This window comes from Bradyrhizobium sp. UFLA05-153 (genome assembly GCF_054185185.1).
The window spans coordinates 1-48,367 of sequence record NZ_JBBIAM010000073.1; the positions used below are offsets into that span (position 1 = coordinate 1).

Below are 48,367 nucleotides of genomic sequence, written 5' to 3' on the forward strand. Positions count from 1 at the left end.
ATGAAGTGAAAATTGAACCGGCCTGGCGCGGTTGCGCCGGCCGGTTCCCTCATCCCTGAGACGTATTTCCAAAACAGTGCGTGATATGGTTGAACCTTGGCGTGCGGTGCACAGACATTTCTACGGGCAGGGGTCATAAGACCCATTTAAGGGAGCCCGTTATGCCGAAAGCCGCTCGCATTTTTTCGTCGATTTCAGCACCGCGTATTTACACCGAACGTTCCGCCATCCCCGCGAAGAAATCCGACACGCACGAGCTCGTTGCGGTCGCCTTGTTCTCCGGCATTGGATTGCTCATCTCGCTGGTCGCCGTCATCCTGGGCATTCAGGGGATGTGGTTTTAGCTTTGCGACAGATGCGCTGGTGCAGTTGCCGCCGCCCGCATGTGGCGGCGACAGATGGCGTTGGCGAGAAGCCTAGGCCGCGCGCAGGCTGGTCGCGGCCTGAAGCGCGCCTGCGATGGCCTTCTCGCGGTGGTCCGGTCCGACCTGGATGCCATCAGCGATAATGAATTCCGGGCTGATCCCGATGAAGCCAAACACGCTGCGCAGATAGGTTTCGAGGTGCTCCAGGGCAGCGAGCGGCGTGCCAGCGCCGTAATAGCCGCCGCGGGAGATCGCCACGATCACGCGCTTGCCGCCGGCAAGCCCTTCAGGTCCGGTGGCGCCGTACTGGAACGTCTTTCCTGCCACGATGATGCGATCGATCCAGGCCTTGAGCTGGCTCGGGATGGTGAAATTGTACATGGGCGCGCCGATCACGACGATGTCGGCGGCGAGGAATTCATCCAGCACGGTCTTGCTGGCGGCGAGGTCGGGCCCGAGTTCTGCCGGCGCCGGGCCGCCTTGTGCAGCGGCGAGATGCGATCCGGAAAGGTGCGCGAGCGGCACCTGGGTCAGGTCGCGATAAACAATCTCAGGGGACGGCGTGGCCTGGCGCAGCCGGTCGACGACGGCCGCCGAAACCTGCCGGCTAACGGAGTGGGGGCCGAGCACGCTGGAGTCGATGTGGAGGAGTTTCATTTGGGTCACCCATGGTATAGATTTGTAACCCGCACTACATGAGTGACTATCGAAATCCCCGCAAGAACGCACTTTTTTGAGCCATGGGCACATCTTTGAAACCGACACACAGCCATTTGCCCGCCCTGCCGGTGCCGCATCCCGACCATTCCGACTGCCGCGGCGTCGCCTCCATCCTTGCCCGGGTCGGCGACAAATGGAGCGTGTTCGTGATCATGATGCTCGGCGACGGGCCGAAGCGCTTCAATGAGCTCAAGCGCATGATCGCCGGCATCTCGCAGCGGATGCTGACCCTCACGCTGCGCGGGCTGGAGCGCGACGGGCTCGTCACGCGCACAATCTTTCCGACCATTCCCCCGCGCGTGGATTATGAACTGACCGATCTCGGCCGCGGGCTGGCTCGCCCGGTCGAGGCGCTCGGCATGTGGGCGAAGGCGCACCAGACGGAAATCGAGGCGGCGCGGGCGCGCTTCGACAAGCGCAATGAGGGCTGATCTGAGCTGTTGGGCTGAATCTCCTTTGGTTGGAGCGATTTAGCCCGGTTCACCTCGGGAGCGGCGAGAAGCCCTGCGACGCCCGCCCGTGGCGGGCTTTCTACTTTTGCATGGGGTTGTTTTCGATCTTTTTCTAGAGGAGCGAGACCAGACCACCGCCGTGGCGCTCCAGACGTCCCGCGAGTTCGAGCTCCAGTAGCACGGTGCGGACGATCGCAGGCGAGGCGCCGGACATCCGCACGAGATCGTCGATCGAGATCGGCACGGGGCCGAGCAGGCCGGTGATCTTATCCCGGTCGTGCCCTTGCGGATCGCTTTCAAACGGTTCGCTGTCAGGCTCGCCGGCCGGATGCATCACCGGCCGTTCCATGATCGGCTGCACCGCATTGATGATGTCGGCGGCTTCCGTCACGAGCGTTGCGCCCTGCTTGATCAGGTCATTGGTGCCGGCGGCGCGCGGATCGAGCGGCGAGCCCGGCACGGCAAAGACCTCGCGGCCCTGTTCGGCCGCCATGCGCGCGGTGATCAGCGAGCCCGAGCGCTGCGCCGCCTCGACCACGACCACGCCGAGCGAGGCGCCCGAGATCAGGCGGTTGCGGCGAGGAAAATCGCGGGCGCGCGGCGCGTGACCGAGCGGCATTTCGGAGATCGCAGCGCCGCTCTGGTCGATGATCGCGGCGAGCAGATCCTCATGCTCGGGTGGGTAGATGCAGTCATGGCCGCCGGCGAGCACTGCGACCGTGCCGGTTGCGATGCTCGTGCGATGTGCGGCCTGGTCGACGCCGCGGGCAAGGCCCGAGATGACCACGAAGCCGGCCTCGCCGAGCTCGCGTGCGAGCTGGCCTGCAAATTTGAGCCCGGCGCCGGAGGCATTGCGCGAGCCGACGATCGCTATCATCGGCCGCATCAAGGTTGCGGCGTCGCCGCGCACCGCCAGCAGCGGCGGCGCGTCGTCGATCGTCGCAAGGCGCGAGGGATAGCCGTCCTCGCCGGGCGCGAGCCAGCTCACGCCGCGTTTCCGGCTTGCCGCGAGCTCGGCCCTGGCCTCATCTGCGGAGCAGATGCGCCCCGACCGCGCCGCGCCGCCGCGCCGCGCAAGCTCGGGCAGCCGCTCCAGCGCCGCGCGTGCGCTACCAAAGTGATCGACCAGCGAGCGGAAGGTGCGCGGGCCGACATTGTCCGAGCGGATCAGACGGAAGCGGTCGATCCTGTCGGCCTCGGTGAGGGTTGTTGTGTTCGTGATAGCGTCCACGGTGTCTCCTTGCGCGCGCAGCATGGAACAACCTGGGCGCGTGGGCAACAGGGGGCCTGCGCTTGCGCGACCTCGTTCCGATGCTAAAAGCGCTTCCAACAAGAAGGATTTCGCCATGATCTCACTCGCCGACCTCCAGCGCCGCATCGAGAGGGGCGAGCTTTCGCCGGATGCCGCGATCGCGCAGTCGCTTGAGGCGATCGAGGCGCGGGAGAAGGATGTCCGGGCCTTCGTCTGTCACGCCAAATCGGCGAAGGCGCAAGGCTCGGGTCCGCTGCGCGGCATTGCGGTCGGCATCAAGGACATCGTCGACACCGCCGATTTCCCGACCGAGATGGGCTCGTCGATCTATCGTGACTGGCAGCCGCGCGCGGATGCACCGGTGGTGATGATGCTCAAGCGGGCCGGGGCCACCGTCATTGGCAAGACCACGACGACCGCCTTCGCCGCGAACGATCCGACCGTCACGCTCAATCCGCACAATCCCGGCCACACGCCGGGCGGCTCCTCCGCGGGCTCGGCGGCAGCCGTGGCTGCCGGCATGATCCCGCTCGCGCTCGGCACGCAGACCGGCGGCTCGGTGATCCGGCCCGCGGCCTATTGCGGCGTCGCGGCGATCAAGCCGTCGTTCCGGCTGCTGCCGACGGTAGGCGTAAAGTGCTTCTCCTGGGCGCTCGATACGGTCGGCCTGTTCGGTGCCGGCGTCGACGACGTCGCGCGCGGGCTGTTTGCGATGACCGGTCGTGCCGAATTCTCCGACATCAGCCCGGCGACCTCGCCGCGCATAGGCGTGGTCAGGCAGGAGTTCGCCGGTCCGGTCGAGCCCGCAGCCGAAGAGGGGCTCGCCGCCGCGATCAAGGCTGCGAAGCGCGCCGGCGCGAGCGTCGAGAGCGTCGACCTGCCGGAACTGGTGCGGGAGGCTTGGCGCATTCATCCGGTCATCCAGGTGTTCGAGGCGCATCGTGCGTTCGCCTGGGAGTTTTCCGAGTGTCACGACGAGATCGCGCCGATGCTGCGCGCGACCCTCGATGCGAGCGTCGGGGTCACGCCGCGCGAATATGACGAGGCGCGCCGGACTGGCCGCCGCGGCCGCCGCGAGCTCGGCGAAGTCTTTGAGGGTGTCGATGTGCTCTTGACCTATTCCGCGCCGGGCACCGCGCCAAAGGGGCTCTCATCGACCGGCGATCCCCGCTACAACCGGCTGTGGACGTTGATGGGCAATCCTTGCGTCAACGTGCCTGCGCTGAAGGTGGACGGCCTGCCGGTCGGCGTGCAGGTGATCGCGCGCTTCGGCAATGATGCGGGCGCGCTGGCCGCCGCGCGCTTCCTCGAGAACGCGCTCGCGGCGTCAAGCTAGCGCGGGCTCGGCAGGCGTGCGCTGAACGGACGGCTCGCTACGCGTCTCCTGCCGCAGCCAGCGGTCGGCAGCTGTGCGGCCGCTCCGGTGCAGCAGGCGAATGAAGCCGCGGCCAAGATCGGTCGATGAGCGCTGCGCCAGCCCCTCGATCTCGTCTTCCGCCGCGATCCTGAACAGGCGTAGCGCGGGTGCCGAGCCGGCGCGCGCCCATTCCACCGCGGCGAGCTCGGCGTTAAGCGCGGCGTTGGCCGCGATCTGGTCGAGCCTGCGGTCGATCGCAGCAAGCGTGATCGGCACGTAGCTGTCGCGCGAGGGCGTCACCTGGACGACCAGCACGTCGGACGCGCGCGACTCCTGCACCAGCCGCACCAGCGGCGGATTGCCGCCATAGCCGCCGTCCCAATAGGCCTCGCCGTCGATCTCGATGGCGCAATGCACCAACGGCGGACAGGTCGAGGCCAGCGCGACGTCGGCGGTGATCGCGTCGTTCGAAAACACCTGCAGGTGTCCATCGCGGATCCGTGTCGCTGCGACGAGAAGTTTCGGGCAGGCCTTGGCCTGCAGCGCCGCAAAATTGATGTCGCGCGACAGCGCTTGCCGCAGCGGATCGAGATCGAACGGATCGAACTGGCCGGAGCGCAGCGTCGGCCCGAATGCCACGGAGCTTCCTGCCGGCGAAAAGCCGCCGACCAGCATTAGTGAGCGGAACGAGGCCTCGTGCATCAGCCGTACCCAGAACCGCTCGAGGCGGGCCCGCGCGCCCTCGCGGCCGCCCTCGGCAAGGCCACAGGCGACCAGCAGCACGTTGATGGCGCCGGCACTGGCGCCGCTGATGGTGTCGAATTCGATTCCCGGCTCTTCCAGCAGCCGCTCCAGCACGCCCCAGGTGAAAGCGGCAAAGGTGCCACCGCCCTGCAACGCCAGCGACAGCTTTCGCGGCGGCCAGGCGGTAGAGGGGCGCGCGTTCGTGATGGCGGGGGCAGGGGCCGGCCGTTCGATCGGCGGCGCTACGGGGGGCGCGATCTCTTCGCGGGCGGGCGGTGGTTTCGGAACGGGCGCCTCCGCGACGGGCGGTTCGGAGGCGCTTGACCAGATGTTCGTCAAAGAGAGCAGGCGGCTCGCAGCGGTGCCGCAAGCTTGCGCGGGCGCATCAGTGGCGCTGCGCTGAGTTAGTCGATCATGCGTAACGTCGGTCTTCTCATTCATCGGACGCAAACCGGATGACGCCATTGTCATCCCTGAGGATGACAGGCATGGAACTCCTTTGCCACTGTCAGCACAAGAGTTGCGAACAGGAATTGGAATATAATGCGGACGGCCTGCGTCGGTATCCGTACTTTTTCCGGACTCAGCCCTTTTGACCGATCCGGCCCTCGGTGCCCGACTGCAGCCGCTTGATGTTCTCGCGATGCATGTAGAACAACAGCAGTGTCAGCACCGCGAACAGCGAGGCGAGCGCGAGGTGGCCGAACCACCACAGGAAGATCGGCGTCACGAAGGCCGCTACCAGCGCCGAGAGCGAGGAGTAGCGGGTGGTGAAGGCGGTTGCGAGCCACAAGAGGCAGAAGAACAGTGCGCCCGGCCAGAACAGGCCAAGCAGGATGCCGATATAGACCGCGACACCCTTGCCGCCTTTGAACTTGATCCAGACCGGGAAGAGATGGCCGAGAAAGGCGCCGAGGCCTGCCAGAATCGCTGCATCGGGCCCGGCGAGATAGCCCGCAACCACCACCGCAACCGTGCCCTTGAGTGCGTCGAGCAATAGCGTCGCTGCTGCCAGTCCCTTGCGGCCGGTGCGCAGCACATTGGTGGCGCCGATATTGCCCGAGCCGATCGAGCGCAGGTCCTGCGTGCCTGCAAGGCGTGTCAGTACGAGCCCGAACGGGATCGAGCCCAGGAAATAGCCGATAAGGAATGCAACTGGCAGGACAGCTTCAATTCCCATCGCCACATCTCCATGTCCGGCGTATTTCCCGCGCATGATTAGACATGCTCGAACACCGTCCGTCCGCCGACGATGGTGCGCACCACGCGGCCCGAGAAGCGGGCTTCATCGAATGGCGTATTCTTGCAGGGCGATTTGAGGTCGGCGGGATCGAGCACCCAGGGCGTGTCGGCGTCGATCACGACGACGTCGGCCGGCGCGCCGGCGCGCAAGGTGCCACCGGGCAGGCCGAGCAGCTCGGCCGGCCGGGTCGACATCGCCCTGATCAGCGTCTTCAGTTCCATCTCGCCATTATGCACCAGCCGCAGCCCCGCCGACAGCATGGTCTCGAGGCCCACCGCGCCGGGAGCTGCTTCCGCGAACGGCAGCCGCTTGCCTTCGACGTCCTGCGGATTGTGGTCGGACATGATGACGTCGACGAGGCCAGAGCCGACGGCCGCAACCAGCGCCCGGCGGTCGTCCTCGGTGCGCAGCGGCGGCGACAGTTTCAGGAACGTCCGGTAAGGCCCGATATCGTTCTCGTTCAGTGCGAGATGGTTGATCGAGACCGAGGCGCTGACGGCAAGACCGGCGTCGCGGGCGCGCTTGAGAATATCGAGCGAGTCGATGCAGGAGAGCGAGGCCGCGTGATAGCGGCCGCCGGTCAGCGCGACGAGGCGCATGTCGCGCTCCAGCACCACGGCTTCCGCGGCGTTCGGGATGCCCATCAGGCCGAGGCGGGTCGCGAACTCGCCCTCGTTCATGACGCCTTCGCCGACGAGGTTGGGATCCTCGGTGTAATGCACGATCAGCGCGTCGAAATCGCGCGCATAGGTGAGGGCGCGGCGCATCACCTGCGCATTGGTGACACTTCGGTCGCCGTCGCTGAAGGCGACCGCGCCGGCGGCTTTCAGGAGACCGAACTCGGTCATCTCCTCGCCGCGCATCCCCTTGGTCAGGGCGGCCATCGGCTGGATGTTGACGATCGCGGTGTCACGGGCCCGGCGCATCACGAAGTCGACGGTCGCCGAATTGTCGATGACGGGTAAGGTGTCCGGCTGGCAGATCACGGTGGTGATGCCGCCGGTCGCGGCCGCCTGGCTCGCGCTCGCAAAGGTCTCGCGATGACCGTAGCCCGGCTCGCCGGCGAAGGCGCGTATGTCGATCAGGCCGGGAGCCACGATCTTGCCGGAGCAGTTGACGATGTCGGTGCCCTCGGGGACGCCGGCTGCGCCGATGCCGCGGCGGGTCTCGCGGATCGTGCCGTCGGCGATCAGGACGTCGCCGATGCCGTCAAAATCCCTGGCGGGATCGACGACGCGGGCGTTGGCGAGCAGGATCGGGCGGCGGTCGGTTAGCATTGGCATCACGCGTTCGGCAGGTTACGGGCGAGCGCTTCCAGCACCGCCATGCGTACGGCGACGCCCATCTCCACCTGTTCGCGGATCAGGGACTGGGCGCCGTCGGCGACCGCTGTGTCGATCTCGACGCCGCGGTTCATGGGACCGGGATGCATCACCAGCGCATCGGGTTTGGCGTAGGCGAGCTTTTTCTGGTCGAGGCCGAAATAGTTGAAGTATTCGCTGGTGGACGGCACGAAGGAGCCGTTCATGCGCTCGCGCTGGAGCCGCAGCATCATGACGATATCAGCGCCTTCCAGGCCCTCGCGCATGTCTCGCGCAACTTCGACGCCCATCCGCTCAATGCCGGGCGGCAGCAGCGTGGACGGCCCGACGACGCGGACGCGGGCGCCCATGGTGTTGAGCAGGATGATGTTGGAGCGGGCGACGCGCGAATGCAGGACGTCGCCGCAGATCGCGATCACGAGGCCCTCGATCCGGCCCTTGTTGCGGCGGATGGTCAGCGCGTCCAGCAGCGCCTGCGTCGGATGCTCATGCGCGCCGTCGCCGGCATTGATCACGGAACCGTCAACCTTGCGGGCCAGAAGTTCCACCGCGCCGGAGGCGTGATGTCGTACCACCAGGATGTCCGGGTGCATGGCATTCAGCGTCACCGCGGTGTCGATCAGCGTCTCGCCCTTCTTCATGGAGGAGGAGGAGACCGACATGTTCATGACGTCGGCACCCATGCGTTTGCCGGCGATCTCGAACGAGGATTGGGTGCGGGTGGACGCCTCAAAGAACAGGTTCACTTGCGTCCGCCCACGCAGGACGGCGCGTTTCTTGTCCACCTGGCGGTTCACCTCGACATATTCTTCGGACAGGTCGAGGAGGCCGGTGATGTCGGCAGCGGAAAGGCCCTCGATGCCCAGCAGATGCCGGTGACCGAGGACGAAGGTCGATTTCGATGCAGGGGTCATTAAAAGCAGAGCTATAGGCGGGGATGGGTAAGGGGGCAAGGGCCAAAGGTAGGGAAGTGAGTTATCCCCTGATCAGTCTGATACACCGTCATTCCGGGATGGCGCGTCAGCGCCAGACCCGGAATCTCGAGATTCCGGGTTCGATGCTCCGGGCCGCGCTTTGCGCGGTCCCGTCGCATCGCCCCGGAATGACGATGGAAAGATGGGAAGTGCTCCGTGAAGCTGATCTTGATTGCAATTGTAACAATCGTCTCAATTTCCTTCGCCCACGCCCAATCGCTCCCCGGCGGCTTCGTGTACTTGCGCGACATCGATCCCACGATCATCCAGGACATCCGCTACGCGACCTCGAACAATTTCACCGGCCATCCGCTGAGCGGCTACGGCGCCGGCGAATGCGTGGTGAAGCGGGAGGTGGGGCTGCGGCTGAAGGCGATCCAGCAGGAGCTGGCCATCCAAAACCTCTCGCTGAAGATGTTCGATTGCTACCGCCCGGTGCGCGCGTCGCTCGATATGGTGGCATGGGCGCAGAACGGCCGCGAGCCGGCGGCCGAGCGACGCTACAATCCCAAGATTCCCAAGACCGAGCTGTTCCGGCTCGGCTACATCGCGAGCCGCTCGCAGCATTCCACGGGTGCGGCGCTCGATCTGACGCTCGTCGATCTCAGGGCTGACAACTCCGCCAAATATGATCCCGCCAGGTCCTACGCCGACTGCACGGCGCCGGTCGAGGCCCGGCCGCCCGAAGGCAGCGTCGACATGGGCACCGGCTATGACTGCACGGATGCGAAGGGCCATACCGCTGCACCGTCGATCACGGCCGATCAGCGCGCCTGGCGCAAGCGGCTGGTCGCTGTGATGGCCCGGCAAGGCTTTGTGAACTATTCGAAGGAGTGGTGGCATTTTTCCCTGCCGGGGGCGGGCGGGGCAGCCTATGATTTCCCGATCCAGCCGCGGCGGAACTGATTCCGGTCCGAGGACACGCCATGACCCAGCCGAGCTTCGCAACCCACGAGGTCTTCAACCAGTCGCCGCCTCTGGAGGACGTCGACCTGTTTGCAGCAGATCGCCCTCTGGTGGATGCAGTCAGGGCCAATGGCGGTGCTGCGGCGGAACAGGAGCTGTCGGCGTTCGGCCGGCATTGGGGCTCGGCGGCGATGGCCGAGCGCGGGCGCATCGCCAATGAGAACACGCCAAAGCTCCGCACCTTTGACGCCAAGGGCAACCGTCGCGACCAGGTCGAGTTTCATCCCGCCTATCACGAGCTGATGGCGTATAGCGCGCATGCCGGTGTGCACAATTCCACCTGGACTACGGACGGAAAGCCTGCCGGCGATGCGGCCGAGGTCATCCGCGCGGCAAAGTTCTACATCGCCTCACAGGTCGAGACCGGACATCTGTGCCCGATCACCATGACGCGCGCCTCTGTCGCGGCGCTTGCGATGCAGCCTGATCTGCTCGCGCGCGTGATGCCGGTGCTGTCGACGAAGAGCTACGATCCAAGCTTCGCGCCGTGGTGGGAGAAGCGCGGCATGACGCTCGGTATGGGCATGACGGAGAAGCAGGGCGGCACCGACGTACGCGCCAACATGACGCGCGCGGTGCGCGATGGGAACGCCTACCGCATCACCGGCCATAAATGGTTCATGTCGGCGCCGATGTGCGACGCCTTCCTCGTGCTGGCGCAGGCCGAGGGCGGGCTGACCTGTTTCTTCATGCCGCGCTTTGCGCCGGATGGTTCGGTCAACGCGATCCAGTTCCAGCGTCTCAAGGACAAGCTCGGCAACCGGTCCAATGCGTCCTCCGAGGTCGAGTTCGTCGGCGCCCATGCGGAAGCCGTCGGCGAGGAGGGCAAGGGCATCCGCACCATCATCCAGATGGTGCAGCTGACGCGGCAGGATTGCGCGATCGCCTCCGCCGGACTGATGCGTTCGGGGCTGGCGCACGCGCTGCATCACGCGCGTCATCGCAGCGTGTTCCAAAAACATCTCGCCGATCAGCCGCTGATGCAGGCGGTGCTGTCGGACATGGCACTGCATGTCGAGGCGACGGTCGCTCTGGTGATGCGGCTTTGCCAGGCTTTCGACCGGGCGCACCAAGCCGCTCGTGAAGCAAACTACATGCGGCTGCTCACGCCCGCGATCAAATACTGGGTCTGCAAGAGCGCGCCGGCTTTCCTCTACGAGGCGATGGAGTGCCTCGGCGGCAATGGCTATGTCGAAGACGGCATCCTGGCGCGCCATTTTCGCGAATCCCCGGTGAATGCGATCTGGGAAGGCTCGGGCAATGTGATGTGCCTCGACGTGCTGCGCGCGCTGGCGCGTGAACCCGAGGCGGCCGCCCACGTGCTGATGCATCTCAGAGCCGAAACCAGCGGCCTTCCCGGTGTGGGTGATGCATTGGCCTTCATTGATAAGGCTTTCCGTCGGCAGGATTCCGAGCGGGTCGCGCGGCTAGCGGTTGAGAAGCTCGCACTGCTTGCAGCAACTGCCGCGCTCAACGTCGTGTCACATCGGCACGCCGAATTGTTCGCCGCCACACGCCTCGCCACCAGTCACGCCAGCATGTATGGCGCAGTGGAGCTGGAGAGTGCCGACGTGCGAGCGCTGCTCGAGCCAGCGCTGCGTTGACATGTTTTGTGTCGATCACTTGGTCTGTCGTTCCGGGTTCGCTGCTGCGCATCGCCCCGGAATGACAGCGATCATCCAACGAAAGTCTCTTGATGGACACTCTCAATCCTGACCACCCGCCGCTGATCGTGACGCCCGCCGAGGTATCCCCGCGCGTCTGGAAATTCTGGGGCACGTCGCTGTGGGGTCTGTTCGTCTTCGCCGCGATGTTCGTCGGCCAGATCGGCACGGTCGTCTATCTCGTCGCGCATCGCGGCGGCCCGATCGACATGGCGTCCCTCGAGTTCGTCGGCCGCGATCCGCAGGCGCTGGCGCTGTCGGTGATCGCGGGTCTGCCGACCACGCTGGCCGCGGTGTGGCTGGCCATTCGCCTGAAGGGAGCTTCCTTCGCCGACTACCTCGCACTGCGCTGGCCGTCCTGGTTGCAGATTCTGCTCGGTGTCGTCGGTCTCGTCCTGATCGTGGTGATCTGGGAGACGATGTCGCGTACGCTGGGCCGCGAGGCGACGCCCGGCTTCATGACCGATCTCTTGAAATCGGGCCGCGACAAGGGTGCGGCGACGATGCTCGTGCTCAGCTTCAGCATTGCCGCGCCGATGTCCGAAGAGGTGATCGCGCGGGGCTTCCTCTATCGTGGCTGGTCGGAAAGCTTTCTGCGCGTGCCCGGCGCGATCATCCTGTCGTCGCTGGTCTGGACGGCCGTGCATCTCCAGTACGACATGTATTTCCTCGCCGAGGTGTTCTCGATCGGCTTGTGGTTCGGCTACATGCGCTACCGCGGCAATTCGTTGTGGCTCACGATCGTGCTCCATGCGCTGAACAATCTGACCGCAGTGGTGCTGACGATGTGGCTGGGGAGTTGAGGTTGCCGGCAATCGCGCGCCGATGATGGCGGCTAGGCCACCAGCGCGATCGCGATCGGCATCGTGATCGCCGCCAAGATCGTCTGCAGCGTGATGATCTGCGCGAGCAACGGCGCATCGCCGCCCATCTGGCGGGCCAGCACATAGGCGCTGGGCGAGGTCGGCACCGCCGCGCAGACTGCGATGATCGCAAGGCTCGTCCCGGTCAGCCCGAACCATAGCGCCAGCAGAAGCGCGATCAAGGGCATCAGCACGAGCTTGAGGGCGACGCCGATGGCGGCGCCCATGCTCGGGCGGAACAGGCCATTGAGATGCAGGCCCGCGCCGGTGACGAGCAGGCCGATGGCAAGGGAAGAGCGGCTCAGCGCATCCGCGACCTCGTGCCAGATCTTTGGCAGCGGCAGGTGCAGGACGTTGACGAGCAGGCCGATCGCGCAGGCCCAGATCAGCGGGTTGCTCGCCACGGTCATGACGATAGCGCCGACGGATTGCTTGTTTGGCGAGGCATAGTGCGCGAGCACCGCGACGCTGAACACGTTGACCAGCGGAATGATTGCGACCATCGCGACGGAGGCGAGAGCGAGGCCGATGTCGCCGAACAGATTGGCGGAGACTGACAGTGCGACATAGGTCTGCCAGCGGGTTGCACCCTGGAAGATCGAGGTGAAGGCGGGGCCGTCGATGTCGAGCCGTGCCAGGGCCGGCCGCAGTGCGAGGCACAGCAGCGACATCGCGAGCGAGGATAGCAGCAGCGCGCCGCCGACGCCTGCGACCGGCACCTTTTCGAGGTCGGCCTTCACCAGCGTCTGGATCAGCAGCATCGGAAACAGCACGTAATAGGTCAGCCGCTCCAGCCCGTGCCATTGCGTGTCGAGCCGCATCAGGCTGTGTTTCAGCACCACGCCGAGCGCGATGAGAATGAAGACCGGCAGCAGTGCTGCAATCACCACCGCCATGGGTCAGTCCATCCCGGGTGCGTCGCGAAGATTGGCCAAACGATCGAGCGCGCCTTGCAGGATGAAGATCGCGGCGTGCTCGTCGATCACCTCGGCGCGTTTGGCGCGGCTGACGTCCATGCTAATCAGCTCGCGCTCGACCGCCGACGTCGAGAGACGTTCGTCCCACAGGCCGATCGGCAGTGCCGTGAGACCGGCGAGATTGCGGGCAAAGGCGCGGGTCGATTGTGCGCGCGGGCCCTCGCTGCCGTCCATGTTGATCGGAAGCCCGAGCACGAAGCCGACAGCCTTGCGCTCGGCGGCGATGGTGAGCAGGCGCGCGGCGTCCTGCTTGAATGCCTTGCGCTGGATTGTCTCGACGCCGGTCGCGAGCCGCCGGTCGGGATCGGAGACGGCAACGCCGATCGTCTTGGTACCGAGATCGAGCCCAATCAGCGCACCTCGCGCGGGCCAGTGGGTTGCAGCATCGACCAGAGGTAGGATAGGAGCCGGCATGGTGTTAGCGCATACCATGGCAAGCGCTGCGGAGTGAACCGAGAACAATGGATGCGCTGACCTTATTCGGCCTGTTCGCCGTGACGGCGATGCTGGTCTGTTATGCGCTGGAGGACCGCAGCCACTGGTTCGTGCTGCTGTTCGCCGCCTCCTGCGCGCTCGGCTCGGCCTACGGTATACTGCAGGGCGCCTGGCCGTTCGGCGTAGTCGAGGCGATCTGGGCGATCGTGGCGCTGCGGCGTTGGTCGCTCAGGCCGCGATGACCTCGTCATCCCTGTTCAGGCAGGACGCAAACCCCTGAAGCGCGCTGTACTGGTGGCCGGCGCTGCGCTGGATGAACAGCGTCTCAACCCCTGCGTAAGCCGGGCTCAGTGTGTGGATCGACACGCTGCCGATCATCGCGCTGCGCTCGACCACCGCACGTGGAAGCAGCGTCACGCCCATGTCGGCGGCGACGCAGCCGATCATGCCGTCGAGCGTGCCGAGCTCGAAGCGCGCCGCCGACGGCCAGCCGAACTCGACGAACATCTGCTCGAGGCGTTGCCGATAGGTGCAGCCGGTGCGGAACACCAGCGCGGTCGGGCCTGACTCCGGCGTGCCGGCGCGGAGCTCTTTGAGTGACGTCCAGCGGCGCGCGCTGACAAGCACCAGCTCTTCGCGGAAGGCGCTGACGGCGGTGAGCTCGGCATGCTCGATGGGAGCGGCGACGAAGGCGCCGTCGAGCGCACCATCGAGCACGGCGGCGACGAGATCGGCGGTGGTTGCAGTGCGCAGGCTCAGCCGCACGGCAGGGAAACGCCGGTGGAAATCCGCGAGCAGCGGTGGCAGGCGGACGGCGGCGGTTGTCTCCATTGAGCCGATCGCGAGCGGCCCCTTCGGCTCGCCATCATCGCGGGCGGCAAGGACGGCCTCGCGCGAAAGCGCCGCCATCCGCTGCGCGTAAGGCAAGAGCCGTTTGCCGGCGCCGGTCAGCGTCATGCCGCGGCTGTGGCGCTCGAACAGCGGCGTGCCGATCTCGGCCTCCAGCGCCTTGATGCGCTGGGTGACGTTCGACTGCACGGTGTTGAGTTCTTCGGCGGCCCGGGTGATGCCGCCAGTACGGGCGACCGCGGCGAAGGTCTTGATATCGCTGAGTTCCATGGTTTCGTTTCGTTTTTGAGATGGCAGCGTTCGCAAGAATTCAATTTTCGAGAATGCTATTCCCACTTAGTCTTCCTGTCCACACGGGAGGAGCCATGCCAATCACCACACCCCTGACCGCGCTGCTCGGTATTAAGCATCCGATCTTGCTTGCTCCGATGGACATCATCGCCGGCAGCAGCCTGGTGACGACGGTGAGCCGCGCCGGCGGCTTCGGCATTCTCGGCGGTGGCTATGGCGAAAGGGCTTGGCTGGAGCAGGAGACGGCGAAGCTGAAGGCGCTACGCGCGCCGTTCGGCATCGGCTTCATCACCTGGAGCCTCGCCAAGCGCCCCGAGCTTCTCGATGTTGCGCTCGCGGCGAAGCCCGGGGCGATCATGCTGTCGTTCGGCGATCCCGCGCCGTTTGCGCCGCAGATCAAGGCGGGCGGGGCGCGGCTGATCTGCCAGGTTCAGGACGAGGCCATGGCGCGACAGGCGCTCGATGCGGGGGCCGACGTTCTGATCGCGCAAGGCACCGAGGCAGGCGGCCATGGTGCATCCCGCACCACGATCGATCTCGTGCCTGGGATCGTCGATCTCGCGGCGGGTCGCGTGCCGGTGGTCGCGGCCGGCGGCATCGCCGACGGACGCGGGCTCGCCGCCATGGTGATGCTGGGCGCAAGCGGCGTGCTGCTCGGTACGCGCTTTTATGCGAGCCGGGAGGCCGACGGTGCGGAGGAGGCGAAGCGGCGCATCTGTGATGCAACGAGCGGCTCGACTGTGCGCGGCATCATTTTCGATCTCTCCCGTAACAATGTCTGGCCGGCGCCGTTTACCGGGCGGTGCCTGATCAACGATCACGCCCGGCGCTGGATGGGCCGCGAGGTCGAATTGATGCAGAATGTCGCCAAGGTTGCGGCCGACTATGCCGCCGCAAAAGCGAGCGGCAATTTCGATGTCGCCGCTGTGATCGCGGGCGAGGCGGTTGGCCTGATCCATGATATTCCGCCGGCAGCCGAGATCGTCGAGCGGATCGCGGCAGAGGCGGAGCAGCTGCTCGCCGGCCGGCGCAACTCGGTCGCTTCCGCTGCTTAGAGAAGAGAGAACAACCATGTGGCCTGACCGTCGACTGATCGACCTCTTCAAGACCGAATTCCCGATCGTGCTGGCGCCGATGGCCGGCGTGATGGATGCGGAGCTGGTGATCGCGGCGGCGCAAGGCGGTGCGCTCGGCTCGCTGCCATGCGCGATGCTGTCGGCGGAGAAGGCGCGCGAGCAAGTCAATCTCATCCGCCAGCGGGTTACCGCGCCCGTGAACATGAACTTCTTCTGCCACAAGCCGCTCGAGCTTACGGCCGAGGCCGAAGCGCGCTGGAAGCAGCGTCTCGCGGGCTATTACAAGGAGCATGGTCTCGATCCGGCGGCGCCCATCAACGCTGCCAACCGCGCGCCATTCGATGCAGCGTTCTGCGAGGTCGTCGAGGAGCTGAAGCCGGAAGTCGTCAGCTTCCATTTCGGCCTGCCGGCGGAGGAGCAGCTCAAGCGCGTCAAGGCGGCCGGCTGCCTCGTCATCTCGTCGGCCACCACGGTCAAGGAGGCAGTCTGGCTCGAGCAGCGCGGTGTCGATGCGGTGATCGCGCAAGGAGCCGAGGCTGGCGGCCATCGCGGCATGTTCCTGACCGATGAAATCGCCGAGCAGCCCGGCACCTTCGCTCTGGTGCCGCAGGTCGTCGATGCCGTGAAGGTGCCGGTGATCGCGGCCGGCGGCATTGCGGATGGGCGCGGTATCGCGGCTGCCTTTGCGCTCGGTGCGGCCGGCGTGCAGATCGGCAGCGCCTATCTGCGCTGCCCAGAATCCAAGGTCAGCGCCGGTGGCCGCAAGGCGCTCGCCGAAGCGCGGGACGATTCCACCGTCATTACCAACGTGATGACCGGACGGCCCGCGCGCGGCGTGCAGAACCGTCTGATGCGCGAAGCCGGCCCGATTTCACCGGACGCGCCGGCCTTTCCCCATGCCGCGACCGCGCTGGGGCCTTTGAAGGCGGCGGCCGAGAAGCAGGGCAGGGTGGATTTCACCAATCTTTGGGCCGGACAGGCCATTGGCATGGGCCGCGAGATGCCCGCGTCCGAATTGACCCGGGAGCTGGCCAAATCCGCGCAGGCCCGCCTGAAAGCGCTGGCCGGCTAGGCGCGATGAGATCCGGGAGGATCGTCATTGCGCTTTAGGTTATTGTTTGCGCATGATCTTTTCGGAAAACCGCTGCCCACTTTGCGCTAACGCGGCCCTTCGGGTCCGGATCATGCGCCCAGCGCTGGTTGCGGCGCAAAACATGCCTCTGCTATACGGCAGAACAGGATTTCTGCCGTTCGAGGCCTTATATTATGTCCGTTGACGCCGCTACCGTCCGCCGCATCGCGCATCTGGCGCGCATTGCGGTTTCCGACGACGAGGTTCCGCATCTCCAGGGCGAGCTCAACGCCATGCTGGCCTTCGTCGAGCAACTCTCGGAGGTCAATGTCGAGGGCGTCGATCCCATGACCTCGGTGACGCCGATGGAGATGAAGAAGCGCCAGGACGTCGTCAATGATGGTGAGATCGCCGATGATATCGTTGCCAATGCGCCGGCGACCGAAGGCCACTTCTTCCTGGTGCCGAAGGTCGTCGAGTAAAAAATTAGGACACGAGTCCGATGTGCCTGCTATGCGACGATGAGAAGGCCTATCAGGCCTATATGAACTATCTCGACGCGATGGAGCGGCAGGGCAAGGCTGCCGATCCCAACGTGGCGGCCAATGCCGTGCTCGACCAGCTCGAGGCGGCGGCGAATGCATCCGCCAAGAACAACGTTAAGCAAGACGACCCGGCCAACGACAAGACCCTGTCTCCGTTCTTCTGTAGCCCGATCAATAAATGACCAATTTGACATCGCTGACGCTCGCCGAGGCCCGCAAGGGTCTCGCCGACAAGACATTCACGTCGCTTGAGCTGACCGACGCGCATCTGAGTGCGATGGAAGCTGCACGCGCGCTCAACGCCTTCGTCCTGGATACGCCCGACCAGGCGCGCGCCATGGCGCGCGAAGCTGATAGCCAGATCGCCAAGGGCGATGCCGGCCCGCTCGCCGGCATTCCGCTCGGCATCAAGGACCTGTTTGCGACCAAGGGCGTGCGCACCACGGCCTGCTCGAAGATCCTCGGCAATTTCGTGCCGACCTACGAGTCGACCATCACCTCGCAGCTCTGGCGCGACGGTGCGGTGATGCTCGGCAAGCTCAACAATGATGAGTTCGCGATGGGCTCGTCGAACGAGACCTCCTGCTTCGGTCCCGTCGGCAATCCCTGGCGGCGCGAGGGCTCGAACACGACGCTGGTGCCTGGCGGCTCGTCCGGCGGCTCGGCCTCGGCCGTTGCGGCGCTGCTCTGCATGGGCGCGACCGCGACCGATACCGGCGGCTCGATCCGCCAGCCCGCAGCCTTCACCGCGACCGTCGGCATCAAGCCGACCTATGGCCGCTGCTCACGCTGGGGCATCGTCGCCTTTGCCTCCTCGCTCGATCAGGCCGGTCCGATCGCGCGCAGCGTGCGCGATTGTGCGATGCTGCTGCGCTCGATGGCGGGCCACGATCCGAAGGACACGACCTCCGTCGACATCGCCGTGCCGGACTATGAGGCCGCGGTCGGCAAGTCCGTGAAGGGCATGAAGATCGGCATTCCCAAGGAATACCGTCTCGACGGCATGCCTGCCGAGATCGAAAAGCTTTGGGAAGCGGGCGCGGCCTGGCTGAAGGCCGCCGGCGCCGAGCTTGTCGAGGTGTCGCTGCCGCACACCAAATACGCTTTGCCGGCCTACTACATCGTGGCGCCGGCGGAAGCCTCGTCGAACCTCGCGCGCTATGACGGCGTACGCTACGGCCTGCGCGAGCAGGGACGCAACATCATCGAGATGTACGAGAACACCCGCGCCGAAGGGTTTGGCGCCGAGGTGAAGCGGCGCGTCATGATCGGCACCTATGTGCTGTCGGCCGGCTATTACGACGCCTATTATCTGCGTGCGCAAAAAGTGCGCACCCTGATCAAGAAGGACTTTGAGGACTGTTTCGCCAGGGGCGTCGATGCGATCCTCACGCCGGCAACGCCGTCGGCCGCCTTCGGCATCGGCGAGAAGGGCGGCGCCGACCCGGTCGAGATGTACCTGAACGACATCTTCACGGTCACCGTGAACATGGCGGGCCTGCCCGGCATCGCCGCGCCCGCGGGCAAGGATGCGCAAGGTCTGCCGCTCGGCCTGCAATTGATCGGCCGGCCCTTCGATGAGGAGACGCTGTTCTCGCTCGGCGAGGTCATCGAGCAGGCGGCCGGCCGCTTCACGCCCGAGAGGTGGTGGTGAACATGGCGGCGTACATCGCCAGCCTCGAAGGCGCAGCGCCGGCGCCCGAACTCAGCGCGCCGCTCGCAGGGCTCTGGTGGGCCGCGAAGGGAGACTGGGACAAGGCGCACAAGATCGTCCAGGACGAGGACAGCCGCGACGCCGCCTGGGTGCACGCATACTTGCACCGCGTTGAAGGCGATCTCGGCAATGCCGGCTATTGGTACCGCCAGGCGGGCCAGCCGGCGGCGAAAGATTCATTGCAGGCGGAGTGGGAGCGGATCACTGCCACGCTGCTTAGATCGTGAGGTCGGTTCACCCGCAATGATATCTCGCGGCGCGCTATCTTAGCGTTCCTTTCGGCAGCAGATATTCGTGAACATGCGGACAGATATTGCCGAGGTTGCACCGCTCGGCCTTGATGAGCGGCTCCAACTGGGCAATCAGCGCCTTGGCATTGAAGACTTTCGGAGGAGCCGCCTCGACCGGTGCCGGCAGGAAGTGCACGTCGGCCTCGAGTCCGGGCTTGGGCCCCGCCGCCCCGCCGCCGGTGTAGATAAACACGCCGCCACGCGCGAGCCGGATCGGCTGATCCGATCGGCTGGCGAAATCGCCATGATCCCAGATCCTGAAATCGGCAGTCTCCTGTGGTGACACCGGAATTCGGGTGCGCAGCGACGGCACTGCGCTGGCGAGGCGAGGGCCACGATCATTCGCCGGTGGTCGATGCATCGCGAATTGAATGTCTGACAGGATTTCAAATCCAGCAAAGCCCTTTTCGATCGCCAGTTGGGCAGAACGATAGAGCCAATAGACCTGAACACTCTCGCGGGTGGTGTAACCATTGCCCTGGAAGCTCACGCGGAAGACGTCGGGCCTGAGCTCCTTGACGTCGGATCCACCGGTAAAGCCTTGTTGCTGATAAGGTGTCGAACAGGACACGAGAACGGCGGCCGAAGCCACCAAAATCAGGCTACGAAAGAACATGCATTGCCCCCTGCACTCAACTTCTACGGCGCATCGGGCGTCGGCGTCAATGCCTGAGGGAGCGGCGCCAAATGTGCACTGTGCAGGCCCGGCGCGGGCGGAATGCGCCAGCCGCCGTCGTCGGCCCATTGTCGCACCACGTTCTCCAGCTTGACTGGCGCGATCCGTTGCGCGAAGCCCAACCAACCCCGATATGGATTTGTCCGGACATCGAGACCCATGAACGCACCCGCCCCCCACAAGCTTCTCAAAGGCGCCACCGGCGACTGGGAGATCGTCATCGGCATGGAAATCCATGCGCAGGTGACGTCGAACTCAAAACTGTTCTCGGGCGCGTCCATCGCGTTCGGCGGCGAGCCGAACACGCACGTGTCGCTGATCGACGCGGCGATGCCCGGCATGCTGCCCGTCATCAATGAGGAATGCGTCAGGCAGGCTGTCCGGACCGGGCTCGGACTGAAGGCGAAGATCAATCTACGTTCGGTGTTCGACCGGAAAAACTATTTCTATCCCGACTTGCCGCAGGGTTATCAGATCAGCCAGTACAAGTCGCCGATCGTCGGCGAGGGCGAGGTGTTGGTCGAGCTCGACGGCGGCCGCAGCGTCAACGTCGGCATCGAGCGGCTGCACCTGGAGCAGGATGCCGGCAAGTTGTTGCACGACCAGTCGCCGACGATGTCCTATGTCGATCTCAACCGCTCCGGCGTGGCGCTGATGGAGATTGTCTCAAAACCGGACATCCGCGACGCCGAGCAGGCGAAGGCCTATGTCACCAAGCTGCGCTCGATCCTGCGCTATCTCGGCACCTGCGACGGCGACATGGAGAAGGGAAACCTGCGCGCCGACGTCAACGTCTCGGTGCGTCGTCCCGGCGGGCCGCTCGGCACCCGCTGCGAGATCAAGAATATGAACTCGATCAACTTCATTGGACAAGCGATCGAGTACGAGGCGCGGCGCCAGATCGAGATCCTCGAGGACGGCGGTGAGATCGACCAGGAGACACGGCTCTACGACCCCAACAAGGGCGAGACGCGCTCGATGCGGTCGAAGGAAGAGGCGCACGACTACCGCTACTTCCCCGATCCCGATCTCTTGCCGCTGGAATTCTCGCAAAGCTTCGTCGATGAGCTGAAGGCGAAGCTGCCCGAGCTGCCGGACCAGAAGAAGACGCGCTTCGTCGCCGACTTCGGCCTGTCGACCTATGATGCGAGCGTGCTCGTCGCCGAGCGCGAAAGCGCTGACTTCTACGAGACCGTGCTGGACAGGCTCGCCAATCGCACCCGCGACGGCAAGATGGCGGCGAATTGGGTGATCAACGAGCTGTTCGGCCGTCTCAACAAGGAGGGACGGGGCATTGCGGGCGCTCCCGTCGCCGCCGAGCAGCTTGCCGCGATCATCGACCTGATCGGCGAGGGCACGATCAGCGGAAAGATCGCCAAGGATCTGTTCGAGATCGTCTGGCAGGAGGGCGGCGATCCGCGCGCGCTCGTCGAAAGCCGCGGCATGAAGCAGGTCACCGACGTCTCGGCGATCGAGAAGGTGGTCGACGACATCATCGCGGCCAATCCCGACAAGGTCGCGCAGGTCAAGGACAAGCCGCAGGCGCTCGGCTGGTTCGTCGGCCAGGTGATGAAGTCGTCCGGCGGCAAGGCCAACCCGCAAGCGGTCAACGACCTGCTCAAGTCCAAGCTCGGCGTCTGACACGTTGCGGTGACGGCGCGTGTCGTCACCGCGATCCTGCCTTTGCGCATCCGTCGCGCACTCGGCGACACCAACGTCGCCTCGATCGCATCGTCCAAGCCCCACCGAATCGCCGTCTTCGATTCGTACAAACGGCGGCTTCGAGCACGCTCCGGCGAGCGATCGCGCCGTTAAGCATGAAAATATTTTCGTTGCCAAAATTCGCGACTCAGAGTCCGCGAAACACGCTTCGTGCGCCTTCGAACAAGACGCAACGCGCGCCGGAGCATCGATCGCGCGCAACGTGCGAATGCGAAATGGGCTTGCAGCATAGAGTTTTCTTGCAATCGATGCTTTCGCCGGCGTCGGTGCGGCAGGCACTTTTCGCATAGACGATCGAACGACTCGTCAACCGCGTGCACGATGCGCGGAGTACTTGCGCGCTTCGCTGCGTCAACACTTCCTTAAGCGGGAAGATGTTTTTTTCGCCGTGTTGGTGTATTCGGGATGAAGTGCATTCGATCCCCGAATGCACGCAGCGATTAAAGCCATCTCACACATCGGAGGGCAACATGGCCAAGAAAGCGAAGAAGGCGAAGAAGGCGAAGAGCGCAGTGAAGAAGACTGCGAAGAAGACCCGCAAGGTCGCGAAGAAGAAGAAGTAACTTCGCTTCTGAAGTCGCCGGCCTCTCTGATGGCCGGCACGTCATCAGCGCCTTCTGCGATCTGGTTTGCTTCCGGCAGGACAGGTCTCAGTCAATCAGGCTCTGATCGGCGATAGAGGGTGTCGGCGAGACATCAGGTCAACGGTCGGATCGTCCTTCCTTGTCGAGCTTGCTCGTCAAGGTCCGGTCCGGCAGAAGAAACAAGTTTTCTTCGTTCGGTGCGGTTCGCCTTTATCGGCTCCGCAATTTCATGAGTAGCCTCGCGGCCAAAATGAAATCTGGTCCTGACGTGTTCGCCGACGCCCTCGTTCGAGTAGCCGGGATCCTCGCCGGCGTTTTCATTTCTCAAAATTTCAGATCCAAGACGCGACAGCGCAGCCGAACAGGCTCGCGATTGCCGTGGCCCGGCCGCGCCCACACTCCGGCGTCATCGCCACCTCCTTTGATGGAGTGTTGCGACGACCGGTTGAAACCGCCAAGTATTCCAGAGCCAGTGACGCATACGGAGAAGCCGCGGCGTACTGGATTCCTCGCCTTCGCGGGGAATGACAGCTCAGAATTTGGCTACGATCGTGCGCATCTCACCACGCGCGATGGTTATCATCGTCCGAAAATCCGGACGGTTAACCAAATCTGACGTATCGCAGAAGTACTTGAGAATCCGGAACTTCTTGCATTTTCGTGGCCGCGCCAGGTGGCCTCGCGTTTACGTCCCCTTCATCGCGATACTTAAACTGCCATTCAAATTTGCTCGCCAAGATCGCCCTCAACAAGCCGGCAAGAACGGCATGGGGACGAGTTGAACAGTTTGGATGGGAGCCGCGCTCGGGGGAACGAGGCGGCACAACAAAAGGGGATGCGACATGTTTCAGGGGACTTTCGATCTGGAGACCGCGACGCCGGTCGACGTGAGCGCCTTGTCGGACGTGCTGTTCGAGCGGGGCATGTATTGGGCGAGCGGCCGCTGCGGCCTCGTCGATCTCGTCGCCGCGCATAAGTGGTTCAACCTCGCGGCGCTGAAGGGCCGCAAGGACGCGATCGCACTTCGCCAGGAGGTCGCCGGGCAGATGTCGGATGCCGAGATCGCAGCCGCGCAGCGCGAGGCGAGGGCCTGGGCCACCGCGCATTGAGCGGTTCACTCCGCCGTACGGACCCGAACCTTGACCGATCGATGCGATTGCGCCAAGGCGACCATCAGATTTAGACGGCAAACGAGGCCGGCGCTTCGCCGGCGCAATGCCGGCGCCACATTTCACTGAAGGCCTTTTCGATGTGTCGTGTCATACCGACAGTATCGAAGAGAGGCCAAGTGGACCGATGCGTCGCCAGCTTGCTCTTGAGGGCGGTTCGAAGTTCGGAATCGTGCGCGATCCGAAGCGCCAAGCCCTCATATTCGTCCAGCGATCGCGTCACCAACTCGGGAAGGCCGACAGCATTCAGGAGACTGGCTGCAACTCGTCCCGGAAAGGCGGTGCCGAGGCAGGTCAGGACCGGCAAGCCAGCCCAAAGGGCGTCGCTGGCCGTGGTATGGGCGTTGTAGGGCAACGTGTCCAGGAACAGATCGGCCAGCTGGTGGCGCGCCAAGTGTTCGTCGATAGCGACGGGTGGGGCGAACACGATCCTCTCGGCGGCGATGCCGCGCGCTACGGCTTCACGCCTCAGGTTCTCCCTGGTGATCTGGCCCCCATCAAACAGCCAAAGGACGCTGCCGGCGGTCTTGGCAAGCAGCCTCATCCAGACATCGAACAGCACAGGCGTGATCTTCAACGTTTTGTTGAACGCACAGTAGACAAATGCATCGTCCGGCAGTCCGACCTCGCTCCGGGCTGGTGCATTTGGCAGGGGCGGTCGCCTGGTGTCGGTCACCTGATAGCTGTCGGGGAGATAGATCACCTTCTCGGCGTAATGCTTCTGCTCTCCTTCGGGGATGACGATCCGGTCGGCCATGATGTAGTCGATATATGACGCGCCCATCGTGCCGGGAAAGCCGAGATAGTTGACCTGGATGGGAGCCGCCCGGCACGCAAGGATTTTCGGTCGCGCACCGGCGGTGAAGCCTCCGAGATCGACGAGGACGTCGATGTCGAGCTGGCGTATCAGCTTGACCACGTCCTCGTCGGTAAGATGTCTGACGTCTTCGAAGCGTTCGAATGCTGCCTTCAGGCGGTTGCGCATGTTGCCGCCGTCATCCGGTCCGTAGGAGATGGCGCTTACGTCGAAGCGCTCGCGGTCGTGCTCCTCGAAAAGTCCGGCCATCAAAAGCGCGGTGGCGTGATTGCGAAAATCGGCAGACAGGTACGCGACCCGCAGCCGGGAAGCCGGTGACTGCGATCTGGGTATCGCGGCACCTCGCTCCGGGGCGACGTTGGCGACATACGTCTTCGCACAGGTGAATTGGTGTGCCGGAGACGACGAGGCAACAAGGAAGGTGAGCGCGTCGATCGCCACGCCGGATTCGGCGGCTTCGTCCAAGGCGGCCTGTTCACGTTCGAAACTGCGCCAGTCGGCACGCTTCCGCCTGGAATCAACGAGCTTGCTCAACGCGAACGGGAAGGCCTTGTTTAGTGCGACCGTTCTTTCGAGCGCTTCGATCGCTTCGTCGTGTCGGCCCATTTCGGTAAGGACCTCAGACAAGACGAAATGGTACTGTGGATTCGACGGTGCAAGCTCGATGGCACTTCGGTAGCTGTCATGCGCTTCGTCAAGCTGACCGAGCCGCTGGAACGCACTACCTCGGTTCAAGAAGGCTGCGCTCGATGGCGTGATCGCAATGGCGCGATCAAGTTCGGCGATCGCGCCGTGAAACTCCTTCCGTGCAATCAGGATCGCGCCGCGATTGAGATGCGCATCGGCGAAGTCCGGCGACAGGGCAATCGCTTTCGCAAGCCAAGCGAGCGCATCGTCTGTCTTGTCCAATGCACGCAGCACGTTGGCATAGTTGAAAAGAACGTCGGGATTGCCGGAGTCGATGCGGGCAGCCTTCTTGAGCAATGGCTCGGCGTCCGCAAAATTGCCGCGCTGGGCCTGCAACAGCCCCAGCATATGGAGCGCGGTGGGATGCGTTCTGCTTGCCCTCAGGATGGTCGTGTAGGCCCGTTCCGCATCCGTCAGATTGCCCGAACGGTGCGCCGCAATTGCCTGGTCCAGAATAGCCGACGAATGGAGTGAGGAGGGGGCCGAAGCTCCCTTGTTGCGGCTTTGCTGCGACATGTGAATGGGTTTCCGGACCGCGATGACGGGTCTGTGCTTTGGCGAACTGGGTGCAAAAAACTCTAGTCGCCTTTGCTGGAGAGAACAACGGCCGCGCCGCCCGCGCTTCAAGACTAACCGCGCTCGTGCCGAGATTTCGCGCGCGACAATATTTGCATTCATGCTGGCCAACTGACGCGATGGCTACCAGCGTGCTTGACGACGGCCGGCCGTCGCTCCGGACGTCAAGCCAGTCTCGACCCGTCCCCCGCTTCGGTCGCTGTCAAAGCTTTCATGTGCAAAGAAACCCGCTAGCCTCGATTCTGCCGCTTGCGGCTCGCCGCGGGGTCGGGCATACCCGGCACAGCCGGAGACGTGGCCGAGTGGCTGAAGGCGGCGGTTTGCTAAACCGTTATAGGCTTGTAAAGGCCTATCGAGGGTTCGAATCCCTCCGTCTCCGCCAGCCGTGAATGAACTCCGGCCCACCGTTTCAAATCACCCCACAATATATATGTCCAGGTAGGTCCGGCCGGCGGCAGCTCGCCTCCCACGGGAACTAGCACTCTGTCCTCGCTTGGCCTGGGGGAACGGCCTCGCGTTAGTCAAAGACCAGTGCGCTCAGCGATCGAACGGCGCGGCGACGAGATCGTCCAGCCTCCGTTCCGAGTCGGCTGCCGATTCTTCGATTCCAGTGCGTCGCGACGTCGTCACAGAGAGCAAGCGCTCTGTCCCCCTTCACCGAGGGAATTTTGACAGCATTTGGAGCCGCTGCAAAAAGAGTATGGAAAACAAGTACTTACAGGCGCGCCGCGATCACATCCGCGTGTTATTTGTGCAACACCCGTTGGAAAACGCGCTTTGTAGGGCCGGTTCGGAGCGTTCTTTTGTTGTGTGTGCAAGGTCGTTCGGTAATTCTGACCACGCGACGGAGGGGGGCATCCCGAGGTCGTCCCGTTTTAGGTGGTTCGCTTAAGTCCCTCGCGTTCATGCGGGTGTGTCCGAAGGCGCGAAGCGGCTAAGCGGTGTTTAAAGCGGGAATGGGAAATTGGCCATCCGGTCAGTGACCTTCCCTGAAGAGCAACTTGGAGGTTTAACATGAAGTTGGTTAAGAGCCTTTTGCTCGGCTCAGCGGCGGGTCTGATCGCCGTGGGCGGAGCGCAGGCAGCCGATCTCCCCGTGAAGGCCAAAGCGGTCGAATACGTGAAGATCTGCTCCCTGTACGGTGCCGGATTCTACTACATGCCGGGCACTGACACTTGCATCAAGTTCGGCGGCTATGTCCGCGCAGACACTGTGGTCGGCAGCAGCAACGACTATGCCTTTGCGACCGGTGCACCGGATGGCGCGCGTAACCGGCTGAGCAACTACTGGGCCAGCCGCGCTCGTATGGACTTCACGGTCGATACCCGCACCGCGACCGAATACGGCGTCGTGCGCACCTACGCGGACATGGTGTTCACCTGGACCGGTGGTTCTTATGTCGGCGCTGGCACGGTCGGCGGCACGACTGTTTACAACAGCACGACCGGTACCATTGGCGGCGCCTCGCTCGGTCTGTACCACGCGTTCATCCAGTTCGCTGGATTTACGTTTGGCCGCACGGTCTCGATCTTCGACGCTCCGTGGCAGAGCTATCCGGCTGGCGGTCCCGATACGTTGCCAGGCGGTTCCAACCACGTCACCGGCGTGAACCAGGTCGCTTACACGGCTGATTTCGGTCAGGGCATCACGGCTTCGGTGGCGTTGCAGGACCCCACAGTCTATGACCAGACGAACATCTGGAACCTGTCGTTCCCGGGTGGTGCGACGCCGAGCATCACACCCAACGGTACTGTCAGCTTCCTCACCGGTTACGGTGCGCCCACGATTGCCGGCACCCGTGTTCCGGATATCGTCGGTGCGGTCCGCGTTGACCAAGCTTGGGGTTTAGCCCAACTCTCCGTCGTGGGTCATGAGAATACCCCGGGTTACTACGGTACCAATGAGTCCACTGGTTCTCCCGGCACCAAGTTTGGCTGGGCGGTTCAGGGTTCGTTGTCGATCAAGAACATCCCGACCGGACCGGGCGACTCGATCAACTTGCAGGCCGTCTATACGGACGGTGCAACGCGCTATAACTTCCAGAGCTTGTTCCCGACCACCGTCGCGATGTTTGGTGGCACGGGCGTGCCTGGTGCTTACCAGAGCCTCGGGTTTGCCGCCATTGCTGATGCGGTATTCACCGGCGGCAATGGCTTCGCGAATAGCAGTCTTGAAACGGTGAAGAGCTGGGGCTTCCGCGGTGGTTACACCCACAACTGGAGCCCGAACTGGGCGAGCGGCATCTACGGTGCCTATGGCGTGGTGGATTACGGCTCCCTCGCCACGAACACGATCTGCTTCTTCGCTCGGCAATCGCTTGGTCTGACCGGCAACTGCAACCCCGACTTCGCCGTTGCAGTGGTCGGTGCCAACGTGGTCTGGACCCCGGTCAAGAACCTCGCCTTCACCGCCGACGTCAACTGGACGCGTTTGGACCAGAGGTACTCGGGAACGGTGGACATCCAGCCGTCTGCCACGTTGCAAAAGCCACGCGCTTTGTATGAGCTGAGGGACCAGAACAGCGTTACCATGCTGCTCCGCGCTCAGCGCAACTTCTAAGATCGATCTCTCGACCGATCAGAGAACCCCGGCGGGCAACCGCCGGGGTTTTTCTTTGCGGGTGTTGCGGCGTATATTGGCTCGAACGTAACGGCTTCTTTCCGGTGAAAGGAGCGAGCTGGAGATTCGACGGTGAGCAGTTGGACAATTCGGATGGCCGGGATGACGGGCGTGCTCGGCGCGGTGATCATGGCCGGCGCCACGATCCTCGCTCCTGCGCCAGCGATGGCCGAACGCTACGATCCCAGATATCCCGTCTGCCTCCAGAAGTGGGAGTGGGGCGGCAGCAGCACGATCTATTGCAGCTATCCCTCGTGGGAGGCGTGCAAGGCGGCCGCGGCGGGATTGTCGGCGATGTGCATGGACAATCCATATTGGTCCCAGCCGACCACAACGGGCGTTGCCCGCCCACTGGCACCCGCAGGTAGGCCCGTTCCGGTCAGGTGATGATGGAATTCGTGGCGCTTCGATTGCCGGCGCGGCTCGCAGGTCTCGCGGCGCGCTTGCGCGATCAATCAGGGATTACCGGGGGCCCTGCCATTCCCTGAATGCGTAGGTGGGATTGAGGCCGCAGGCGTCTATCGTGCCCGACGCCGTCGCCATGCATTGGCTGTAAGTGGCGAACTGGCAATTGCCTGGATACCCCCAGCGTCGTCCTTGCAGGCAATAGCGATCCTGCGCGACCGCCTGGGGAGCCGGATGGAGGCGCTTCTTGGCGTGAGCCGTCGAGCTGCCGGCCGCAATACCTGGCAGGATCAGGGCCATCGATATCACTGCGCAGAACACGCGAAGCATGACACGCCTCCAGGTTCGTGCCGTCGACCAATCGATGTGCGGCGCTTCCAATTATAATGCCGCGCGAGTGGCTTGGTAGCTCTCCTTGAACCGCACCTGGATTCGCAGAGGGCGGTAAGCCACGAGGCTCGATGCGGCGCTGACCAGCTACTCGACGCTGCCGCTCGTGCCTCTGTGCAGGTCAGCGTCGATTTGCAGCCGCGTTCCGCCGCCAAAGCGCGCGCGATAAACTTGAAGGTTCTCCATGATGCGCTGCACGTAGTTGCGCGTTTCGGAGAACGGGATCAGTTCGACCCAGTCGACTGCGTCGATCTTGGATTCGCGCGGATCGCCGTAGCGCTCGACCCACTTCTTCACGCTGCCGCGGCCGGCGTTATAGGCGGCGAAGGTCATGATGTAGGAGCCGCGGTAGTCCTCGAGCAGGCCGCCGAGCTCGGCCGCGCCAAGCGTGGCGTTGTAGACCGAATCGTTCTTCAACCGCGACAGGTCGTAGGTTGCGCCGTGTCGCTTGCAGACGTAGCGCGCAGCGTCCGGCGTCACCTGCATCAGCCCGTAGGCCTGCGCCGGCGACACCACCGCCGGATTGAACGCGCTTTCCTGCCGCGCGATCGCGTAGACGATGCTGCGCTCGACCTCGGGCCCGATCTGGCTGAACTGCGGGATGCCGTTGACCGGATAGGCGTAGAAGTCGAAGGGCAGCCCGCGGTTGAGCGCGGCCTTGCCGACCAGCAGCATGCCGCGGGCGTCGCTGTAGCGCTGGGTCAGCTCGCCGAGGCCGGCAAGCGCTTCGGGGTCGCCATTCTCCCCCATGTCGGCGAGCATCGGGACCGCGATCTCGCGCTCGTCGAGCTCGTAGAGCAGTTGCGCCGCGCGCACGATCTCCAGCCGCTCGGCGCCGCGGCCGCGCGGCGCGCTGTTGAGCTCGATCTGCGGCAGGCCGAGTTTTGCCCGCGCAAGCTGGCCATAGTAGCTCGTCGACTGCTCGGCCGCGCGTGCATAGGCGTTGCGCGCTTCCTGCTGGCGGCCCATGGCTTCCGCCGCGCGGCCCTGCCAATAGCCGGCGCGCGCCAGCGTGGTCGGGTTGACGCTGCCGACGCCGATGCGGGCAAAATGCTGGGCTGCGGCCGCGGGATCATTGAGGAAGCGCAGCGCGATCCAGCCCGCGGTGAATTCCTGCTCGGTCTTGTAGATGTCGCGCGAGGGCAGGGCCGCGTCTCGCGCGATCAGATAGGCGCTGCGGAATTCCTCGGTGTCGATCATCTTGCGTGCGATCAGGCGCCGCTCGATCCACCATTCATCGAGATTGTAGAGCCGGTTTGGATCCTTCGGCGCCGACAGCATCAGTTGCGCGGCTTCCGCGAACTTCTCCTCGCGGCGCAGGAGCTGGATCTTGCTGAAGATGAAGCCGGGATCGCCGTGCAGTTCGTGCGGCACGGCTTCGAGCAGAGCGCGCGTGTTCGGCGCCTTCTTGTAGGAGGCGATGCGCGCCTTGGCGAGCGCCACGTAGCCGGCGCCGAGCCGCTTGGCGGCGCGCAGCGCGGCCTCATGCTCGCTGCCATAGAGCAGCGTGTCCATTCGCGCTTTCTGGTCGCCCGGCGTGAGCAGCGCGCCGAATTGGTCGAGCGCGTTGTTCTCCGTCTCTTCCGACATCGGGTCGCTGCGCCAGGCCTCGCGCACGAGGCGCTCGGCATTGGCACGGTCGCCGCGCGCCAGCATGGCCCTGGCGAGCGAGAAGCGCCCCTTGGCGGAGACAGGGGATTCGTTCTCGAACCACGACCACGCTACGGAGTCTTCGCGCCGGTCGTCCCAGAGCGCGGCTTCAAGGCGGCGGCGCAGGAAGGTTTGCGACGGCCAGCTCGGATTGGCGCTGATGAAGGCACGGTAGCGCTCGACGCTGGCGCCATTGTCGTCGCTGCGCAGGATGATCCATTCGGCGAGTTTTCGCGCGACCGGATCTGTGATCGTGGCCGCATTGTCGGTGGCATCACCCGGCCTGTGCTTGCGCACGAGCTCGATGACGTTCTCCAGCGTGTCCTTGTCGGCCTGCGAAGTCGATGAGGTCGCAGCAACCGCGGCCGGCGTCACGGGCTTGCGTGGTGCGGCATGCTGGCGGGTCGCAGGAGCCAGCACGGGTGCTGCGATCGGTTTGACGGCAGCCGGTGCGGTTGGTCTGACGGCAGCCGTCGCCGCCGGGGCGGGTGCGGGTTTGGGAGACGAACCGTTGGCGGCCGGCTGTGATTTTGGCACAGGTACCCCGGCCGCAGGCTTGGGCTTGTCCTTTGCGGGTTCCTTGCCGGCATCCTTGACGGGTTTCTTCGCGGCATCCTTGGCCGGTGCGCCAGCCGTTCCCTTGCCAGCGCCGCCTTTGGCCGTGTCCTTGCCAGTTCCCTTATCCGTTCCCTTATCCGTTCCCTTGGCCGATCCTTTGGCTGGGCCCTTCGCGGTATCCTTGGCGACTGGTTTCGCTGTGTCTTTGGTCCCGTCCGCGGTGGTCTCATTGGACTTGGCCAAGGCCGCGCAACCGACCGATAGCCCAGCCATCAGGCACACAACCAGACCGGCGGATCGCCATGTGGCATGGGAAAAGAAGGTCACGGAGTTTCGTTGCCCCGAATCGTTCAAGTGGCTCAAGACCTAGCTGTATTTGATTGAATATGCGGAAAAAATACCAACAGCCGCTTACCGCGGCCGTGTTTGGACCATCACCGCGGCAAAATCGCGGCCTAAACGGTGCGTCACCTGGGACCGGGCCTTTTACCGGCCCGTTAGACCCGATATGAAAGGGGCCTCTTTTCAGGCCAGCACGCGTACGGAGGAAGCCCATGGCAGCCAAGACGAAGTTCCGGGGATCGTTTACCGCCTTGGTCACGCCGTTCAAAAACGGCTCGCTGGACGAGGCCGCGTTCCGCTCGCTGGTCAATTGGCAGATCGCCGAGGGCACCCACGGCCTGGTTCCGGTCGGCACCACCGGCGAGAGCCCGACGCTCAGCCACGACGAGCACAAGAAGGTCGTCGAATGGTGCATCCAGGAGGCCAAGGGACGGGTGCCCGTGATCGCCGGCGCCGGCTCCAACTCCACCAAGGAAGCCGTCGAGCTTGCCCAGCACGCCGAGAAGGCGGGCGCCAATGCCGTGCTGGTGGTGACGCCCTACTACAACAAGCCGACCCAGGAAGGGCTCTACCAGCACTTCAAGGCGATCAACGATGCGATTGGAATTCCGATCATCATCTACAACATCCCGCCGCGCTCGGTGATCGACATGTCGGTCGACACCATGAAGCGGCTGTGGGACTTGAAGAACATCGCCGGCGTCAAGGACGCCACCGCCAGCATGGTGCGGGTGTCGCAGCAGCGCGCCGCGATGGGCGAGGATTTCAACCAGCTCTCGGGCGAGGACGCGACCGTGCTCGGCTACATGGCGCATGGCGGCCATGGCTGCATCTCGGTGACATCAAATGTTGCGCCGCGCCTGTGCTCGGAATTCCACACCGCCTGGCAGAAGGGTGACCACGCAACCGCCTTAAAGTTGCACGACAAGTTGATGCCGCTGCACAACAACCTCTTCATCGAGAGCAATCCGGCTCCGATCAAATATGCGCTGTCGCTGCTCGGCAAGATGGCCGAGACGCTGCGGCTGCCGATGGTGCCGGTGTCCGAGCCGACCCGCGTCGCGGTGCGCAGCGCCATGGTCCATGCCGGCCTGATCAACTGACGCCCTAGCCAATCGGGGAGCTTTCATGAGCGTCGAGGAAAAGGGCATGCAGATGCTCAAGGAGTTCCGCGAGTTTGCCATGAAAGGCAACGTCGTCGACCTCGCGGTCGGCGTCATCATCGGTGCGGCGTTCGGCGCCATCGTCAACTCGCTGGTCGGCGACGTCATCATGCCGATGATCGGCGCCGTCACCGGCGGGCTCGACTTCTCGAACTACTTTACGCCGCTGTCGAAGGCAGTCACCGCCGGCAATCTTGCGGATGCGAAAAAGCAGGGTGCCGTCTTGGCTTGGGGTAGCTTCCTCACGCTGACGATCAACTTCATCATCGTTGCCTTCGTGCTGTTCCTGGTGATCCGCGCCATGAACAAGTTGAAGCGCAAGGAGGAGGCCGCGCCTGCTGCTCCGCCGAAGCCTTCAGCCGAGGTTGAGCTGCTGACCGAGATCCGCGATCTCCTCAAGAAGTCTTGACGCGCGCGCTTCATCCAACCTGTTAGCGTTGACGCGCATCTCGATCTGGTAACCTGAGCCATGGCCGACAAGAACGAACGCCCCATCAAGGTCGTGGCGGAAAATCGCAAGGCGCGCTTCAATTACGCGATCGAGGACACGGTCGAGGCGGGCATTGCGCTGACCGGAACCGAGGTCAAGTCGATCCGCAACGGCAAGAGCACGATCGCGGAATCCTACGCGGATTCGAAGAACGGCGAGATCTGGCTGATCAACGCCAACATCCCCGAATATCTCCAGGCCAACCGCTTCAATCACGAGCCGAAGCGGCCGCGCAAGCTGCTGCTGCATCGAAAGCAGATCAACAAGCTGATCGGCGCGGTGGACCGCGAGGGCATGACGCTGATCCCGCTCAAGCTTTACTTCAACGAGCGCGGGCGGGCGAAGCTGCAGCTCGCGGTCGCCAAGGGCAAGAAGCTGCACGACAAGCGCGAGACCGTGAAGAAGCGCGACTGGGGCCGGGAGAAGGGCCGGCTGATGCGGGCGAGGGGATGAGGCGATGAACCAGAGAAACCTGCTCGAGGTCGACTGGAGCAAGATCCCGGCGCCGACAGACGATGGTGGCGCGACGCATCTGAAGGGCATGACGATCCCGCCGGTCAGCCTGCGCGCGACCGACGATACGTCAGTGACGCTGTCGGCGCTCCGCGGCCGCACCGTTGTCTTCGGCTATCCGCGCACAGGCGAGCCCGGCAAGATCGCGCTGGTCGACGACTGGGACATGATCCCCGGCGCGCGCGGCTGCACGCCGCAGACCTGCGCGTTCCGCGACCTCTTCGCCGAGTTGAAGGCAGCCGGCACGTCCCATGTGTTCGGGCTCTCGACCCAAAGCAACGACTACCAGACCGAGATGGCCTCGCGGCTGCATCTGCCGTTCCCGGTGCTCTCAGACGAGAAGCTCGAGCTGACCCGCGCACTCAATCTGCCGACGATGGAGGTTGCCGGGCTGACGTTGATCAAGCGGCTTGCGTTGATCATCGACGACGCGAAGATAACGCACGTATTCTATCCGGTGTTTCCGCCCGACCGAAACGCCGGCGACGTGCTGCACTGGCTGAAAGACCACCCAGTCAAGGCCTAGTCGAGGTCGGCTTTCACCTTAGCAAACACCTTGCGGAACATCTCCGGCGTGAGCACGCCGGTGTTCGTGTTGTAACGGGAGCAGTGATAACTGTCGTACAGCCGGAGCGCGCCCGCCTGGTGCACCGCGCCGTGACCGAACGGCGCCTGCGCACCCTTCAGGCCCAGCGGCTTGAGTACGGTATCGTGCGCAATTCGTCCGAGCGCGACGATGGCACGCAGGTTCGGCATCGTCTCGAGGTTGGCGGCGAGGAAGGTGCGGCACGTGTTGATCTCTGCCGGCAGCGGCTTGTTCTGCGGCGGCACGCAGTGCACCGCATTGGCGATCCGGCAGTCGACAAGCTTCAGGCCGTCGTCGGGCCGCGCCTGATAGGCCCCCTTGGCAAACCCGTATTCGATCAGCGTTGCGTAGAGCAGGTCGCCGGCATAGTCGCCCGTGAACGGGCGACCCGTGCGGTTGGCGCCCTGCATCCCCGGTGCGAGACCGACGATCAGCAGGCGCGCCTTGACGTCGCCGAAGGGCGCAACCGGCGCATTGTGCCAGGACGGCTCGCGCGCCCGGTTCGCCTCGCGAAAGGCAACCAGCCGTGGACAGAGCGGACAGTCACGGTCGGGTACGACGGTGGGGACCTGGCGGCTTGAACGGGCCGCCTCACTCCTCGAAGTCGTCATCGCCCCTCGGCGCCATTGTGGTCGCGCGCTGGAGGAACTGCGGGGCGTGATGACGTGCTTCGCGGTCGCCACGCTCGCGCGGAGCCGGGCGTTCGGACGGGTCGCGACCAAGCTTGGACTGGAGCTCGACGAGGTCGGTGAAGACGTCGGCTTGGCGGCGCAGCTCGTCGGCGATCATTGGCGGCTGGCTGGCGATGGTGGAGATGACGGTGACGCGGACACCGCGGCGCTGCACGGCTTCGACCAGGGAACGGAAATCGCCGTCACCGGAGAACAGCACCATCTGGTCGATGTGTTCGGCGAGTTCCATGGCATCCACCGCAAGCTCGATATCCATGTTGCCCTTGACCTTGCGGCGGCCGCTGGCGTCGATGAATTCCTTCGTGGCCTTGGTGACGACGGTGTAGCCGTTGTAGTCGAGCCAGTCGATCAGGGGACGTATCGAGGAGTATTCCTGATCCTCGATGATGGCGGTGTAGTAGAAAGCACGCAGAAGCGTCCCCCGGCTCTGGAATTCCTTCAGCAGGCGCTTGTAATCGATATCGAAACCCAACGTTTTTGCCGTCGCGTACAGATTGGCCCCATCGATGAAGAGCGCGATCTTGTTGGTTGGAGAAGGTGACATTCAGTTGCTCGCGTAGTGTTCGTGTTCAATCGTTTATTGTTGGCGCGACGGCAGCAATCCGCGCAGATCAAGAGGCTGCCAAAACCCGCCGAAACCGTAAATCCGGAGAAGTCGGGGCAAACCAAGGTATAGTTATGGCGGTCGGCCCGTCCGGTGCCGCCCTCCTTGGCGACCCGGGAAATGCCGATTCTAGCCCCAATGTGGGGTTAACCAAGGCGTTTGGCGAGACCAAATCACAAAATGATCTTGCGAAACCGCCCCGGCCTCTATAACTAGCCCGCATCATCCACATGTTTTGACCCACCCAAGAGCGGAGCGACAGTCTAATGGCTCGCGTCACCGTAGAAGATTGTATCGACAAGGTCGACAACCGGTTTGACCTCGTCCTGCTGGCCGCCCACCGCGCCCGCATGATTTCGTCCGGTTCACAACTAACGGTTGACCGGGATAACGACAAGAACCCCGTTGTCTCTTTGCGCGAAATTGCCGACCAGACCATTTCGCCAGAGGATCTGCGCGAGGAGCTGGTCCACTCCCTCCAGAAATTCGTCGAGGTGGATGAGCCTGAGCCCGATACCGTGCCTTTGATCGGTTCCGCTGGCGCCAGCGTCGATGCAGACGATACCGAGGTCGCTGTCGAACGCATGACGGAAGAGGAGCTCCTGAAGGGCCTCGAGGGCCTGGCGCCGCCGGAGGAGCAGCCCGAGGAGGACGAGTAATCGTTCTCGCGCCGCGCCGACGAAATTTTGATTTCATCAAAGGCCCGAACCCGCGTTCGGGCCTTTGCTTTTGTTGACCTTTTCGTGGTTACCATAGCGCTGGCAGAGCGCGCTTGCGAGCGCCGTTTCCGATTGTGTCGGACACGCGCACGATCGGCGCTAGGATGTATACAACGGGCCATTTCCTGGTTCGTTTGAAGGCAGGAAGACGCGGGCAGAGATGGTGTATCGGCGTCGTAAATTTACGCAGATGGAGGCCGCGACCGAGTCGGTCGCCGTGGCCCCGACTGCGCCGACGGCACGGCCCTCAAAGCCGCGGGCGCGCATGATGCGGCAATATGACCTCGTCGAGCGCGTCAGGTCCTACAACCCGAACACCAACGAAGACCTGCTGAACCGCGCCTATGTCTACGCCATGAAGGCGCACGGCTCGCAGACGCGCGCCTCGGGCGACCCCTACTTCTCCCATCCGCTCGAAGTGGCGGCGATCCTCACCGACCTGAAGCTCGACGACGCCACTATCGTGGCGGCGCTATTGCACGACACGATCGAGGACACCGAGGCGACCCGCGCCGAGATCGACCAGATCTTCGGCCCCGAGATCGGTGCGCTGGTCGAGGGCCTGACCAAGCTGAAGCGGCTGGAGCTGGTATCGCGCGAGGCCAAGCAGGCCGAGAACCTGCGCAAGCTCCTGCTGGCGATCGCGGACGACGTTCGCGTCCTCCTGGTCAAGCTCGCCGACCGCCTGCACAACATGCGCACGCTGGAATTCGTGCCGCCGGCATCGCGCCGCCGGATCGCCGAGGAGACGCTCGACATCTACGCGCCGCTGGCGGGCCGCATGGGTATGCAGGAGATGCGTGAGGAGCTGGAGGACCTGTCCTTCCGCACCCTCGATCCCGAAGCCTACAACGTGGTGATGCAGCGGCTCGATGCGCTGGCCGAGCGCAACCGCAACTTGATCGGCGAGATCGAGGCTCAGCTCTCGAACAATCTGCGCCACAGGGGCCTTGGCGCGCGCGTCTACGGTCGCCGCAAGAAGCCGTTCTCGATCTGGACCAAGATGGAGCGCAAGTCGGTCGGCTTCGAGCAATTGTCCGACATCTTCGGCTTCCGTGTCGTGGTCAACGACGTCGAGGCCTGCTACCGCGCGCTCGGCATCGTCCACACCACCTGGCCTGTCGTGCCCGGCCGTTTCAAGGACTACATCTCGACGCCCAAGCAGAACGACTATCGCTCGATCCACACCACGGTGATCGGCCCCGGCAACCAGCGCGTCGAGCTCCAGATCCGCACCGAGGAAATGGACCAGATCGCCGAGCGCGGCATCGCCGCGCACGTCTTCTACAAGGAGGGCGTCGGCTCGCCGACGGAGTTCCTGAAGCGCGAGTCCAATGCGTTTGCCTGGCTGCGCCATACCGTCGGAATTCTTTCCGAGAGCACCAATCCCGAGGAATTCCTCGAGCACACCAAGCTCGAACTGTTCCACGACCAGGTGTTCTGCTTCACCCCGAAGGGCAAGCTGATCGCGCTGCCGCGCCATGCCAATGTGATCGACTTTGCCTATGCGGTGCACACCGACGTCGGCAACAGCGCCGTGGGTTGCAAGATCAACGGCAAGTTCGCGCCGCTGTCCTCGGAGCTGCAGAACGGCGACGAGGTCGAGGTTCTGACCTCGGAGGCACAATCGGCGCCGCCATCGGCCTGGGAATCGCTTGCCGTAACCGGCAAGGCGCGCGCGGCGATCCGGCGTGCTACCCGTACCGCAGTCCGCGACCAATATGCCGGCCTCGGCCGGCGTATCGTCGAGCGCCTGTTCGAACGTGCCAAAATCGACTACGCCGACGACAAGCTGAAGGGGGCGCTGCCGCGCCTTGCCCGCTCCTCGATCGAGGACGTGATGGCGGCGGTCGGCCGAGGCGAGATCAAGGCCTCCGACGTCGCGCGGGCCATGTATCCCGACTACAAGGAAGAGCGGGTCGGGCGCTACGCCAAGAAGGGGCTGGCCGCCAAGCTCAAGGAGACCGTGGTGCCGGGGACGCCGCGCCCCCCGACCGCGATCCCGATCCGCGGCATCAATTCCGACCTGCCGGTGAAGTTCGCGCCGAACGGCGGCGCCGTGCCTGGCGACCGTATTGTCGGCATCGTCACGCCGGGCGAGGGCATCACCATCTATCCGATCCAGTCGCCGGCCCTGAAGGATTTCGAGGAGGAGCCGGAGCGCTGGCTCGACGTACGCTGGGACATCGAGGACACCACTCCGCAGCGCTTCCCGGCCCGCATCAAGGTCGAGAACGTCAACGAGCCCGGCGCGCTCGCGCAGATCGCGACCGTGATCGCCGAGCACGACGGCAACATCGACAATATCAGCATGCAGCGCCGCTCGCCGGATTTCACCGAGACGACCATCGATCTCGAGGTGTACGACCTGAAGCACCTGAGCGCGATCATAGCCCAGTTGCGCGCGAAGGCGGTCGTCGCGCGCGTCGAACGTGTTAATGGATAGGCCGAGTTTGCCTGTCCCTCCGACTACGTGAGCCTCGCCATGCCCGTTCCTCCGCTTCGCCTCGGCGTCAATGTCGACCATGTCGCGACCCTGCGTAACGCGCGGGGCGGCCGCAATCCCGATCCGGTGCGCGCTGCTTTGGTGGCGATCGAGGCGGGCGCCGATGGCATCACCGCACACTTGCGCGAAGATCGCCGGCATATCCGCGACGAGGACATGGCGCGGCTGAAGGCGGAAATCTCCAAGCCTCTGAACTTCGAGATGGCGGCGACCGACGACATGATGCGCATCTCGCTCGCCACCAAGCCGCATGCGGTGTGCCTGGTGCCGGAGCGCCGCCAGGAGGTGACGACCGAAGGCGGGCTCGATGTGGTCGGACAGCACAATGCGCTCGCGCCTTTCATCGCTCGGCTGAACGACGCCGGCATCCGCGTGTCGCTGTTCATCGCCGCCGACCCCCAGCAGATCGAGATGGCGGCGCGGCTGCGCGCGCCGGTGATCGAGATCCACACCGGTGCCTGGTGCGACGCCGTCGTCGACGGACACACCGACAAGGCCGAGGCCGAATGGCAGCGCATCGTGGCCGGCGCCAGGCTGGCCCGCGCTGCAGGTCTCGAGGTCCACGCCGGCCACGGGCTCGATTATGCGACGGCGGAGAAGATCGCAGGCCTCCCCGAAATCATCGAGCTGAACATCGGCTATTACATGATCGGCGAGGCGCTGTTCGTCGGCCTTGCCGAAACGGTGCGCAGCATGCGCGCCGCGATGGACCGCGGCCGGAGCAGGGCATGATCATCGGCATCGGCTCCGACCTGATCGACATCACCCGCGTCGCCAAGGTGATCGAACGCCATGGCGAGCGCTTTCTCGACCGCATCTTCACCGAGGCCGAACGTGCCAAGGCGGAGCGCCGCGCCAAGAGCGAGAAGATGGTGGTCGCGACCTATGCCAAGCGCTTCGCCGCCAAGGAGGCCTGCTCCAAGGCGCTCGGGACCGGCATCAGGCGCGGTGTCTGGTGGCGCGACATGGGGGTGGTCAACCTGCCCGGGGGGCGGCCGACCATGCAACTGACCGGCGGTGCGCTGGCCCGGTTGAACGCGCTGACGCCGGAGGGCTTCGAGGCGCGGATCGACCTGTCGATCACCGACGACTGGCCGCTCGCCCAGGCCTTCGTCATCATTTCAGCGGTGCCGCTGGCGAAACCTTGATCTGTCGGTCGAAGAATTAAAGTAATATAATAAATTCAATGACTTATATATTGTTGATGCGCCCCTTGATTGCGTGGCTGCTGACAACCGTCTAAAAGTTCGCCGGCACAAATCAGCCGGGGCGAATTCGGCTTTACGCCGGAATTGGCCCCCACTATCAGAATCAGGACAATCTCCTTACGCCGCAAAGCGACGGGGCTATGCGCGGGAACGGGCGTTCCGTGACCGCGGGACCGGAATTGGGAAAGCAATGAGCGTGACTTCAGGAACCAAATCTGAGAGCGGCCTCGGCGAAACCGTCCGGGTCGTCATCCACGCTCTCCTGATCGCGCTGGTGATCCGCACCTTCCTGTTCCAGCCGTTCAATATTCCCTCCGGCTCGATGAAGGCGACGCTGCTCGTCGGCGATTACCTGTTCGTGTCGAAATATTCCTACGGCTATAGCCATTACTCGATCCCGTTCTCGCCGCCGCTGTTCTCGGGACGCGTCTTCGGCTCGGACCCGAACCGCGGCGACATCGTCGTCTTCCGTCTGCCCAAGGACGACACCACCGACTACATCAAGCGCGTGATCGGTCTGCCCGGCGACCGCGTCCAGATGAAGGAAGGGCTGCTCTACATCAACGACATGCCGGTGCAGCGCGAACGCCTGAGCGACTTCGTCGGCGAAGACCCCTGCGGCTCGTCGGATGCTACCGCGCGGGTGAAGCGCTGGAAGGAGACGCTGCCGAACGGCGTCACCTATGAGACGCTCGACTGCGTCGACAACGGCTTCTACGACAATACCAACGTCTACACCGTGCCGGCCGGCCACTTCTTCATGATGGGCGACAACCGTGACAACTCGACCGACAGCCGCGTGCAGTCGGCGGTGGGCTACGTGCCGCAGGAGAACCTGATCGGCCGTGCCCAGATGATCTTCTTCTCCATCGCCGAAGGCGAGCACGCCTGGATGTTCTGGCGCTGGCCCTGGGCGGTGCGCTGGAACCGAATGTTCAAAATCGTCCGATGAAAGACGAAGCCAAGGACATCACAATCCAACCGATCGAGGCCGCTGCGAGCCCTGACGCCGAAGCTGCTCCCAAAGCTCCCGCAAAGAAGAAGCGGGCGAGGAGCGGCAAGGCCAAGGGCGCGAACGCGGCGCTCGAGGCGCGCATCGGGCACAATTTCGCCGATCCGAACCTGCTCATCCAGGCGATCACGCACGTCTCTGCCCTCAAGTCGGGACGCAAGCGCGGCGACAGCTACCAGCGGCTGGAATTCCTCGGCGACCACGTGCTCGGGCTCGTCGTGTCCGACATGCTCTATCACGCCTTCCCGAGCGCCGATGAAGGCGAGCTGTCCAAGCGGCTCGCCGAGCTCGTGCGCAAGGAGAGCTGCGCTGACGTTGCGAAGTTGCTGGGCCTCGTCGAGGACATCAAGCTCGGCAGCGTCGGTCCCGCCGCCGACGCCCGCTTGCGCAAATCCGTGCTCGGCGACATCTGCGAAGCCGTGATCGGTGCCATCTATCTCGACGGCGGGCATGCGGCCGCGGCCGAGTTCGTCAAGCGCAACTGGACCGAGCGCATGCACAAGCCGCGGCGGCCCCTGCGCGACCCCAAGACCGTGCTCCAGGAATGGGCGCAGGGGAAGGGCTTGCCGACGCCGGTCTATCGCGAGGTCGAGCGCACCGGGCCGCATCACGATCCGCAGTTCCGCGTCGCCGTGGATCTGCCGGGGCTGGCATCGGCGGAAGGCATCGGCGGCAGCAAGCGCGCGGCGGAGAAGGTGGCAGCTTCAGTGATGATCGAACGCGAAGGCGTTGGCGGCGGCAATGACGGCTGAAGCAAGTGGCGAGGCGCCTGCCGCGACGCGCTGCGGCTTCGTTGCGCTGATCGGTGCACCCAATGTCGGCAAGTCGACGCTGGTCAACGCGCTGGTCGGCGCCAAGGTCACGATCGTCTCGCGCAAGGTGCAGACGACGCGCGCGCTGATCCGCGGCATCGTCATCGAGAACAACGCGCAAATCATCCTGGTCGACACGCCCGGCATCTTCCTGCCGAAGCGAAGGCTCGACCGCGCCATGGTCTCCACCGCCTGGAGCGGCGCGCATGATGCCGACCTCGTCTGCGTGCTGCTCGACGCCAAGACCGGCATCGACGAAGAGGCCGAGGCGATCCTCACCAAGGCCGCGAGCGTCAATCACGAGAAGATCCTGGTGATCAACAAGGTCGACCTGGTCCAGCGCGAGAAGCTGCTGGCGCTGGCGCAGGCCGCCAATGAGCGCATGCCGTTTGCCAGGACCTTCATGATCTCGGCGATCTCGGGCGACGGCGTCGACGACATTCGCACGACGCTTGCGGAGATGGTGCCGGCTGGTCCGTTCCTCTATCCCGAGGACCAGATGTCGGACGCGCCGATGCGGCAGCTTGCGGCCGAGATCACGCGCGAAAAGATCTATCAGAAGCTGCACCAGGAATTGCCCTACCAGTCCACGGTCGAGACCGACAAATGGGAGGAGCGCAAGGACAACTCGGTGCGCATCGAGCAGACGATCTTCGTCGAGCGCGAAAGCCAGCGCAAGATCGTGCTCGGCAAGGGCGGCGCCACCATCAAGTCGATCGGCGCGGACTCGCGCAAGGAGCTGATGCAGATCCTGGATGTGCCGGTGCATCTCTTCCTGTTCGTCAAGGTGCGCGAGAACTGGGGCGACGATCCCGACCGCTATCGGGAAATGGGCCTGGAATTCCCCAAAGAATGAACAAGAAGATGGGTTGGTGATGAGCGTGCCCCGCAACGTCCTGCGCTTCGAAGTGCTGCTCTATGCATCGCTGATGCTGGATGCGCTGTCGGTTGCGTTCCAGGACCGCACGCCGAACCCCGACATGACGGACCAGATGATCACGACGGCGACGCTGATTGCCGGCGGCATGATCCTGCTGCTGGTCTATTTCGTCTGGCTGGCGGCGCAAAAGCGCAAGAACTGGCCGCGCTGGGTGCTGGCGGCGGCCCTCGTGCTGTCGGTGATCTCGCTTGCGCAGATCATCGGCGAGAAGGGCATCGAGCTCGACAGCGGCATCGAGATCGTGTCCTGCGTGCTGACGACGATCGGCTTGTATTTCTCCTTCACCGGCGACGCGCAGGGCTGGTTCAACGCCTAGAGATGCGTAGAGATGCGTAGGGAGGGCAAAGGCGCGCTTTTCGCGCGCCGTGCCCACCGCAACTGGCCGTGTGTTGATTGATCAAATCGGTGGGCACGCTTCGCTTTGCCCACCCTACGGTCCCGCGAAATACGGTAAGCTCGTTGCCATGGAATGGACCGACGACGGCATCGTGCTGGGGGTGCGGCGGCATGGCGAGACCAGCGCCATCGTCGAGCTTCTGACGCGCTTCCACGGCCGGCATCTCGGGCTCGTGCGCGGCGGCGCCAGTTCGCGGATGCGGCCGCTGCTCCAGCCCGGCAACAGCGTGCGCGCGGTGTGGCGGGCGCGGCTGGACGAGCATCTGGGCACCTATGCGATCGAAGGCCTGCGGTTGCGGGCCGCGGGGCTGCTTGCGTCCTCGCACGGCGTCTATGGCGTCACGCATCTTGCCTCGCTGGCGCGGCTGTTGCCCGAGCGCGATCCGCATGAGGAGATCTTTGCGCAGCTCGAGCACGCCCTCGATGACTTCGACGACATCGGCGGGGCGGCCGTGCACATCATCCATTTCGAGCTCGCGATGCTCGCCGAACTCGGCTTCGGCCTCGCGCTGGAGAATTGCGCGGTGACCGGCGAGACCACGGATCTGATCTACGTCTCGCCGAAATCCGGCGGCGCGGTGTCGCGCTCCGCCGGCGAGCCGTGGCGCGACCGGCTGTTGCGCCTGCCAGCGTTCCTGCGGCAGGGCGAGGCGGCGAGCGAGCTCACGGACCAGGACCTTCAGGATGGCTTTCGGCTCACCGGCCTGTTCCTGCTCCGCCACGTGCTGGAGCCGCGCGGGCAGGGGCATTCGGACGCAAGAAGCGGCTTCCTCAATGCTCTGACGCGGCAGCAGGCGAGGGCGATCAGCTCGCCATGAGCGCGTCTCTGCTCTGCCCGATCGGCTATTGAAACCGGGAACCAAATCACGCTAACTGGGTTGGCCGGGGTGGTTCCACCGGGGACATCCAGATGATCAGAGGATTCGTGGTATCCGCCGCGCTGCTTGCGCTGGCGCCGGACGCAATGGCTGCTGAGCAGCAGCCCGGCCTGTTTCGCCGCGCCTCCTGCACCGTCGTGCGGTACTATGTTGCGAAATATTCGGCAGCCGCCGCGGAGACATGGGCGCGATCCCACGGCGCGACGGACGCGGAAATCGAGACTGCGCGCCGCTGTCTGGCCAATGCGCCGACGCAGGCCAAGGGCCCGCAAGCCACCCCGCCTGTGACCGCGGGCTGGGCCGGGCAATAGTAGCCGACAGGGAATCAATTGATCCTCGCCCGTTTTGCGTCCGCAATTTGCGATCCGAAGCGGCGGCGTAGCGCGAGCCAGATCCGAATCGGCCTGCAAATCCTTTTTCTGTGAGGAGGTTAGCCCGCCAAATCGAGCATTTTGATTCGCGGCTTGCCCGATTCACCGTCTCGGTTTAACGCCTCCCCATGGGAAAACGACAGGTACCGCCGGAGAAGCCGGCTGAAATCCACGAGGTGCCGCTACGCGATGCGCTCGAAGAGCGCTATCTCGCCTATGCGCTCTCCACCATCACGGGCCGCGCGCTGCCGGATGCGCGCGACGGTCTGAAGCCGGTGCACCGGCGCATCCTCTATGGCATGCGCCTGCTCAGGCTCGACCCGGGCGCCGGCTTCAAGAAATCGGCCAAGATCGTCGGCGACGTGATGGGCTCGTTCCATCCGCACGGCGACCAGGCGATCTACGACGCCATGGTACGTCTCGCGCAGGACTTCTCCTCGCGCTATCCGCTGGTCGACGGCCAGGGCAATTTCGGCAATATCGACGGCGATAACCCCGCCGCCTACCGCTACACCGAAGCCCGCATGACCGACGTCGCGCGGCTTCTGCTCGACGGCATCGACGAGGACGGCGTCGAATTCCGTGCCAATTACGACGGTCAGTCCAAGGAGCCGGTGGTCCTGCCCGGCGGCTTCCCGAACCTGCTCGCCAACGGCGCGCAGGGCATCGCGGTCGGCATGGCGACTTCGATCCCGCCGCACAATGCGGCCGAGCTTTGCGACGCGGCCCTGCATCTGATCGAAAAGCCCGATGCGAAGTCCAAGTCGCTCCTGAAGTGGGTGAAGGGCCCTGACTTCCCGACCGGCGGCATCATCGTCGATTCCAAGCAGGCGATTGCGGAGGCCTACACTACCGGCCGTGGCTCTTTCCGCGTCCGTTCCAAATGGGAGCAGGAGGAAGGCGCCCGCGGCACCTGGGTCGTCGTCGTCACGGAGATCCCGTGGCTGGTGCAGAAGTCGCGGCTGGTCGAGAAGATCGCCGAGTTGCTCGACCAGAAAAAGCTGCCTCTGGTTGGCGAGGTCCGCGACGAATCTGCAGAGGACGTCCGTCTCGTCATCGAGCCGAAGTCGAAGAACGTCGATCCCGCTTTGATGATGGAGTCGCTGTTCCGGCTGACCGAGCTCGAAAGCAAGATCCCGCTGAACCTGAACGTGCTGATCAAGGGCCGCATCCCCAAGGTTGTGGGGCTCGCGGAGTGCCTGCGCGAATGGCTCGACCATCTGCGCGACGTGCTGATCCGCCGCTCCAACTTCCGCAAGAGCCAGATCGAGCACCGGCTCGAGGTCCTTGGCGGCCATTTGGTCGCCTATCTGAACCTCGACAAGGTGATCAAGATCATCCGCACCGAGGACGAGCCGAAGCCGGCGTTGATCAAGGCGTTCAAGCTCACCGAAATCCAGGCCGAAGCCATCCTCAACATGCGTTTGCGCAACTTGCGCAGGCTCGAGGAAATGGAGATCCGCAATGAGGACAGGGATCTGCGCAAGGAGTTGAAGGGTATCGAAGGCCTGCTCGCCTCCGAAACCGAGCAGTGGAAGAAGGTCGGCGAGCAGGTCGGCAAGGTCCGCGACATGTTCGGGCCCAAGACGCCGCTCGGCAAGCGCCGCACCGCCTTTGCTGACGCGCCGGAGCACGATCTCGCCGCGATCGAGGAAGCCTTCGTCGAGCGCGAGCCGGTCACGGTCGTCGTCTCCGACAAGGGCTGGATCCGGACGATGAAGGGCCATGTCGAGGATTTGTCGGGGCTTGCGTTCAAGCAGGATGACAAGCTCGGCTTTGCCTTCTTCGCCGAAACGACCTCGAAGCTCCTGCTGTTCGCGACCAACGGCAAGTTCTACTCGCTGGATGTTGCGAAGCTGCCGGGCGGCCGCGGCCATGGCGAGCCGATCCGGCTGTTCATTGATCTCGAGCAGGAGGCCGCGCCGGTCGCGCTGTTCGTCAACAAGGGCGGTCGCAAATTCCTGGTCGCAAGCCACGAGGGCCAGGGTTTTATCGTCAATGAGGACGATTGCGTCGGCACCACCAAGAAGGGCAAGCAGGTCCTCAACGTCGAGATGCCGAACGAGGCGCGCACGGTCACGGAAGTGCTCGGTGACACCATCGCCGTCATCGGCGAGAACCGCAAGATGCTGATCTTCCCGCTCGATCAGGTGCCGGAAATGGCCCGCGGCCGCGGCGTGCGGTTGCAGAAGTACAAGGACGGCGGTCTGTCCGACGTCGCCGTGTTCGACGCAAAGGCAGGGCTGACCTGGAAGGACTCTGCCGGCCGCGAGTTCAGCGCGACCATGAAGGAACTCGCCGAGTGGCAGGGCACCCGCGCCGACGCCGGCCGCCTGCCGCCGAAGGGCTTCCCGAAATCGAACAAGTTCGGGCGGGTGATCGGGTAGGGGCACAGCAGAGCTCTCAGACCACCGAGACCACCGTGATCGCCCGCGAAAGCGGGCGATCTGGTCTTGTAAAGGCGGTGGTGGGGTATGGCTGCGGTGCACCGAACCAAAATCTCGAAAACAACCCCATGCAAAGTAGCGCTCAAGTCGCCGGCAGGGTGCCCGGGGTGATGCTGGACGGATTGACACGTCGGGCAAATCAGGGGGCAATCGGCTCCCCGCGAGCGCCGTCAGGGGCTAACCGTCGACAAACGTCTTCCATTTGGCGAACTGCGACTGTCGCAGGCTCTTGCCTTCGTCCTCGAGTTCGGCAGCGCGGTTGGCCGCAGCAGTCATGGCCGTCGCGGCGCGATTGTAGCCGTCGGCCGTGGACTGGAACGGAAAGATGAACTGACCGTTCGCGACCTTGTAGACCCCGAACTCGCGGATCAGAAGCGCCACACATTTGTCGAAGGCATTGTAGTAGCCCGCCCGCGAGGCGAGCGCCTTGGAGGTGAGCGCGGTCCATGCCGCATGCTGCTCTTCGATCAGCGCCATGAAACCGGAGAGCCGCGCATCCCCGAGGTTCAGCGAACGCGCGTCGTTTTCGATCCTGTCACGCGTGGTCTTGATCGTCTCGGCGTACCGGGGCGCCAAACCTGCCGCATTGTTTTCCGCGGTCTTGAGATCGCGGCGCAGCCCGTCAAGGTCGCTGCGGCTCGACGCGCCGAGATCGCCGAGCTTCGGCAGCGGTTTCGGCTCGACCTCGCCCAGCAGCTTTCGCGCCGCGGCATCGATTTCCATCGCGTCGCTGTTTGCGAGCGCAAGCAGCCTGAGCAGCCTGTTCGAAGGATGCAGCTTGATGACCTGATCGAGCTGGTCGGCATCAGTCACGTCGCGCAAGGCGGTGCGGGTCTCCTCGGCGGAAACGACGGCCTGATACTTCGACAGATCGCCGGCGTAGTACATGGCGACGAAGCAAGTGATCAGGAGGAGGGACAGGAGCACAAGAATGATGACCGGTCGTCGCGGCCCGGCCTTCTGATCAGGAAACGATTCCACGGCGCAGATTCCCCCTCGAACACACCTTAGCGTCTTTCACCGGGGCGGAGGAGTCCGGGCGAGACGTGAGGCTATGCGGATACGTTGGCGGGCAGCCGACGCCGGGGGCGTCCTGCTCATGCGACGACCACCAGCGTGCCACAGCTTGAGCGACCTCGTCCCACAGCGGCGTCGGCAAATCCGGCACGGCGATCCTGACGACATAGCGATTGCTGATGGTGTCGTGGAACCACTCCGTCGCACCGAAATCAAAGCCAAAGCTTCCTGCGTGGCGAAGCGGCAATCCGACCCTGCCCAAGTCGCCCGACAGATCCACGGCGATCTGCCGGGCCTGCTGCTCGTTCATGCTTCGCTTTGGTGCCAGCGTCACGTAGAGCCCATGAGCGAAATGCAGCTCGGCCGATGAGCCGGGAAGCGCCGCTGCAAAATAGCGGGCTGTTCGCCGGCTGTTGCGAAGGATGGTTGCGACACGCCTGTCGGTCAGCATGCAGTAGGCTTCCGTCCCGACATAGGGCGGAAAATGCGCCGGCAGGGCCGCGCCGCCGAACAGCCGCACGGCATCACGCATTTCCGTCTTCAGATCGGTCAGCAATTGCCGGCCCTTCGTGGTCATCCGCCCGTCAGCGGCAATGAATGATGCAGAACCCAGACGGCCGTATTCCAGGCCTGTCTCTTATACACAT

Annotated in this window: 50 protein-coding genes and 1 tRNA gene; 34 read left to right on the top strand and 17 right to left on the bottom strand. The window is 64.2% G+C overall.

The annotated features are described in order from the left end of the window. The first annotated feature begins 161 nt into the window (after positions 1 to 161). The gene (locus Q2941_RS32745; protein ID WP_254112073.1) at positions 162 to 344 is read left to right on the top strand and encodes a hypothetical protein; all 183 of its coding nucleotides are present in this window, start codon (positions 162 to 164) and stop codon (positions 342 to 344) included. A 72-nt stretch (positions 345 to 416) separates the two neighbouring features. On the opposite strand, the gene Q2941_RS32750 is transcribed toward Q2941_RS32745, so the two are convergent. Further along, a complete protein-coding gene (locus Q2941_RS32750; protein ID WP_027522971.1) occupies positions 417 to 1,022 on the bottom strand; it encodes an FMN-dependent NADH-azoreductase in 606 nt (201 codons plus the stop codon). Positions 1,023 to 1,105: 83 nt separating this feature from the next. On the opposite strand from Q2941_RS32750, the gene Q2941_RS32755 reads away from it, so the two are divergent. Further along, the gene (locus Q2941_RS32755; RefSeq protein WP_027522970.1) at positions 1,106 to 1,516 is read left to right on the top strand and encodes a winged helix-turn-helix transcriptional regulator; all 411 of its coding nucleotides are present in this window, start codon (positions 1,106 to 1,108) and stop codon (positions 1,514 to 1,516) included. 133 nt (positions 1,517 to 1,649) lie between these two features. Here the strand turns inward: Q2941_RS32755 and dprA are convergent, their stop codons facing one another. Beyond that, positions 1,650 to 2,792 (bottom strand): DNA-processing protein DprA, encoded by a 1,143-nt coding sequence (gene dprA, locus Q2941_RS32760; protein WP_458194993.1) that lies wholly within the window; start codon positions 2,790 to 2,792, stop codon positions 1,650 to 1,652. Between the two features lie 91 nt (positions 2,793 to 2,883). Here dprA and Q2941_RS32765 point away from each other — a divergent pair, with 91 nt between their 5' ends. After that, entirely contained in the window at positions 2,884 to 4,125 is a 1,242-nt protein-coding gene (locus tag Q2941_RS32765) for an amidase (RefSeq protein ID WP_458194994.1), read from the top strand. Here the strand turns inward: Q2941_RS32765 and Q2941_RS32770 are convergent. The 4 genes from Q2941_RS32770 to Q2941_RS32785 all read right to left on the bottom strand — a co-directional run bounded on the left by Q2941_RS32770 (position 4,117) and on the right by Q2941_RS32785 (position 8,369). Further along, the gene (locus Q2941_RS32770; RefSeq protein ID WP_458194995.1) at positions 4,117 to 5,331 is read right to left on the bottom strand and encodes a patatin-like phospholipase family protein; all 1,215 of its coding nucleotides are present in this window, start codon (positions 5,329 to 5,331) and stop codon (positions 4,117 to 4,119) included. The genes Q2941_RS32765 and Q2941_RS32770 overlap by 9 nt on opposite strands. A gap of 142 nt (positions 5,332 to 5,473) precedes the next feature. Further along, positions 5,474 to 6,070: a glycerol-3-phosphate 1-O-acyltransferase PlsY gene (plsY, locus tag Q2941_RS32775; RefSeq protein WP_458194996.1), complete on the bottom strand. Its 597-nt coding sequence runs from the start codon at positions 6,068 to 6,070 to the stop codon at positions 5,474 to 5,476. Between the two features lie 38 nt (positions 6,071 to 6,108). After that, positions 6,109 to 7,410: a dihydroorotase gene (locus Q2941_RS32780; RefSeq protein WP_458195021.1), complete on the bottom strand. Its 1,302-nt coding sequence runs from the start codon at positions 7,408 to 7,410 to the stop codon at positions 6,109 to 6,111. A 5-nt stretch (positions 7,411 to 7,415) separates the two neighbouring features. Next, positions 7,416 to 8,369, bottom strand: a complete 954-nt coding sequence (locus tag Q2941_RS32785) for an aspartate carbamoyltransferase catalytic subunit (RefSeq protein ID WP_027522965.1) — start codon at positions 8,367 to 8,369, stop codon at positions 7,416 to 7,418. Positions 8,370 to 8,585: 216 nt separating this feature from the next. Here Q2941_RS32785 and Q2941_RS32790 point away from each other — a divergent pair, with 216 nt between their 5' ends. From Q2941_RS32790 to Q2941_RS32800, 3 genes are all read left to right on the top strand, one after another. Next, a complete protein-coding gene (locus Q2941_RS32790) occupies positions 8,586 to 9,335 on the top strand; it encodes a M15 family metallopeptidase (RefSeq protein ID WP_458194997.1) in 750 nt (249 codons plus the stop codon). A 20-nt stretch (positions 9,336 to 9,355) separates the two neighbouring features. After that, entirely contained in the window at positions 9,356 to 10,999 is a 1,644-nt protein-coding gene (locus Q2941_RS32795; RefSeq protein ID WP_458194998.1) for an acyl-CoA dehydrogenase family protein, read from the top strand. Positions 11,000 to 11,091: 92 nt separating this feature from the next. Then, on the top strand, positions 11,092 to 11,862 hold the full coding sequence (locus Q2941_RS32800; RefSeq protein WP_458194999.1) for a CPBP family intramembrane glutamic endopeptidase: 771 nt from the start codon (positions 11,092 to 11,094) through the stop codon (positions 11,860 to 11,862). 32 nt (positions 11,863 to 11,894) lie between these two features. Here the strand turns inward: Q2941_RS32800 and Q2941_RS32805 are convergent, their stop codons facing one another. Then, positions 11,895 to 12,818: an AEC family transporter gene (locus Q2941_RS32805; RefSeq protein ID WP_458195000.1), complete on the bottom strand. Its 924-nt coding sequence runs from the start codon at positions 12,816 to 12,818 to the stop codon at positions 11,895 to 11,897. A 3-nt stretch (positions 12,819 to 12,821) separates the two neighbouring features. Continuing rightward, on the bottom strand, positions 12,822 to 13,313 hold the full coding sequence (ruvX, locus tag Q2941_RS32810; protein ID WP_458195001.1) for a Holliday junction resolvase RuvX: 492 nt from the start codon (positions 13,311 to 13,313) through the stop codon (positions 12,822 to 12,824). A gap of 47 nt (positions 13,314 to 13,360) precedes the next feature. Here ruvX and Q2941_RS32815 point away from each other — a divergent pair, with 47 nt between their 5' ends. Then, the gene (locus Q2941_RS32815) at positions 13,361 to 13,576 is read left to right on the top strand and encodes a hypothetical protein (RefSeq protein WP_254112083.1); all 216 of its coding nucleotides are present in this window, start codon (positions 13,361 to 13,363) and stop codon (positions 13,574 to 13,576) included. On the opposite strand, the gene Q2941_RS32820 is transcribed toward Q2941_RS32815, so the two are convergent. Beyond that, entirely contained in the window at positions 13,563 to 14,453 is an 891-nt protein-coding gene (locus tag Q2941_RS32820; RefSeq protein WP_254112084.1) for a LysR family transcriptional regulator, read from the bottom strand. The genes Q2941_RS32815 and Q2941_RS32820 overlap by 14 nt on opposite strands. 95 nt (positions 14,454 to 14,548) lie before the next feature. On the opposite strand from Q2941_RS32820, the gene Q2941_RS32825 reads away from it, so the two are divergent. The 6 genes from Q2941_RS32825 (at position 14,549) to Q2941_RS32850 (ending at position 19,108) form a co-directional block, all read left to right on the top strand. Further along, positions 14,549 to 15,529: an NAD(P)H-dependent flavin oxidoreductase gene (locus Q2941_RS32825; protein ID WP_458195002.1), complete on the top strand. Its 981-nt coding sequence runs from the start codon at positions 14,549 to 14,551 to the stop codon at positions 15,527 to 15,529. Positions 15,530 to 15,545: 16 nt separating this feature from the next. Beyond that, positions 15,546 to 16,622: an NAD(P)H-dependent flavin oxidoreductase gene (locus Q2941_RS32830; RefSeq protein WP_458195003.1), complete on the top strand. Its 1,077-nt coding sequence runs from the start codon at positions 15,546 to 15,548 to the stop codon at positions 16,620 to 16,622. A gap of 194 nt (positions 16,623 to 16,816) precedes the next feature. Continuing rightward, entirely contained in the window at positions 16,817 to 17,104 is a 288-nt protein-coding gene (gatC, locus tag Q2941_RS32835) for an Asp-tRNA(Asn)/Glu-tRNA(Gln) amidotransferase subunit GatC (RefSeq protein WP_027522955.1), read from the top strand. A gap of 20 nt (positions 17,105 to 17,124) precedes the next feature. Beyond that, on the top strand, positions 17,125 to 17,349 hold the full coding sequence (locus tag Q2941_RS32840) for a hypothetical protein (protein ID WP_254112087.1): 225 nt from the start codon (positions 17,125 to 17,127) through the stop codon (positions 17,347 to 17,349). Continuing rightward, on the top strand, positions 17,346 to 18,821 hold the full coding sequence (gene gatA, locus Q2941_RS32845) for an Asp-tRNA(Asn)/Glu-tRNA(Gln) amidotransferase subunit GatA (protein ID WP_458195004.1): 1,476 nt from the start codon (positions 17,346 to 17,348) through the stop codon (positions 18,819 to 18,821). Before Q2941_RS32840 ends, gatA begins: the two co-directional genes overlap by 4 nt. Positions 18,822 to 18,823: 2 nt before the next feature. Beyond that, entirely contained in the window at positions 18,824 to 19,108 is a 285-nt protein-coding gene (locus Q2941_RS32850; protein ID WP_458195005.1) for a hypothetical protein, read from the top strand. A 34-nt stretch (positions 19,109 to 19,142) separates the two neighbouring features. Here Q2941_RS32850 and Q2941_RS32855 read toward each other — a convergent pair whose 3' ends face one another. Continuing rightward, a complete protein-coding gene (locus tag Q2941_RS32855) occupies positions 19,143 to 19,916 on the bottom strand; it encodes a CC0125/CC1285 family lipoprotein (protein WP_458195006.1) in 774 nt (257 codons plus the stop codon). Between the two features lie 90 nt (positions 19,917 to 20,006). Here Q2941_RS32855 and gatB point away from each other — a divergent pair, with 90 nt between their 5' ends. From gatB to Q2941_RS32870, 3 genes are all read left to right on the top strand, one after another. Further along, the gene (gene gatB / locus Q2941_RS32860) at positions 20,007 to 21,488 is read left to right on the top strand and encodes an Asp-tRNA(Asn)/Glu-tRNA(Gln) amidotransferase subunit GatB (protein WP_458195007.1); all 1,482 of its coding nucleotides are present in this window, start codon (positions 20,007 to 20,009) and stop codon (positions 21,486 to 21,488) included. A gap of 804 nt (positions 21,489 to 22,292) precedes the next feature. Continuing rightward, on the top strand, positions 22,293 to 22,769 hold the full coding sequence (locus Q2941_RS32865) for a hypothetical protein (protein WP_458195008.1): 477 nt from the start codon (positions 22,293 to 22,295) through the stop codon (positions 22,767 to 22,769). 226 nt (positions 22,770 to 22,995) lie between these two features. Then, entirely contained in the window at positions 22,996 to 23,262 is a 267-nt protein-coding gene (locus tag Q2941_RS32870) for a hypothetical protein (RefSeq protein WP_027522947.1), read from the top strand. Positions 23,263 to 23,332: 70 nt separating this feature from the next. On the opposite strand, the gene Q2941_RS32875 is transcribed toward Q2941_RS32870, so the two are convergent. After that, entirely contained in the window at positions 23,333 to 25,342 is a 2,010-nt protein-coding gene (locus Q2941_RS32875; RefSeq protein ID WP_458195009.1) for an O-linked N-acetylglucosamine transferase, SPINDLY family protein, read from the bottom strand. Between the two features lie 348 nt (positions 25,343 to 25,690). Between Q2941_RS32875 and Q2941_RS32880 the strand changes: the two genes are divergently transcribed. From Q2941_RS32880 to Q2941_RS32890, 3 genes are all read left to right on the top strand, one after another. Continuing rightward, positions 25,691 to 25,784: transfer RNA gene (locus Q2941_RS32880), tRNA-Ser, on the top strand. Between the two features lie 632 nt (positions 25,785 to 26,416). Then, a complete protein-coding gene (locus Q2941_RS32885; RefSeq protein WP_458195010.1) occupies positions 26,417 to 27,961 on the top strand; it encodes a porin in 1,545 nt (514 codons plus the stop codon). Between the two features lie 153 nt (positions 27,962 to 28,114). After that, the gene (locus tag Q2941_RS32890) at positions 28,115 to 28,408 is read left to right on the top strand and encodes a DUF3551 domain-containing protein (RefSeq protein ID WP_458195011.1); all 294 of its coding nucleotides are present in this window, start codon (positions 28,115 to 28,117) and stop codon (positions 28,406 to 28,408) included. A gap of 75 nt (positions 28,409 to 28,483) precedes the next feature. Here Q2941_RS32890 and Q2941_RS32895 read toward each other — a convergent pair whose 3' ends face one another. Both Q2941_RS32895 and Q2941_RS32900 read right to left on the bottom strand, forming a co-directional pair. After that, positions 28,484 to 28,756 (bottom strand): DUF3551 domain-containing protein, encoded by a 273-nt coding sequence (locus tag Q2941_RS32895; protein WP_458195012.1) that lies wholly within the window; start codon positions 28,754 to 28,756, stop codon positions 28,484 to 28,486. Between the two features lie 147 nt (positions 28,757 to 28,903). Next, the gene (locus Q2941_RS32900; RefSeq protein WP_458195013.1) at positions 28,904 to 31,297 is read right to left on the bottom strand and encodes a lytic transglycosylase domain-containing protein; all 2,394 of its coding nucleotides are present in this window, start codon (positions 31,295 to 31,297) and stop codon (positions 28,904 to 28,906) included. A gap of 281 nt (positions 31,298 to 31,578) precedes the next feature. Here Q2941_RS32900 and dapA point away from each other — a divergent pair, with 281 nt between their 5' ends. The 4 genes from dapA to Q2941_RS32920 are packed head-to-tail and all read left to right on the top strand — an operon-like array spanning position 31,579 to position 34,058. Further along, complete coding sequence (gene dapA / locus Q2941_RS32905) at positions 31,579 to 32,469, top strand: 4-hydroxy-tetrahydrodipicolinate synthase (RefSeq protein ID WP_458195014.1); 891 nt, start codon at positions 31,579 to 31,581, stop codon at positions 32,467 to 32,469. A 52-nt stretch (positions 32,470 to 32,521) separates the two neighbouring features. Continuing rightward, a complete protein-coding gene (gene mscL, locus Q2941_RS32910) occupies positions 32,522 to 32,938 on the top strand; it encodes a large conductance mechanosensitive channel protein MscL (RefSeq protein WP_027522940.1) in 417 nt (138 codons plus the stop codon). 60 nt (positions 32,939 to 32,998) lie between these two features. Next, on the top strand, positions 32,999 to 33,472 hold the full coding sequence (gene smpB / locus Q2941_RS32915) for an SsrA-binding protein SmpB (RefSeq protein ID WP_027522939.1): 474 nt from the start codon (positions 32,999 to 33,001) through the stop codon (positions 33,470 to 33,472). Between the two features lie 4 nt (positions 33,473 to 33,476). Continuing rightward, positions 33,477 to 34,058 carry a peroxiredoxin gene (locus tag Q2941_RS32920; RefSeq protein ID WP_458195015.1) on the top strand — a complete coding sequence of 194 codons (582 nt, stop codon included), beginning with the start codon at positions 33,477 to 33,479 and terminating at the stop codon, positions 34,056 to 34,058. On the opposite strand, the gene Q2941_RS32925 is transcribed toward Q2941_RS32920, so the two are convergent. Both Q2941_RS32925 and Q2941_RS32930 read right to left on the bottom strand, forming a co-directional pair. Further along, positions 34,055 to 34,729: a uracil-DNA glycosylase gene (locus tag Q2941_RS32925; RefSeq protein WP_027522937.1), complete on the bottom strand. Its 675-nt coding sequence runs from the start codon at positions 34,727 to 34,729 to the stop codon at positions 34,055 to 34,057. The genes Q2941_RS32920 and Q2941_RS32925 overlap by 4 nt on opposite strands. Continuing rightward, on the bottom strand, positions 34,710 to 35,354 hold the full coding sequence (locus Q2941_RS32930; RefSeq protein ID WP_027522936.1) for a LabA-like NYN domain-containing protein: 645 nt from the start codon (positions 35,352 to 35,354) through the stop codon (positions 34,710 to 34,712). Before Q2941_RS32930 ends, Q2941_RS32925 begins: the two co-directional genes overlap by 20 nt. A gap of 326 nt (positions 35,355 to 35,680) precedes the next feature. Between Q2941_RS32930 and rpoZ the strand changes: the two genes are divergently transcribed. The 11 genes from rpoZ to parC all read left to right on the top strand — a co-directional run bounded on the left by rpoZ (position 35,681) and on the right by parC (position 46,643). Beyond that, positions 35,681 to 36,073, top strand: coding sequence for a DNA-directed RNA polymerase subunit omega (gene rpoZ, locus Q2941_RS32935; protein WP_027522935.1), 393 nt, complete (start codon positions 35,681 to 35,683; stop codon positions 36,071 to 36,073). Positions 36,074 to 36,293: 220 nt separating this feature from the next. After that, on the top strand, positions 36,294 to 38,579 hold the full coding sequence (locus tag Q2941_RS32940) for a RelA/SpoT family protein (RefSeq protein WP_027522934.1): 2,286 nt from the start codon (positions 36,294 to 36,296) through the stop codon (positions 38,577 to 38,579). Between the two features lie 39 nt (positions 38,580 to 38,618). Next, positions 38,619 to 39,371 (top strand): pyridoxine 5'-phosphate synthase, encoded by a 753-nt coding sequence (locus tag Q2941_RS32945; protein WP_027522933.1) that lies wholly within the window; start codon positions 38,619 to 38,621, stop codon positions 39,369 to 39,371. Further along, positions 39,368 to 39,787, top strand: a complete 420-nt coding sequence (gene acpS / locus Q2941_RS32950; RefSeq protein WP_458195016.1) for a holo-ACP synthase — start codon at positions 39,368 to 39,370, stop codon at positions 39,785 to 39,787. The genes Q2941_RS32945 and acpS overlap by 4 nt, the downstream gene beginning before the upstream one ends. A gap of 250 nt (positions 39,788 to 40,037) precedes the next feature. Beyond that, positions 40,038 to 40,799: a signal peptidase I gene (gene lepB, locus Q2941_RS32955; protein WP_458195017.1), complete on the top strand. Its 762-nt coding sequence runs from the start codon at positions 40,038 to 40,040 to the stop codon at positions 40,797 to 40,799. Next, the gene (gene rnc / locus Q2941_RS32960; protein WP_027522930.1) at positions 40,796 to 41,611 is read left to right on the top strand and encodes a ribonuclease III; all 816 of its coding nucleotides are present in this window, start codon (positions 40,796 to 40,798) and stop codon (positions 41,609 to 41,611) included. The genes lepB and rnc overlap by 4 nt, the downstream gene beginning before the upstream one ends. Further along, complete coding sequence (era, locus tag Q2941_RS32965; protein ID WP_458195018.1) at positions 41,601 to 42,527, top strand: GTPase Era; 927 nt, start codon at positions 41,601 to 41,603, stop codon at positions 42,525 to 42,527. Before rnc ends, era begins: the two co-directional genes overlap by 11 nt. A gap of 19 nt (positions 42,528 to 42,546) precedes the next feature. Next, the gene (locus tag Q2941_RS32970; protein ID WP_254112097.1) at positions 42,547 to 42,927 is read left to right on the top strand and encodes a hypothetical protein; all 381 of its coding nucleotides are present in this window, start codon (positions 42,547 to 42,549) and stop codon (positions 42,925 to 42,927) included. A 148-nt stretch (positions 42,928 to 43,075) separates the two neighbouring features. Continuing rightward, positions 43,076 to 43,825, top strand: a complete 750-nt coding sequence (gene recO / locus Q2941_RS32975) for a DNA repair protein RecO (RefSeq protein ID WP_458195019.1) — start codon at positions 43,076 to 43,078, stop codon at positions 43,823 to 43,825. 92 nt (positions 43,826 to 43,917) lie between these two features. Beyond that, positions 43,918 to 44,196: a hypothetical protein gene (locus tag Q2941_RS32980; protein WP_027522926.1), complete on the top strand. Its 279-nt coding sequence runs from the start codon at positions 43,918 to 43,920 to the stop codon at positions 44,194 to 44,196. A gap of 188 nt (positions 44,197 to 44,384) precedes the next feature. Next, positions 44,385 to 46,643: a DNA topoisomerase IV subunit A gene (parC, locus tag Q2941_RS32985; RefSeq protein WP_254112099.1), complete on the top strand. Its 2,259-nt coding sequence runs from the start codon at positions 44,385 to 44,387 to the stop codon at positions 46,641 to 46,643. Positions 46,644 to 46,880: 237 nt separating this feature from the next. Here the strand turns inward: parC and Q2941_RS32990 are convergent, their stop codons facing one another. Further along, complete coding sequence (locus Q2941_RS32990; RefSeq protein WP_254112100.1) at positions 46,881 to 47,684, bottom strand: hypothetical protein; 804 nt, start codon at positions 47,682 to 47,684, stop codon at positions 46,881 to 46,883. Next, positions 47,668 to 48,297 (bottom strand): hypothetical protein, encoded by a 630-nt coding sequence (locus Q2941_RS32995; RefSeq protein ID WP_458195020.1) that lies wholly within the window; start codon positions 48,295 to 48,297, stop codon positions 47,668 to 47,670. The genes Q2941_RS32990 and Q2941_RS32995 overlap by 17 nt, the downstream gene beginning before the upstream one ends. Positions 48,298 to 48,367: the final 70 nt, after the last annotated feature.

What these genes read in the sequence shown, in the direction of transcription:
- Q2941_RS32925 (WP_027522937.1), bottom strand. Translation starts at nt 34,729, where the DNA reads ATGACGACTTCGAGGAGTGAGGCGGCCCGTTCAAGCCGCCAGGTCCCC.
- Q2941_RS32785 (WP_027522965.1), bottom strand. Translation starts at nt 8,369, where the DNA reads ATGACCCCTGCATCGAAATCGACCTTCGTCCTCGGTCACCGGCATCTG.
- Q2941_RS32875 (WP_458195009.1), bottom strand. Translation starts at nt 25,342, where the DNA reads ATGTCGCAGCAAAGCCGCAACAAGGGAGCTTCGGCCCCCTCCTCACTC.
- Q2941_RS32970 (WP_254112097.1), top strand. Translation starts at nt 42,547, where the DNA reads ATGAGCGTGCCCCGCAACGTCCTGCGCTTCGAAGTGCTGCTCTATGCA.
- Q2941_RS32830 (WP_458195003.1), top strand. Translation starts at nt 15,546, where the DNA reads ATGTGGCCTGACCGTCGACTGATCGACCTCTTCAAGACCGAATTCCCG.
- Q2941_RS32850 (WP_458195005.1), top strand. Translation starts at nt 18,824, where the DNA reads ATGGCGGCGTACATCGCCAGCCTCGAAGGCGCAGCGCCGGCGCCCGAA.
- Q2941_RS32940 (WP_027522934.1), top strand. Translation starts at nt 36,294, where the DNA reads ATGGTGTATCGGCGTCGTAAATTTACGCAGATGGAGGCCGCGACCGAG.
- Q2941_RS32825 (WP_458195002.1), top strand. Translation starts at nt 14,549, where the DNA reads ATGCCAATCACCACACCCCTGACCGCGCTGCTCGGTATTAAGCATCCG.
- rnc (WP_027522930.1), top strand. Translation starts at nt 40,796, where the DNA reads ATGAAAGACGAAGCCAAGGACATCACAATCCAACCGATCGAGGCCGCT.
- lepB (WP_458195017.1), top strand. Translation starts at nt 40,038, where the DNA reads ATGAGCGTGACTTCAGGAACCAAATCTGAGAGCGGCCTCGGCGAAACC.
- recO (WP_458195019.1), top strand. Translation starts at nt 43,076, where the DNA reads ATGGAATGGACCGACGACGGCATCGTGCTGGGGGTGCGGCGGCATGGC.
- acpS (WP_458195016.1), top strand. Translation starts at nt 39,368, where the DNA reads ATGATCATCGGCATCGGCTCCGACCTGATCGACATCACCCGCGTCGCC.
- plsY (WP_458194996.1), bottom strand. Translation starts at nt 6,070, where the DNA reads ATGGGAATTGAAGCTGTCCTGCCAGTTGCATTCCTTATCGGCTATTTC.
- dprA (WP_458194993.1), bottom strand. Translation starts at nt 2,792, where the DNA reads ATGCTGCGCGCGCAAGGAGACACCGTGGACGCTATCACGAACACAACA.
- Q2941_RS32890 (WP_458195011.1), top strand. Translation starts at nt 28,115, where the DNA reads ATGGCCGGGATGACGGGCGTGCTCGGCGCGGTGATCATGGCCGGCGCC.
- ruvX (WP_458195001.1), bottom strand. Translation starts at nt 13,313, where the DNA reads ATGCCGGCTCCTATCCTACCTCTGGTCGATGCTGCAACCCACTGGCCC.
- Q2941_RS32900 (WP_458195013.1), bottom strand. Translation starts at nt 31,297, where the DNA reads ATGGCTGGGCTATCGGTCGGTTGCGCGGCCTTGGCCAAGTCCAATGAG.
- Q2941_RS32755 (WP_027522970.1), top strand. Translation starts at nt 1,106, where the DNA reads ATGGGCACATCTTTGAAACCGACACACAGCCATTTGCCCGCCCTGCCG.
- Q2941_RS32805 (WP_458195000.1), bottom strand. Translation starts at nt 12,818, where the DNA reads ATGGCGGTGGTGATTGCAGCACTGCTGCCGGTCTTCATTCTCATCGCG.
- era (WP_458195018.1), top strand. Translation starts at nt 41,601, where the DNA reads ATGACGGCTGAAGCAAGTGGCGAGGCGCCTGCCGCGACGCGCTGCGGC.
- smpB (WP_027522939.1), top strand. Translation starts at nt 32,999, where the DNA reads ATGGCCGACAAGAACGAACGCCCCATCAAGGTCGTGGCGGAAAATCGC.
- Q2941_RS32815 (WP_254112083.1), top strand. Translation starts at nt 13,361, where the DNA reads ATGGATGCGCTGACCTTATTCGGCCTGTTCGCCGTGACGGCGATGCTG.
- Q2941_RS32820 (WP_254112084.1), bottom strand. Translation starts at nt 14,453, where the DNA reads ATGGAACTCAGCGATATCAAGACCTTCGCCGCGGTCGCCCGTACTGGC.
- parC (WP_254112099.1), top strand. Translation starts at nt 44,385, where the DNA reads ATGGGAAAACGACAGGTACCGCCGGAGAAGCCGGCTGAAATCCACGAG.
- Q2941_RS32980 (WP_027522926.1), top strand. Translation starts at nt 43,918, where the DNA reads ATGATCAGAGGATTCGTGGTATCCGCCGCGCTGCTTGCGCTGGCGCCG.
- Q2941_RS32855 (WP_458195006.1), bottom strand. Translation starts at nt 19,916, where the DNA reads ATGGGCCGACGACGGCGGCTGGCGCATTCCGCCCGCGCCGGGCCTGCA.
- dapA (WP_458195014.1), top strand. Translation starts at nt 31,579, where the DNA reads ATGGCAGCCAAGACGAAGTTCCGGGGATCGTTTACCGCCTTGGTCACG.
- Q2941_RS32800 (WP_458194999.1), top strand. Translation starts at nt 11,092, where the DNA reads ATGGACACTCTCAATCCTGACCACCCGCCGCTGATCGTGACGCCCGCC.
- Q2941_RS32945 (WP_027522933.1), top strand. Translation starts at nt 38,619, where the DNA reads ATGCCCGTTCCTCCGCTTCGCCTCGGCGTCAATGTCGACCATGTCGCG.
- Q2941_RS32795 (WP_458194998.1), top strand. Translation starts at nt 9,356, where the DNA reads ATGACCCAGCCGAGCTTCGCAACCCACGAGGTCTTCAACCAGTCGCCG.
- Q2941_RS32770 (WP_458194995.1), bottom strand. Translation starts at nt 5,331, where the DNA reads ATGAATGAGAAGACCGACGTTACGCATGATCGACTAACTCAGCGCAGC.
- gatB (WP_458195007.1), top strand. Translation starts at nt 20,007, where the DNA reads ATGAACGCACCCGCCCCCCACAAGCTTCTCAAAGGCGCCACCGGCGAC.
- Q2941_RS32995 (WP_458195020.1), bottom strand. Translation starts at nt 48,297, where the DNA reads ATGACCACGAAGGGCCGGCAATTGCTGACCGATCTGAAGACGGAAATG.
- Q2941_RS32885 (WP_458195010.1), top strand. Translation starts at nt 26,417, where the DNA reads ATGAAGTTGGTTAAGAGCCTTTTGCTCGGCTCAGCGGCGGGTCTGATC.
- Q2941_RS32765 (WP_458194994.1), top strand. Translation starts at nt 2,884, where the DNA reads ATGATCTCACTCGCCGACCTCCAGCGCCGCATCGAGAGGGGCGAGCTT.
- Q2941_RS32870 (WP_027522947.1), top strand. Translation starts at nt 22,996, where the DNA reads ATGTTTCAGGGGACTTTCGATCTGGAGACCGCGACGCCGGTCGACGTG.
- gatA (WP_458195004.1), top strand. Translation starts at nt 17,346, where the DNA reads ATGACCAATTTGACATCGCTGACGCTCGCCGAGGCCCGCAAGGGTCTC.
- Q2941_RS32750 (WP_027522971.1), bottom strand. Translation starts at nt 1,022, where the DNA reads ATGAAACTCCTCCACATCGACTCCAGCGTGCTCGGCCCCCACTCCGTT.
- Q2941_RS32840 (WP_254112087.1), top strand. Translation starts at nt 17,125, where the DNA reads ATGTGCCTGCTATGCGACGATGAGAAGGCCTATCAGGCCTATATGAAC.
- mscL (WP_027522940.1), top strand. Translation starts at nt 32,522, where the DNA reads ATGCTCAAGGAGTTCCGCGAGTTTGCCATGAAAGGCAACGTCGTCGAC.
- Q2941_RS32745 (WP_254112073.1), top strand. Translation starts at nt 162, where the DNA reads ATGCCGAAAGCCGCTCGCATTTTTTCGTCGATTTCAGCACCGCGTATT.
- Q2941_RS32920 (WP_458195015.1), top strand. Translation starts at nt 33,477, where the DNA reads ATGAACCAGAGAAACCTGCTCGAGGTCGACTGGAGCAAGATCCCGGCG.
- Q2941_RS32930 (WP_027522936.1), bottom strand. Translation starts at nt 35,354, where the DNA reads ATGTCACCTTCTCCAACCAACAAGATCGCGCTCTTCATCGATGGGGCC.
- gatC (WP_027522955.1), top strand. Translation starts at nt 16,817, where the DNA reads ATGTCCGTTGACGCCGCTACCGTCCGCCGCATCGCGCATCTGGCGCGC.
- rpoZ (WP_027522935.1), top strand. Translation starts at nt 35,681, where the DNA reads ATGGCTCGCGTCACCGTAGAAGATTGTATCGACAAGGTCGACAACCGG.
- Q2941_RS32895 (WP_458195012.1), bottom strand. Translation starts at nt 28,756, where the DNA reads ATGCTTCGCGTGTTCTGCGCAGTGATATCGATGGCCCTGATCCTGCCA.
- Q2941_RS32780 (WP_458195021.1), bottom strand. Translation starts at nt 7,410, where the DNA reads ATGCTAACCGACCGCCGCCCGATCCTGCTCGCCAACGCCCGCGTCGTC.